We start from the raw sequence: 57671 nt of genomic DNA on the forward strand, positions 1-57671 counted from the left end.
CCACATGATATTGCACAAACTTTATTACAGTCTAATGAGTTAAATGAGCAGTTTAATACATTTAAAAACTCATCTCTTATAAGTATTTATTTAGGATTTGACATACTAGATGAACAACTACCAGCTGATGGTACGGGGTTTATTGTAACGGAAAACAGTGATTTACATTGTGATGCTTGTACATGGACAAGTCGAAAGTGGAAACATACATCGGGTAAACAAAAATTATTAGTTAGAATGTTTTATAAGAGTACCAATCCGGTATATGAAACAATCAAGAATTACAGTGAAGAAGAATTAGTACGAGTCGCTTTATATGATATTGAAAAGAGTCTCGGAATTAAAGGTGAACCAGAAGTAGTTGAAGTTACAAATTGGAAAGATTTAATGCCGAAATATCATTTAGAACATAATCAAGCGGTTCAAGCATTACAAGAAAAAATGACGAATCTTTATCCAAATGTATATTTAGCTGGTGCCTCATATTATGGTGTTGGAATTGGTGCGTGTATTGGAAATGGAAAGAATATAGCCAATGAAATAATGGATACATTAAATAAATAATACTGTAGAATAAATAAAAACTGTCCCTTCAGCAAAATGGAGGAACAGTTTTTATTTATTTTATTTGAATGGAAATTGTATTGTTTTTTACATTGTTTTCTTTTATTGTTAATATTATTTCTCCAGACTCTTTAAATGAATACGATGATAGTTGATAAATATCTTTTATATCAAGTTTTTCTTGTAATTTATTTACCGGTATTGATACGATATTTGGCTTCCATGTTTCTTGTTTTCCTGAAGGATATTCTATAAGTATTACCGGATTTTTTAACTTTATTGTTTTCCAAGAGACGAAATATAGTTGTACTTCTGTATCTTTTTTTAATAATTCTTCGGAGAAATAACCGAATTCGCCTACATTACCGAAAACAGTATAGTTTTGATTTTTTAATTTAATATCTAAATAACTAGGTTGATATGTTACTGCATGATAAGTTCCATATGAAAGTGAGAGTATGGCAGCGATTAAAATACCGATTGAAAATGTCTTAAAGCTATTGCCTTTAAAGCTAGTCATCATGAATGAGTTTGGTGTGAATTTTTTTGCGAATAAAAAAATAAGTAATATGAGTAAGAGGGATAAGCCGATGAATATATACATAGATTTTTACACCTCCATAGCGTAAAATGGATTAACTATATTTTACCATAAATGTATGGGTTAGGGTGGTTGTTTAGAAGGGAAAAATGAAGGAACAAATTCTTTACAGTTCTTGATAATTTAAAATTTGATTTATGGAAATTATAGCGTCATGTTTGAGTCCCAATCAGAAGGTATCCAATTCGTGTATATAGAATAAAGAGGGAATGCGCCATTAGAAATGTTTGACTTATGGAACAATAAGGACTTTACTAATTATACATATTTTTTCTGATATAATGAATGAGTAGAGAGAAAGGAGTGATCCTATGGCATTTCCTATATTAGAAACAGAACGCTTACGTTTAGTTGAAATAGAACAATCTTATTGTCAAAAAATATATGAAATCTTTTCATTGGATGAAGTGACGTGTTATTACGGTATGAATTCTTTTACGGAGTTTGGACAAGCTTCACGTATGATCGAATCTTTTTCAAAAAATTACTTTGAGAAAAAGGCAATACGATGGGGAATTGTGTTAAAAGAAACGAACGTTTTAATAGGAACAATTGGACTAAACAATTTACAATTATGGAGTAAACGATCTGAGATTGGATATGATCTGCATCCTCGTTATTGGGGAAATGGTTACGCTTCGGAAGCAGCTCGAGAAATTATTGATTATGGATTTAAAGATTTAGGTTTGTTTAGAATTGGAGCTATTACATATCCTGAAAATGATACTTCTTGTAGAATGTTATCTAAAATTGGCTTCCAAAAGGAAGGTCTATTGCGTGGATATATTCATCAAGGAAATAAGCAACACGATGCATTATTGTATTCTATAGTACGAACTGATATTGAGAACATAAATTTATAATAAAAAAAACCTCTTAATTAAAAGAGGTTTTTTTTATTATAAATTAACCTAATTTAGGTAATAAACGTTCTCCGCTTTTCATGCTACTTTTACATAAAGGGCATTTAGGCTCTTCTTCAAATGAAAAGTTCTTTCTCATCCATCCTAAACAATCCTCTGATTCACATTCCCAAACAGGGGTTTGTTCTGGTGGTACTTCTGCTACATCGTTCTTTCGATTGCGATACATGTAACCACTCCTTTTATGTAAAAAATTTTAGTTATATATTAAAAAGGTTGTTAACCTTGCTGGTAACAACCTTTTTATTGTTTGAATTATAGCTTTACAACGTTTTTAGCTTGAGGTCCGCGGTTACCTTCTTCAACTTCGAAACTAACTTCTTGACCTTCGTCAAGAGACTTGAAGCCGTCGCCAGTGATAGCTGAGAAGTGAACGAATACATCGTTACCGTCTGCAACTTCGATGAAACCGAAACCTTTTTCGCTGTTAAACCATTTTACTTTACCTGTTAATGTCATGGTAATGCCTCCTAAAAGTAGAAAAATTACAATATGATCGGCCTTATTTGAATGAAAATAAAAGTTCACATATTATCAAAAACCCATAAGGAGTACAAAATGCCCCTGATTGATACTTGATAATATGCAAAGAAAATATAGTGTTAAATTGACCTTAATTACTATCTTACAACAAATGGTTGGAAATAGCAAGTGCTGGTAATACCACTGAGTAATCTGGGTGATAATAGTAAAGGCACAAAGGCACCTCTTTTATTTATATATTATTCCTAATTTGGATTTATGCAAAATCATGTAAGAAAAACTTAGAGTAAATATTAATATTGCATTTTTTTATGGTAAAATATGGTTGTTGACTGGTAGTAGTTAAATATTATAAAAGGAGAAAAGAAAGTGAAAAATAATTCATTTATAATAATTGAAGCAGCAAAAGCAGGGAGAAAAAAGGTGCATCCAGTCTTTGCTGTAATATTAGCCATTATATTTTTGACTTTAGGCGAACTTTTTATGTTATTTATGTTATTTTTACCAAAAGCTGAAACGATATTCATGAAAGGTATTTATGACAATGTTAGAATGGTGTTAACGTTTGGTGGAGCTATATTTATTTTATTTATATGGGTTCGTTTTGTAGAAAAAAGACCTTTTTCATCCATTGGCTTTTGGAAAGAGAAATGGATGAGAAAGTATTTAAAAGGTGCGTTAATAGGGTTTGTATTTATTTCAACGCCAGTTATTCTACTATTATTAATGGGGAGTGTGAAATTGCAAGTACAACATATTACCTCAACAGTAATAGTAGGAATAGTAGGATCTCTAGTTGCATTTTTAATACAAGGGGCAACGGAAGAAATTATTGTACGAGGTTGGTTATTCCCGGTTCTTTCTGTTAGAAGTCGTATATGGGTTGGGATTGTTGTGACGTCTTTCTTATTTGGTTTTCTTCATTTACTTAATCCAGGTATTACAATTCTTTCAATATCGAATATAATATTAGTTGGTGTATTTGCAGCTTTTTACGTTTTAAAAGACAGTAGTCTGTGGGGGATTTGCGCATGGCATTCCATTTGGAATTGGGCACAATATAACGTCTACGGTTTTGCAGTTAGCGGGATGACCATATATTCAACTCCGCTATTTAAACCTGCAACAAATGGCCCTGAATTCCTTCATGGAGGCACGTTCGGAATTGAAGGTAGTATCATTACAACAATCATGCTCACTATCGCTTCAATTGTTTTATGGAGAAAGTTATGGGGAAGAAAAGCGAAACAACGAAATTTTAGTTAATGAAAGAGGGGGAAACTATGGGGATAATAGCATTTGAGGGAGCAAGCGCTGTTGGTAAAAGTACCACGTGCCGTGAATTAGAAAAGAATTATGGTGCTTATATAATACCTGAAGTGAATTCTTTATTTGAAAGGCCAAAAAATGAACATAGAACATGGTATTTTGAAAAACAAGTTGAGCGCTGGAATATAGCTGTTCAGAAGTCAGAGCAATATGAATTAGTAATACTCGATGGGGATATATATCAACCACTTAGTTATAATTGGTGCTTTCATTTTGGTATATTTAATCAGCCATTATCTTTAATAGAAAATTTTTATAAAGAAAAGATGATAAATAGGGAAATTGGTTTTCCGGATCAATATTTTTATTTATATACGAACGATGAAGAACTTAGAAAGCGGAAAGTATCTGATGAGACGAAAAGAAGAAGAAACTTTGAAAAACATTTACATATATCAAAATCGTTTCAGCGTTATTATGAAAATTTAAATACTGTTACAGATGGGTATTGTAAATTAATTGAGGCGAAAAGTGTAAGAAATAATGAATTAGAAATAGTGAGAAACTCAAAAAATTTGAATGTGTGTGAAGAAAGACGTTTTGATGTTTCGAAGTTAGATGCTATTACGAAGTGGTTAAAAGAAAATCGTGCATAAAGTAAAAACAACGAGTGTTGTAGAACGCGCTCGTTGTTTTTTTGTTTCTTTATAAATATAAAGGAAAAATTTGTAGAATATTTTCATTATTTAACAGAATAATCTTTCAATTATAAAGAAAAAGAAATACAATATGAGGAAGTATATATAAATAATATGATAGGGGATGCGATATTTTGAATGAAGTAACAGTTTTTATATAAGAAATAATTAGGCAGACAGAACAGAGATATTTGGGAGGAAACAAGCGAGATGAAAACATTTTTGAAAATAATAGGTGTTATAGCTGGTATGGCGGTAATCGGAGTGGGTTTAACATATGGTATGCTGCATTATTTAAATAATAGTAAACCAGCTGCGAAAAAGGCATCACCAGCTGCTCCAGCAGTAGAAGTATTAGCTGATAGTAACGTAAAAGCAGAAGATGCAAAGATTTTAGAAAATGGCAATTATTCATTGCCAAATAGTGGTTTTAATAAAAATTTTAAATGGACAGATGAGAACATACAGACAGCATTACATGAAATGGCACATCAAAAAGCGAAAGCTGATCAAAAGTGGGGCTATATTTTTATTACACAAGAGCGGATTGAAAGCTTAATTGATATTGTAAAGAGTAATGATCTTGTGCAGGGAAGTACATATGTAGAAATTTTAGAACGATGGAAACAAGGGAAATATGAAAAGGTTGATGGGGATCACAATAAGATTTGGAAATTACAAAGTGGGAATTTAGGAGAAGGAAAAGGAGTAATGTCGGAAGCTGAGCAAAAAGAATTAATTAATCAATTGTTTATGAACAAAGGTACATATTCAGGTAGTAAATTAATTGCAGGTGGGGGACAGACTAATAAATAGTATACTAATTAATGAAAGAGAGTAATTGCTTATTAGGCAATTACTCTTTTTATATGTACGTCTTAATATTTTAGTCTCGTTCAAGTAAGGAAAGAAACGACTGTAACACCGGGGAAATCCATCTAGATTTATGATAGATTACATGACTTTGAATAACTGTTGGAGTTTCGATAGGCTGAAAACATAGTTGTTCTTTTTGACAACTTTCTTGTACAACGATATAAGGAAGAATTGAAATGCCTAACTCACACATAACGGATTGTTTAATGACTTCAACATTGGAAGTTTCAAATGTTTTAGCTGGAATATTTCCGCTTTGACGTAAAAAACGATCTACCATTGTCCTATAGCCGCAGCTTTGTTCTGTAAAAATGAACTGGGTTTCCTGTAATAACTGGAATGGATTTGTATGTGCAGCGGAATAAGCTGGTAAAATCCATCCAAATGTTTCATTACTAAAAGTACGCGTAATAAAATCATTATGTTCTATACTTTCTCCAATTATGAAGACAACGTCTGTTTCTCCTTCACGTAATTTTTGTAATGCTTGTTCATTTGTGTTCGTTTCAAGTACGATATTTACTTTCGGATTTTTCTGTTTGTAAGTACGTAATAATTGTGGTAATCGGTATACCGCTAATGATTCATTAGATGTAATACTTAATGTACCTTCTAAATAATCTGTATTTTGGGGGATTTCTTGCGCTTTTTCATATATTGAAAGTAATTCTAATGCATAAGGATGAAATTGATGACCGGCTTTTGTAAGTAGCACTTTTTTCCCTAACCGATCGAAAAGAGGAATATGTAAATCGTTCTCTAAAGCTTTCATATGTGCTGTAACAGTAGATTGCGCATAACCTAGTGCGTGCGCAGCTTTAGAAAAATTACCATACTTCACAATGGCGCAAAATGTTTTAACATGTCTCATTTCCATAAGCGATCCCTCTTTTATTATCATGATTTGTGAATGATTATATCATGTATTTTAATTTTCCAAATGATTAAATTCTGTATAAAATGAAATTGTAGAAATATTCATTCAGGTGATATTGGAGGAGAAAAGATGATCAAAAAGGGCTATCATGTAGCTGTTGTTGGGGCTACAGGTGCGGTAGGGCAAAAAATTATTGAACTGTTAGAGAATGAAATGAAGTTTAATATAGTTGAAGTTACATTGCTTTCGTCAAAACGATCCGCTGGTAAGAAAGTAAGATTCAAAGGACGAGAGATAATTATACAAGAGGCAAAAACAACTAGCTTTGAAGGTGTAGATATTGCCTTTTTTAGCGCTGGGGGAGAAGTATCTAGACAATTTGTAACTCATGCAGTTTCTAGTGGTGCGATTGTAATTGATAACACAAGTGAGTACCGAATGGCACAAGGTGTACCGCTCGTTGTTCCGGAAGTGAATGCGCACACTTTAAAACAGCATAAAGGTATCATTGCAGTTCCAAATTGTTCAGCACTACAGATGGTAACAGCACTTCAGCCGATTCGAAAATCATTTGGTTTAGAAAGAATTATCGTTTCAACATATCAAGCTGTATCGGGTTCTGGCATTCATGCGATTCATGAATTACGAGAGCAGGCTAAGTCTATACTTGCAGGTGAAGAAGTGAAGAGTGATATATTACCGGTGAAAAATGATAAAAAACATTATCCAATAGCATTTAATGTACTGCCTCAAGTAGATATATTTACAGACAATGATTTTACTTTTGAAGAAGTCAAAATGATTCAAGAAACGAAGAAAATATTAGAAGATGAAAACTTGAAAATGGCAGCTACTTGTGTACGTGTTCCAGTTGTATCGGGGCATTCAGAATCGGTTTATATAGAACTGGAAAAAGAAGCAAGCGTTGCGGAAATCAAGGGAATACTAATGGATGCACCAGGTGTTATTTTGCAGGATAACCCTAGTGAACAGCTGTATCCAATGCCATTATATGCAGAAGGGAAAATAGATACATTTGTCGGAAGAATACGTAAAGATCCTGATACGCCAAACGGATTCCACCTCTGGATTGTTTCCGATAACCTATTAAAAGGTGCGGCTTGGAATTCAGTTCAAATTGCAGAGACTTTAGTGGAAAAGGGGATACTTTAATATAGTTTAAAAAACTGGGGAATCGTTAATGACTCCCCAGTTTGTATTTCATAATTGTTTTCTTTATTTCGGCCGACTTTAATTAAAATTAGTCGTTATTGAATTTTTATAAATGTCTACTTTATGTGCAGTGAAGCGTAAGGTTTTTGATTCTGCATGAATTGTAAGATTAATAATAATCGATAACGGCATTTCGACCGTTTTCACAATATCTTCTATAGCAATATACTCATTTTTTGCTTCCTTATAATAAACAACAGAACGAATTACGGCCTCGTCACCTTCAATATCAATTTCACACATCATAGGGAATTTTTCACCATTATGTAAGAATAATTCGCCTAGTACGATTGAACCGTTTAATTCTTCTGTAAAATTAGTAGTTGCCGCTGGTTTTACCCATGTTTCGTCATGTTCTTCGTTTTCCTCTTCATCTATTCCCCATTCCCCATTCCCAAATGGGGTTTTGTTTTAGGTCCTCAATAGTTAATTTATCAATTGGTTTGCAACTACTCATACATAAATTCTCCTTTTATTTTGATAAATAAGTTTTTTGATTTCATGAATTAGATGATTGCTTATAAGTGGGTTTAACAAAGTATTTTGCTCATTTGATATCCAAACTACTTTATTTTGAAATAAAGCTATTACAGCAATATTAACAAAACTTTAATTGTCTAGTAAATAATTATTAGTGGAGATATTAAAATGGGATGGTGTTAAAGAAAGATAGTAAAAAACATCAAGGATGAATGAAATCCATTTGGTACGATATGGATATATCCAATGTGAGGGGGAGTTTGATGTATCAAGTAAAGGGGTATTTTTCATCATTAAAAGGAAGTTATTATGAGATTGGAAAGCAACAAGGGGAATTCGTGAAACAAAATCCGTATCTCATCCCGCAATTTATACACGAAGAAAATGTAATATCTAATAACCATTGGACAGAATCGAGAAATATACTAAACAAACATTGTCCAGGCATAAATGAAGAAATTGAGGGGTTTTGTGAAGTGTTAAAAATTCCTTCAAAAAATATGATGTATTACTATCAAACACTATTGAAAGCAGGTTGTAGTCATTGTGCAGTATTACCTAAAAAGACCGATTTAGAGCACACATATGTATTAAGGAATTATGATTTGTCACCAGTAATAGATGATATGCGTTTTTGTTCAACTCATGTTGAAGGTGCGTATGCACATAGTGGCTTTTCTACTCAATATTTTGGCCGAACGGAAGGGATAAACGAGCATGGATTAGCTGTTACATTTTCAGCATGTGGTCAACCAGTAGGAAATATTGCAGGTTTAAGAAAGCCAATGGTGAGTGGTTTACAATGTTTTGCGGTAATTCGATTGTTGTTGGAGAAATGTAAAAATGTGCAGGAAGCTAAGTTACTAATAGAAGAAATCCCAATTGCTAGTAATATTAATTTAATAATAGCTGATCCTTTAAATGCAGCATATATTGAAATATTTGACGGTCATAAATCCACAAGAATGATTGATGATGAAAAACAAGCTTTTATTGTATCAACAAACCATGCAGTTAGTTCATCAATTCAGAAATTAAATAATAGGAAATTAGAACAATCAACAAAGAGATATTACCTTTTACATGAGCATTTAAATAGATGTGAACAAGTAAGCATAGAGTCTTTAAAAAAGTTAGTAGAAGAAGAATATCCTGCTGGACTTACTGTGCATAACTATGAAGAATGGTTTGGAACTTTACATTCTGTATTATTCGATTTACATGATCGTACAATGAAGATTTGTTTCGGATCACCACTTTTAAACGACTGGTATTCATTGAAAGTTGGAGGAAGTATGCCGTTTTCTGAGGTGAACGTGAACTTTAAAAATAAAACTTATACTGACTTTTGGAAGGAAGATAAGAATGAATTGATACCTAAAAGATAAATGGGATAAGATGGTGATGTAAAGAGTGCATTTATACTGGAGGGATTATCAATACTAAAGGTTATGTTACCATTTGTTCTTATCTTTTTTCTTGTCATTGCGATGTATATTGCTTATCAAAAGAGAAAAAAGTCTGGGATAAAAGGATTGAAAAGTGCGGTAACTTCTATTTGCTTCTTTTCACTTGCAATCTTAAATATGTTTGCATATTGGTTTCATTTTGGCGGTGCTTTTACTTGGTAATTTTCAATTGTATTATTGCTAGTTGGTGCATATTTTACTAAATATATTCCAATATCTAAAAAGGTACATTAAAGTTTATAAGAGTTAAATATAATGTTTACTTTGTTTTGAAAAGAGATTATTCTACTAAATTGTTGTGAAACGGTTTCATAGGATAATCTCTTTTGTTTAGTTTTGGAAAGAACGTACTGTGATTTTTAGTTGCTCAATAAATTCTCGAGTTGCAGCACACATATATTTATCTTTTCTATAAATTAGCCCTATTTCAATTATTGGAGTAGGGTTTTCTATTTTAATAGCTTGAATGTTTTTATTTTGTAAAAAGTCTATATATGGTTTGGGTAACACTGTAATTCCCATTCCTTTGGAAACCATTTGGATTAAAGATTCCATCGTACTAATTTCTAAAATTGGCCTTGGTTTAAAGTTTAACTTTTGACAATGAGATGTAATTAGTTCGGTTAAAAAGAAATTTTTAGGTAAAAGAATTAAAGGGTAGTTCTGTAATTCAGCAATAGATACATGATTACGTTCAGCTAATCGATGACCAGTGGGCACGACCAATGTAAGATCGCTTTTGTATAGAGGGATGGAGATAATCTCTTTATCTTGCACCGGGAGAAATGTAATTCCAATATCTAGTTCGTTTTGTAATAATTTTTCACGAATATCTCCTGTACGAAGCCCTAATACAGAAAGCTCTATATTAGGATATAAATTATTAAAATTTAAAATAGCTGGTGGTAGTAAATAATTTACGACGGTTAACAAAGCCCCTATTGTTAAGGAACCTTGCTGTAATCCGTTTAGGTCTTGAATAGCTGAACGAGCTTGTTCGACTTCATGAAAAATGGTTTTACTATGTGATAATAAAACCTTCCCTGCTTCAGTTAAAGATATTTTTTTACCAATTCGATCGAAAAGTGGCATTCCTACTTCATGCTCTAATGCACGTATTTGTTGACTTAGTGAAGGCTGTGAAATATTTAATTTCTCAGCTGCTTTTGTGAAATGTAATTCTTTTGAAACAGCTAAAAAGTATTCAAGTTGTCGTAATTCGATTGGAATCACCTCAAGTATAATAATAGGTTATACCTATCATTATTATATAAATAATTGAATTGAACAATGATTTTAGAGGTTTTATAATCATCTTTATATAACAGAGAGGTTTGTAAAAATTAATCGAGAGAAAATACATGTAACACCTTTAAAGGAGGAAATAGAATGGCTAATGAATATCAATTATTATCTTTAAATATAGGATTACCAAAAGAGGTTACATACGGCGGAAAAGTAATTCATACAGGCATAAATAAGAAACAAGTAAAGGAACCGGTATATTTATCCTTTGTAAAATTTAATGGGGATGGACAAGCTGACTTAGTTCATCATGGAGGAGTAGATAAAGCAGTTTGTGTTTATACTGGTGATCACTATCCATATTGGGAAAAAGAATTGAATCAAGATTTTGTATATGGGGCTTTCGGAGAAAATATAACAGTTAGTGGTATGCGCGAAGAGGATGTTTGTATTGGTGATACGTTTGAGCTAGGACAGGCAATCGTACAGGTAACACAACCAAGGCAACCTTGTTTTAAATTAGCAAAAAAATATAATATTCCAAAGTTACCACTATATTTTCAAGAAACAGGATATACAGGATTTTATTTTCGTGTATTAAAAGAAGGATGGGTATCATCAGTCGATACCTTAAAAAAACTACAGTCTGATCAAAAAGGTGTTTCAGTAGCGTTTGCTAATCGTATCATGCATAAGGAAAAACAAAATATTGAAGGGGTAAAAAGGATATTAGAAGTAAATGCACTTTCATGTAGTTGGAGAAAGTCTTTTGAAAAGCGTATAAGTGGAGAAGAAATTAATACGAAGGAAAGACTTGAAGGAATAAAAGACTAAAAATATTTTATTATAAATAGTGTATTTCTATTAGTAAAAGCTAATTAGAAAGCGCTATTTTTGTATAATAAACTAATTAATATCCAAAAATCTTAATATCGTTTTATTCGACTTATTTTCAAATAGTCAAAACATAAAATTAATTAGACTTTTTTTTTATGTTTTGTGATAGTATATTGATTGGTAAGACCTCTATTTTTAAGAGTAGGTCATATAAGTATATCTAATTTAATGGAATTTAACATTTGGAGGTACAACATGGGGAATGTTGAAAAATTGGCAAGTCTTCTAATAGAAGAACCGAAAAGAGAGCAGTTATTTCCTTTATTTGAAGAAGTGTTTGGAATTACAACTCAAACATTGAATGATTTTTCGGATAAAGGATATTGGGATGATACATATAAAGCTTTATCATTTTTACAAGAAGATAAAGTGATTGCAAATGTTGCGGCATTTTCACTCCCATTATTAATTAATGGTGAAAAAATAAATGCAGCGGGTATTCAATCAGTAATGACACACCCTAATTTTCGTAGACAAGGGTTAATGACACAATTAATGGGTAAAATGATAGAAGAAATCGATAAGAAATGTGAATGTGCATTATTGTTTACGGAAAACCCTGAACTATATACAGCATTTGGATTTAAAGTTGTGCAGGAATATTTGATGACTATACCATATGATAAAAATATTAATAATAACGATTCACTACTTAAAAAGTTAGATTACTATAATATAGAGAATAGACAGTTAATACATGAAACTATTGATAGTAGCCAAAGACTTTCAAATAGTTTTTCAACTTTAAACTTCCATCCTTCATTTTATTTGAATATGTATGATTCGGAATGGAATGAGAAATTGTATTATTCAGAGAAACTAGATGCTCTAATCGTTTATGAAGTAGAAAATGAAAAGTTGAAATTATTTGGAGTATTTGCGCCAGTACTTCCGGTTTTAGATGAATTATGTGGAGAAATCAATGAAAGGTTTACGGAAATCGAATTTTATTTTTCTCCGGATCAATTAGGGGTTGAGGAAGTACAGTTTACAGAAGTACAGTCTAGCAAGTATTTAATGGTTCGAAGTGATAAAGAGTTAGATTTTAAAGGTTATAAATTCCCAGTATTAGCGGAGTTTTAAATGTCTATATAAATGCTTTATTATGGAGGAGCTATGAATATATCGTATATACCAGAACATATTGAGCAACTCACTATAATGAATGTACCTGAATACTATAAAATTAATGATAATCATGCGTTTATTGTCCGTTCGAAAGCAGAAACTGATTTTTGGCTAAAAACACATTATGGTTTTGAAGTAATGAATGGTCATGTATTTTATAATGAGATGATGACAGACTTTCAAGCTGAAGTTCAGTTACGTATGAATCCAAATTCAAAATTCGATCAAGCAGGTCTTTTTGTTATGATTTCGGAGAACTGTTGGCTAAAAACATCTTTAGAATATATCCCCGAAGGGCCATCTCACTTAGGTGCTGTCGTAACGAATAATGGATATTCTGATTGGTCAACGCAAGATTATCCAACTGAAGCAGCTAAGCAACAACTGCGTTTTCGAATTATTCGAAAACGCGGTGATTATACAATATATGTGAAAAAGAGACATCAATGGGAACAAATAAGAATCGCTCATTTAATGGAGGATATAGGAAATGAGCCTATTAAAATAGGTTTTTACACGTGTAGTCCTTCTAAAAATAAGGGATTTGAGACTGAGTTTTTACATTTTACAATTGAAGAATTATAGATGAAAAACCGTATTCTTTTCATTAAGAATGCGGTTTTTGTATTTACATAATATAAAGCATATGTATTGACCAGAAAGTCATTAATACTTATCATTTAATAATGTTAAATATTAATTTACATAATATAATAGAAGTAATGAAGAAATTACAAAAAATATCGCTTAAATAAGGAGGGATATGAATTATTCAGTGGTAATTTCATGGGAAAAGGAGACTATGTATGAAATCATTTCGTAAGTTATTACAGTATTTAAAACCATACATGTTCTTCGCTATTATTGGACCGCTATTTATGGTACTTGAGGTTGCGATGGACTTAATTCAACCGACTATTATGCAACATATCATTGATGTTGGGATTGCAAATCGGGATTTAAATTATGTAATAAAAATGGGGCTTCTTATGATAGGAGCAGCAGCACTCGGTTTAGTTGGAGGGCTTGGGTGTATGATGTATTCTACAAAAGCAGCTGTTAATTTCGCTACTGACATACGAAAAGATGTGTTTGCGAAAATAGAAACATTTTCTAGTAATAATCGTGATTCATTTGGAACAGGTAAATTATTAACGATCGTGACGAATGATATCACTTCCATTCAATCAGCAATGACGATGACATTACGTGTTCTCGTTCGTGGTCCGCTGTTATTTATCGGAAGTATAATTATTGTTTTTGTAACAGCAAGAGAGTTATTTCCAATATTACTTGTAGTTGTTCCGATTTTATTACTTGCGATTATTTTAATTGCAAGTAAAGCAAGTGGTACATTTAAAAAGGTGCAAGAGGCATTGGACAAAGTGAATACAAAGTTACAAGAAAATTTATCTGGTGTACGTGTTATAAAAGCGTATGTAAGACAAAAATATGAAATCGCTCAATTTGGAAGTGTAAATACAAATTTAACGAAGATAAATATTCGAGCTGTGCAGCTTATTTCTTTAATGATGCCAATCATTATGCTAGTTGTAAGTGGCGGGATTGTCGCAACATTATGGATTGGTGGAGAAAAAGTATTCAATGGAACGCTTCAAGTAGGAGCGATTTTGGCATTTATTAATTACTTGAATATCATTTTAATGTCACTTATGTCGATTAGCATGGTATTTATTCAAATTGCGAGAGCTTTTCCATCTGCGGATCGTGTACAGCAAGTGTTAAATACCGAGGTTGATATAATAAGCGAAGCGAATGCAATCGAACCTGAGAAAATCGAGGGGAATATCGAATTTAAAAATGTTAGTTATAGCTATACGAAAAATAATGAATACGTTTTAAAAGATATTTCGTTTAACATACAAAAAGGTGAAAAAGTAGGGATTATTGGATCAACTGGAAGTGGTAAATCTACCTTAGCGAAACTGTTACCACGTCTATATGATGTGGATCAAGGTGAAATATGTATAGATGGAATAGATGTTAAAACATATGATTTGCAAAAACTCCGTGCTTCAATAGGGTTTGTACCTCAGAAGGCTTTGTTGTTCTCAGGTAGTATAGAAGAGAATTTACGTTATGGTAAAGAAAATGCAACACATGATGAGCTGGAAGTAGCAGCTGCATCAGCTTGTGCGACTGAGTTTATCAATAAGCTGGAAGAATCTTATCAATATAATTTAACACAAGGTGCGACAAATCTATCAGGTGGACAAAAACAACGTGTATCAATTGCAAGGGCACTTGTGAGAAAACCACCGATTCTCATATTAGATGATTCTACATCAGCAGTTGATGCAAAATCAGAGGCTACTATTCAAACAGCTTTAAAAACAAAATATAAAGGCACAACGACTTTATTAATCGCGTCCAAAATTTCTTCCATAATGGATGCGGATAAAATACTTGTATTAGATAATGGTGAATTAGTTGGCAATGGTACACATGAACAATTGTTAGAACGAAGTGAGGTTTATCAGGAAATTTATCTTTCCCAAGGTGGTAATTTGCATAAAGAAGGTGGGGAAGAACATGCGTAATTTTCAAGGGCAATTTGCTAATAAAGGTGGACGAAACACGCCAAAGATGGGGAAAGCTAAAAATGCTCAAGGAACTGTAATGCGGATATGGAACTATATGGGCTATCAAAAAGCTGCTCTTATGTTTGTTATATTTCTAGTCGTTGTTACTACTTTACTTGGATTATTAGGTCCCTATTTTATGGGGGTCATTATTGATCAATATATTGTACCGAAAGATTTAAGTGGTACAGCAAGAATGTGTATGTTACTTATCGCAATTTACGGTGTAACTGTACTTTTAACATGGTTACAAACATTTGTCATGATTAACGTTGCATTAAAAACAATTCAAAAAATACGACAAGATATTTTTGAGAAAATCCAAACGCTTTCTTTACGGTTCTTTGATGTGCGTTCCCAAGGTGATTTAATGAGCCGTGTGACAAATGATATAGATAATTTGAATCAAGCTTTGACACAAAGTGTTGTACAAATTATTTCATCAGCGTTAACTTTTATAGGTGTAACGATTGCGATGTTCGCTTTAAATTGGATTTTAGCAATTGTAACTTTAATTACAGTACCTATTATGTTTTACGTTACAAAAAAACTAGTTGCATATAGTGGTAAAAACTTTGCGAAGCGTCAAAAAGATTTAGGTGAATTAAATGGATTTATTGAGGAAGCAATTACAGGTGCGGATGTTACAACGTTGTACGGAAAAGAAAAAGAAACTGTACAAAATTTCAATAAAATTAATGAACAGCTAAGAGTTTCAGCTACGAAGGCTGATACATTTTCAGCTTTTATTTTTCCAAGTATGAACTTTATTAATAATTTAGGTATGGGCCTTGTCATTGGGACTGGATCAGTTATGGTCTTAAACGGAATGACAACAGTAGGAGTTATTGCGGCTTTTATTAATTATTCTCGTCAATTCTCAAGACCGCTAAGTCAATTTGCGACTTTAATGAATACAATTCAAGCGGCAGTTGCTGGTGGAGAACGTGTTTTTGAAATTATGGATGAGGTACCAGAAATTCAAAATAAAAAAGACGCATTCGTTGTACAAAATTTACAAGGGCATGTTGCACTTGAGAATGTTTCATTTGGCTACGCAGAAAATAAAACGATTTTAAAAGAAGTGAGTCTTAAAGCGCAGCCAGGAGAGACAATTGCTTTAGTTGGTCCGACTGGATCAGGGAAAACAACAATCATTAATTTATTAACTCGCTTTTACGATATACAGCAAGGACAAATTCATATTGATGGAAAAGATATAAAAGATTATGATATTAATTCTTTACGAAGTAAAATAGGAGTAGTTTTACAGGATACGTATTTATTTGCTGGTTCGATTATGGATAATATCCGTTATGGACGCTTAGATGCTACTGATGAAGAAGTTATCACTGCAGCTAAGGCAGCATCTGCACATTCTTTTATTAAGCATTTGCCAAATCAATATGAAACAGAAATTACTTCAGAAGGATCGAATTTAAGTCAAGGACAAAAACAACTTCTAGCGATTGCACGAGCAATTTTAGCAGATGCAGATATATTAATTCTCGATGAAGCGACATCAAATATTGATACAAGAACAGAATTACAAATACAAGCAGGACTAAATAATTTAATGAGAGGTCGCACAAGTTTTGTGATCGCTCATCGACTTAAAACAATTGAAAAAGCAGATCAAATTCTTGTTATAAAAGATGGAAATATTTTAGAAAGAGGGAATCATGAATCTCTCATGGAAGATAGAGGGTTTTATTTTGATTTGTATACGAGCCAGTTTAAAATATAGTAAAAGCATTGATATGTTGCGGTTTCTCTTGAGAGGAGAAACCGTATTTTTATATTTGTAAATGTTACTATTCGAATGGTCTTTCACTACATATTTTAACAGCATCCCCTTGTATTCTAGGAAAAACATGTGAATAACGATTTAATGTTATGAACATATCTTTATAACTGAAGTGTTTACTTACAGTCTTTGGATGTATACCTTGTTTCAAAAGTAGCGTAGCATGTGTATAACGTAAATCATAAAATCGAACTTTAAAAATTGGAATTTAAATAAAAAGAGCGCTGTTAAAAGCGCTCTGAGACAAATCATATATTTAGAGAGGAGTCAAGATAATATATGGATATTGTGTGAGAATGTTGTAGGTTTTAATGAAAAATAAAGCACACATATAAGTGTGCTTTTATGAACGCTTTAGATTTGTATGACTATATAGTCATACAATAAAATATGCTTGTTTAATATAAATGTGTGTCAAATCTATAAAAAGATATTGTGTATAAGGAACAATAAATGTTAATTAGCCAAGTCTTTTGTTTTTATCCTGCTATTTGCCGGGTAGTAAGACCCCCACCTCAAAATTCAGCAGAAGCAAAGAAGTTAGGTGGGGGCTGGACTGCCCGTAAAGTCCGATTGGTGAGGGCTGATTAAAGTTTCACTTTATTAACGAATTTGTGCAACTGTTAACGCTGCAGAACGAATATCTACTGTACCTATTACTTCAACGGGGACAATTTGAATTAAATCACCAGGGTTTAAGTTAATTAGAATGACACCACTTGATACATCGACTTCACCAGTTCCTATAATATTAGAACGGACTGCGGTTCCGGATCCTGCAATAACATTAGTCGATGAATTTAATGTCAAGAAAAAGCGTGCTGCTTCCGGGGCTAATGGAACGTTATCAAGGCTAATCGTTAATGTATAGCTAATTTGATAAATACCAGCTACCTGAATTTTAATACCAGTTCCAGTACTAATTGTATCATTGATTACAGGGACAGTAATATTAGGATTTGGGCCTGTACTAGGTAATAGTAGTGGTGTAAATAATGTTGCGAATTGAGGTGAAGTAGCATTGAATGCAAAACCTAGGGCAGGTAGTGTACTAGGTGCGTGTGCTTCACAATTAAAATTAGCGAATTTACGAATGGATGAGCGCATATTTTCACTCCTTTCTTGTATTTAGATTTCGTGAGTATTAACTTCACATTTTGGACAAGCATAATACAATATATGAAAATTTATAGTAGATAGTGCACAAGCTTCACTATTACGAATAAAGCAATGAATAATAATAAATACTATATGGAAAAGCAGTTAGCTAACTGCTTAGTAGGTTCTCCAAGAGCAAATAGGCGCAAAATTATTGCACTCTCAAAAAGATCAATACAGATAAGTGCTCTTTTTGAGAGTGAGTATAAATTTCTATCATTCTATCTAGTATTTGCACTGTATTATGTAGTTGCTACTAAAATTGATGTGAATTTTTAAAATTAGAGGTTTCTTTTAATGAAACCTCTAAAAAGACAACTAAATTTACGTTATAGTAAATTCAATTGCGATAGGAGTGCCTCCATCTAGGACTGCTCCTCCTACAATAGTAGCAGCTGTAGTAGTCACACCAGTAATAGTATCACCTGTTTGAATAACACCATTAATATAAAGTGTTAAAAAGGCATAAGAAGCAGGGAATGTTGTTACAGCACCAGTGTCATCAGTGAAGTCTGTGTTAGCAAAAGTTAAATCTGCTCCAGCAGCAGTTCCTGTTGCTGCTGTACTTACAAATCGTCTTCCTGCTATAAAAGGTTTAACGATAGGCATTTATATTCACCCCTTTTTGAGAATTAACTTAGACAAGTTTTTTGAAAGTTTTGTCCTGTATCGTATATTATGCTGTGCTTCTACTAAGAGATACGGCTTGTATACTAGTAAATAAATATAATTATTATGCGTTTTATAAGTTAGGTTCTTATAAGTAATTAAGTGGTTAAGGTTGGATTTTGTATATGGTATGTTTATGTTAAAAAAGAGAGCTCTTTTAGAAAGAGCTCTTAATCAAATTATTATCTTAGTGTTGGAGGGAAACTGGCGGCCTCAGTGACAGATGGTAGAAATAATTTACGTGGTATTGTAATAAATTCAAGCGCAATTTGCTTTGGATAAAAAAGTATTTGAGTTAAATCTAGAGCATGTATTAATAGTATCATGAAGCTTGTAAGAATGATAAAACTACCCCAAAAGAAACTTTTTGAAGTGTTGCGGAAATCTTTTATTAAAGAAAAGAATGAAAAAAATGCGGTAACAATGAGAATAAAAAATTTATACTTATCAGCCATTGTGATCCTCCTAAAGAACAGTAATTTATATTATATCGTATTTTTCAATATTATTATAAAAAGATTTTAAAGTGAATAATAAGAAAAAAATAAAGCCATAACTTAAAATCTTAGTTTAGGTTCTATTGTTTGAATTCTTTGTTTTAGAAGGTATAAAATCTGAAATTGAAAATTTTCCAAATGAACTACCATTTTTTATTTCTGATCCAACATCAAGTGCTTAATGAAATGGTATGAAAGATTATAGGCTAGTGATACGAGATTAAATAAGAGGAATTTCCGTGCAGCAAGAGTTCTAGCTCAGATTTCTACTAGAGAAAAGTATTTAGTTGGAGTTGGTATGTTAATAAAAAACGGATGGATGTCGAAACTAAATATTCATGACATTAAGGACAAAGATCAGGAAATATAATTTGGTATTCTGGGAATAACCGGAGATCCGTAGTTAAGGTTGCATAGTATTTGTATTTTTTTTCTAATTTTTCAATTGTTGTTAAGTGATGAGAACCTAATCCGCGTCGTACACTATGTTGAGAAAGAGTAGGCCCGATTTGTAATTTTCGTTTTTTCATTGCATCGTTCCATGGACTATAAAAAAATTTAAAAATAAAAGCAGGTTCCATGTAAATGCTATAAGGATAATGCGAACCATGTCTCCCGACTCTATAGTTCCCGTGCGAATTATTGTGAATTAATCTACCGTTAAGATATAGTTGGTTTGGATTAGGTTGAATTATTATGCCGTGATAACGTTGTTTAACAAGCGGAGAGCTATATCTTGGATTAGTGTAGCCATGAGTCGGTTCATCAATCATCATAATCATTCTTATTGAAAACATATTGCCGCCCATAGTGTTAAGTGATTTGAAAAATTGTTCTTTATTATAACAGCACAGGAATTCTGTCGTATTCAATACCATTTTCCATCCTGTAATTTCTCTTTCAATTTCCATAACTTCTTGATCAACTAAATAAGCATCAAATTCGAATGATTTTGAGTTTCGTATTTCCCAATTAGGAGCGAATGTTTTACAGATTTCAACTGAACGATCAGTGGATCCACGGTTAATAAGAATGCCATGATCAAATAGCTTTGTATGGTGCATTAACCACCACGGAAGTAAATATTCTTCATTGTAAAAATGAGAAATTAAAGTAGTCTTAATCAAAATCACCTCCGTATTTAACCTGCTTCTTATTTAATATAATATGGAAGGAAACCTATTGTTAGAAGGTTTCCTCTTAAAAGTTTTAAACCACATAGGGTATGTGGATGGATTAGTATGTAAAGTAGTCTGAATGATAAAGAGTGGTATTAAAAAGTACAAAATCTAAAATGAGCATCGAATTAGTGTATAACGATTGAAACGGCACTGAAAACTAATAAAACAGCCATAATGATGTTAAATAATTGATTATGTTTTAATAAAAGTTTTTGGAACATGGAACCAAAAAGGCTCCAACTAAATGTACTCAGTAAACCGACTATACCTAGAAATAATGAGAAAAGTAGAAAACTTGAATATGAATTGTAGTAAGGGAGTATAAAAGTAGAGACTACTGTGAGTCCGAATAATATTCCTTTAGGGTTAATAAATTGAAGGAAAATACCCACTGTAAATAAGTTTTTATTATTTTTTTCATTGTGACCGGCACCGCCTTTACTAGTAATTATTTTAAAGGCTAAATATAGCATATACGCGACACCTAAAATTTTTAAAGGAAATTCAATTATAGGGATAATATTAATTAATACAATATTAAAGAAACTGCATAAAGAAGTGAGGATGAAAAAACCGAATGCTACTCCAAAGCAAAAGTTTATGCTTCTCTTTAATCCATGTTGATTTGCGTATGTCATAGCTAAGAAATTGTTGGGACCAGGTGTGAAGCTACTTATAAATACAAATAACAAAAAAGAAAATATAGGCATTTCAAAACCCCCTATTTTTTGTGTGTTATAATGACCGAAAAGAACAATATAACGTGTGCTTTTTATTATACATAACGGTCGTTATATTGTATACAGTGTAGGAGTGTTTTTTATGGAAGAAATTCAACTTATTCTGGCAAAAAATTTAAAATCAATACGTGAAAAAGAAAAATTAAGTTTAGAAAAGGTCTCTCAATTAACAGGTGTAAGTAAAACAATGATTGGACAGATAGAAAGAGGAGATTCAAGCCCGACAATAACAACAATATGGAAAATTGCTAATGGTTTGAAAGTATCATTTACCTCTTTAATTAATAATCCACAGCCTGATACGAAAGTAGTTTTACGAAATGATGTTCAAGTATTGTCTGAAGACAATGGGAGATATAAGGTGTATCCCTCATTTCCTTTCCAAGATAATAGGAATTTTGAAATCTATATGGTTGAAATTGATACAGAAGGGAAATTAAGTTCAGAAGCGCATAAAGAAGGAACAGAAGAGTTTATAACGGTATTTGAAGGGAAATTGACAATTGACATAAACGATTGTCAATATACGTTAAATAATGGAGACTCAATTCGCTTTAAGGCGGATAGACCGCATACTTATACTAATTCAGGAAGAACATTAACGCGGTTAAGTATGACTATTTATTATCCAGCTTTATAAGCTGGCAATAATATAAAGAGTAAATGTGTATTGTTAAAACCATCTATAAGAGATGGTTTTATTTTTTGAATATAAAAAAAGACACTCAATTGAGTGTCAATATAGTATTGCTCTCGCGTATAGGATTGGAGATGTTCCTCAAATACATATTGAGATGGTCTGTAAAGAAGAAACGATCTTCATCTTTAATGTAACACCGACATGGGGGAAGTGTAAATTGATAATATATATACGGAAAATTTAGTATAGATGTTTTCTACTATGGATATAGTACAATTTATTTTTATTACGTCATCACTCTCGTAATATTTACCAATTGAGTATTTAGATTGTTTATTATAAAAAGAATGAATCATTTTTTAATCAATTCGTATAATTGTAAGAGAGGCACCTGTTGATCCACCTCCAACTAAATTCACGACAGATAATATACCAAATAATTGTAGTGAAATTGTATTACCAGCATTTAAATTAGTAATTAAATTATTACTATAATTTGAAGTTGATAAAGCGGGAGAAAAAATAGAGCCAGGAATTGGCGTAGAAACGTTTAATAGTAGTCTAGTTCCAGCAAGTAGAGCGGTTGTCGTATTAACTTGATAGGTTAAATGATATCTTCCAGTTACAGGAATTGTAAATACGTCATTTGAAGCGTTAACTGTAAAATTACCAAGACTTTGGTTATTTGAAAGTGGAATGTTTGTTCCTCCTAATACGACTGAAACAGGGCCACCTGATGTATTATTAGCGAACATAGAGTTTGTTGTAACGATTGAACCAGTACTCCCGGTAGGCCCAGTACTCCCGGTAGGCCCAGTACTTCCGGTAGGCCCAGTACTTCCAGTAGGTCCAGTAAGCCTGTAAGGGAAAATAATGTCAAGGGCCATTGACATTATTTCTTTTTTTCTAATTTCATTATTATCTTGAATATAAATCACCTCATCTTTTTAAATAAGAATGTAATAGATTTAGTACTTTTTAAATAGAATGATTAATTTATTATATTAATTAAAGCGGTTATAGCAACGGTAAAATGTTTAATATATGTAATAATTCTTTGGGAAGAAAAAAGAGAATAGTTATAAAGTTATTCTTTAATAATAGGGTCATAATGATGTGTATGAATTAAAAAACATGTGGAATGAGGTATTAAATTGAAACGCAATGACAATTTACCATTGAATAAGGGGATGATAGGCCCAGAAAATATTGGACCTACATTTCCGATTCTTCCACCAATTTATATTCCAACCGGAGCAACAGGCCCAACCGGAATAACGGGCCCAACCGGAGCAACAGGTCCAACTGGAGAAACGGGCCCAACCGGAGCAACAGGCCCAACCGGAATAACGGGCCCGACCGGAGCAACAGGTCCAACTGGAGAAACGGGCCCGACTGGAATAACGGGCCCAACCGGAGCAACAGGCCCGACTGGAATAACAGGAGCAACCGGAGTAACCGGAGCAATAGGAATAACGGGCCCGACGGGAGCAACAGGGATAACAGGAGCAACCGGAATAACGGGCCCGACCGGAATAACCGGAGCAACCGGAGTAACCGGAGCAATAGGAATAACGGGCCCGACTGGAATAACGGGGCCGACCGGAGAAACGGGGCCGACCGGAATAACAGGCCCAACCGGAATAACGGGCCCGACCGGAGAAACAGGTCCAACTGGAGAAACGGGCCCGACTGGAATAACGGGCCCAACTGGAGTAACCGGGCTAACCGGAGAAACGGGCCCAACCGGAGCAACAGGTCCTACCGGGGGGATTGGCCCTATAACAACAACCAATTTGTTATATTATACTTTTGCAGATGGAGAGAAACTTATATATACAGATGCCGATGGGATACCTCAATATGGTACAACGAATATATTATCGCCTAGTGAAGTTTCATATATTAATTTATTTATTAATGGAATAATGCAACCACAGCCATTATATGAGGTGAGTACTGGTAAATTAACTTTATTGGATACTCAACCTCCATCGCAAGGATCTTCAATTATATTACAATTTATCATTATTAATTAAAAGGACAGATCCTTAATGAAAAGGAATCTGTCTTTTTTTGTTTTATATTTAAATAGTTAAAATTAAGTGAAGGTACATTCAATTTCTAGCTGTCATAAATGGTTGAATGATAGGGATTTTAACTTCAATCCTTTTCACAGTGTATTGGAATAAAATATAAAATGAATTTTTCAATATATTATATGAGAGTTCTCTATAATACAAAGGGCTTCATGTTTAAAAAGAGAACACAATCTTAGTAAAGAAATAATGTATATTTATATAAAAAATGGTACTGTTAATTGTTGAGTATATTCAAATTAATATGTGTATTTAAACCTAAGAGATAAACGTGGAAAAATAAAATAAACCCGTAAGTTTAGGTGTTTAATCTAAGCAGTCAATTATTAAAAACATATAATTAATATGTGAGTCATGAACATAATTAAATAGCGTTTGTAAGTTTAATTATATTTCATGTTTCCTATTTTAAGTCAATATATAACATAATTTTTTACAACTTTATGATCCTTATAATAGGAAAAACTCAAATATAAAACAAGTAAGGAGGACATAAATGACAAACAATAATTGTTTTGGTCATAACCACTGCAATAATCCGATTGTTTTCACTCCAGATTGCTGTAACAATCCACAAACAGTTCCAATTACCAGTGAGCAATTAGGTAGATTAATTACTTTACTAAACTCTTTAATAGCGGCTATTGCAGCGTTTTTTGCAAATCCAAGTGATGCAAACAGATTAGCTTTACTCAATTTGTTTACTCAACTATTGAACTTACTAAATGAATTAGCACCTTCTCCAGAAGGGAATTTCTTAAAACAATTAATTCAAAGTATTATTAATTTACTACAATCTCCTAACCCAAATCTAAGTCAATTACTTTCTTTATTACAACAATTCTACAGTGCTCTTGCACCATTCTTCTTCTCTTTAATTATTGACCCTGCAAGTTTACAACTTTTATTAAACTTATTAACTCAATTAATTGGTGCTACTCCAGGAGGCGGAGCAACAGGTCCAACAGGTCCAACAGGTCCAGGAGGTGGAGCGACAGGTCCAACAGGTCCAACAGGTCCAGGAGGCGGAGCGACAGGTCCAACAGGTCCAACAGGTTTAACAGGAGCAACAGGAGCAACAGGCCCAACAGGAGCGACAGGTCCAGCAGGTACTGGTGGAGCAACAGGTTTAACAGGAGCAACAGGCCCAACGGGAGCGACAGGTCCAACAGGTCCAACAGGTTTAACAGGAGCAACAGGCTTAACAGGAGCGACAGGTCCAACAGGAGCAACAGGCCCAACGGGAGCAACAGGTTTAACAGGAGCAACAGGCTTAACAGGAGCAACGGGTGCAACTGGTGGCGGAGCTATTATTCCGTTTGCTTCAGGTACAACACCAGCAGCGTTAGTTAATGCGTTAGTAGCTAATACAGGAACTCTTCTTGGATTTGGATTTAGTCAGCCTGGTATAGCATTAACGGGTGGAACAAGTATCACATTAGCATTAGGTGTAGGTGATTATGCATTTGTAGCACCACGAGCAGGGGTTATTACGTCATTAGCAGGTTTCTTTAGTGCAACAGCTGCATTAGCTCCATTATCACCTGTTCAAGTGCAAATACAAATATTAACTGCACCTGCAGCAAGCAATACGTTTACAGTACAAGGCGCACCTCTTTTATTAACACCAGCATTTGCCGCAATAGCGATTGGTTCTACAGCATCAGGAATCATACCTGAAGCTATTCCAGTAGCAGCTGGGGACAAAATACTGTTATATGTTTCATTAACAGCAGCAAGTCCAATAGCTGCAGTTGCTGGATTTGTAAGTGCAGGTATTAATATCGTTTAATTTGTTACATTTAGTAGGAAATTAAACAGGGGTTTGTATATAGTCCTTCCTAATAAATTTAGGAAGGACTATATTTTTTTGAGAAATAAGTAATAAATCCATTGAACAATTACTCTTTGTTAAGTTCGTATAAAAAAGTATAATTTACCCTTTCTCATTTAAGGCATAAGTTATGTAACTTTAAAAATTTCCGATCAGCAAAAAAAGATGAATTCTTTTAAAAAAGAATTCATCCATAAAATAAACTATTTATTTTTATTGCAGTTACATCCTTTTTTCTTTACATAGCCTTGCTCGGCTAAGTCTCTTTGCGATTGGGAATTGGAAGATTGAGAATTGGAAGATTGAGAGGATGCTGAAGAGCTACTATTTTTATTATAAGAGTAGTTTTTTCGATAGTTATAATTACTCATAGTACTATCACCTCCAATTTAATATATAAATATTATATGTATGTACACTATCAATTGTTACTATTATTAATAGGAAGAGAACATACAATAAAAAAATCTCCTCGGTATTTTCCTAGGAGATAAATGATGATTCTTTTAAAAATTTACAAATTAATAGCCCCAGTAAAGAGGAAAGTAATAAGAATCTTGGTGATACGGATTATGTTGTTGAGGGAGGGGCTGGGTTGGGTAATTTTTCATTCCACGGTTTTGATTGCAGTTTGCCGGAGGACCAATTACAGTAGTTGATTGAATAGGGGAAACCGCTTGTTTCCATTGTTGTTCATTGAGGCAGTAAGTATGGGCCATCATATGAGCTGGAGTTAATCTTAAAATGTCAGAACCGAAAATAACTTCTGGAGTTGGAGCGTTGAAAATAGCTAATAAATGAGTATTATCTGCTGTAGCAATTTCATAATGCCACCACGCTTGTGGAATGTTGGCAACTTGCCCCGGTTTTATCGGTAAGTTTAATATTTGATTCGTAAATGGATTAAGTAAAGAAACAACAGCAGACCCTGAAATACAATAAACAAGTTCAGCTGCATTTTGATGAATATGTGGTTCTACAACATTTCCTGTACTTAAATAAATATCTAATAAAGAAGTATTTTCTAAAGTATTTAATTGTTTAATGCCAAGTACATTTATATAATTTTGGGCATCTTTTCGAAAAAAATTACTTTTATTTACATCAAAAGTAAAATTGGTTGAGGGGGAGGTATAGTCGATGTTGGCAGTCAATTGTATTACCCACCTTTCTATAGGTAAGTTAGGTTACAAAATTAGGATATGTGTCTAGTCTTTGTTTTGTGCTGTTGTAGGTAGCTTAATAAATTCACTTATTCCATAAAGAATAAAGTATTAAGATTAAACTATATTCGTATTCCCATTCATACTTTGGATTGATGGAAAAAAGTAATGAAAATGTTAATTTAAAAGTACATCAATCATTTATAAGGAGTGAATGTTCATGTCATTTAGTGAAATGATTAGAAATGAAGTGCTCAGCTGGGCGGGTGTTTCTGAAAAACCGCATCGATTTGGTGGTATTGAAATAAATTATGGTAAGAAAGAACTTGGCCATCTTCATGGTGATAAATTAGCTGATTTACCATTTCCGAAGTTAAAGCGAGATGAATTAGTGAACCGAGGATTGGTAAAACCACATCACATATTACCCGAATCAGGATGGATCAGTTATTATATAAAGAGTGAAGAGGATATTCCATTTGCAATTGAGTTATTTCGTATGCAATATGACCGAATTAAAAAGTAATGAAATAAAGTAGGGTAATAAAAATTTATTTTCATGTCACATCCCTCCTTAATCGTTCGTCTTGTATGTAGAACGATAAGGAGGGATTTTATTATGAATACATTTGATGTAGCAATTGTTGGCGGTGGGCTTGCTGGATTAACAGCATCTATATATTTAGCGAAAGCTGGAAAGAAAGTGATTGTATTAGAAAAATCCAGTCAATTTGGTGGCCGAGGGATGACTATAAATAAAAATGGAATCTGCATGAATCTTGGTGCACATGCTTTATATAGAGGCGGGGCAGCGTTTATAACTTTTAATGAGCTCGGTTTGAATCTTCCAGGTGGAATACCATCTACAAAAGCACATGGAATATGGAAAGGGGATATATTCACCATCCCAACAGATTTTCGCTCAATTTTATCAACACCACTACTTTCGTGGTCTGCAAAAGTACAATTCTCACGTCTTATGATTCGTTTAGGAAATTTAGATGTAGGAGAAGTTCCGAAAATGAGTCTAACTACATGGGCAGAAAATGAAATAAAAGATCCAATGGTTCGTAATATATTTTATGCGCTATGCCGGACAACAACATATACGTTTGCTCCTACAATACAATTAGCATCATCTGTACTAAAGCAAATACAGCTTTCTATAAAAGAAGGAGTACTTTATGTAGATGGTGGTTGGGAGACGATAATAACAAAATTAAGAGATTTAGCGAATGATGTCGGGGTAAAATTTTTGGCTAAAAAGCATGTTTTGGAAATAGAGCATTATGAAGATAAACAAAGAATACATTGTGTTGATGATGAGGTTTTTGCAGTAGATACAGTCATCGTGACGACTCCGCCAAAAGAGGCTTGTAAAATAATAAAAGGTGCAGAAGGAACAAGTTTGCATAGATGGAATGAACAATCGGTACCGGTTACTGTTGCTGCATTAGATATTGGCTTGAGACAATTACCCAATCCTACACATCAATTTGTATTAGGATTAGATCAACCTATATTTTTCACAAATCAATCGAGAGCAGCTAAATTAAGTGAAGATGGATCAATTGCAGTGAGTCTAATTAAGTACCATAATCCTGTGCTAGAGATGAATCATATTCATGAAGATAAAGAACAGTTGGAAAGTACGATGGAGTTGTTACATCCAAATTGGAAAAGAGAAGTTGTTGCACAGCAATATTTACCGAAAATAACAGTAGTACATGATTTTCCTCATATTGACCGTGTTGAAAAGCCGGGTCCTAATATACCTGAAATGCCAGGTGTTTATGTTGCAGGAGATTGGGCAGGGCATGATGAAATATTAGCTGATGCTGCGGTAGCAAGTGGGAAACGAGCAGCGTTACACATTTTAAAGCAATATGAAAGTGAGGCAGTTCATCATGGAAACGGAGCAGTTATATGAAGCGTATCAACCATTATTATTTTCGTTATCATACAGAATCCTTGGGAGTGTTATGGATGCTGAGGATATCGTTCAGGATGTATTTATCTCGCTAAATAATATAGAAGATCCTCAATCTATAGAAAATATGAAAGCATATTTATGTAAGATGGCGACAAATCGTTCAATTGATAAATTACGATCGGCAGCGCATAAACGTAACGTGTATGTAGGGATGTGGTTACCAGAGCCACTTGTAGACGAGAGTGATGAGCCATCAAAGTCATTTATAATGAAAGAATCCCTTTCCACCGCATATTTATTACTTTTACAACAACTATCTGAGGTAGAAAGGATTGTTTTCATATTAAGAGAGGTTTTCAGTTATGAATACGAAGAAATAGCTTCAATTGTTGATAAGAGTAGTGTGAACTGCAGGAAGATCTTTCAACGTGCACGAAAAAGCATGTTGGAGAAACCGAAGCAATCAAAATTAAGCACGGAGAAAATGGCTTCTTATGTTGAAAAGTTTGTAGCATCATTACAGTGTGGGGATACGGAAGGTATGTTGGAAGTATTAAAAACAGATGCTATACTCAAAGCTGATGGTGGAGGTAAAGTTACAACTGCGATCAATCCGATTTATTCTGCAGATCGAATTATTCGCTTGTTCTTTGGGATTGCACAACGATTGACAGAAGAGTACACTGTTGATTTTAAAATGGTAAATGGTATACCAGGAGTTATAGTTACAATAAATAATAAAGTAACGTATGTTCTTTCGTTTGCATTTGAGGATGAGAAGATTTCAAATATTTATATGATGGTTAATCCTGAAAAACTTATGCATTTAAATGTAAAAATATAAAAAAGCGCATTTCTTTAGAAATGCGCTTTTTTATTATTTTTCTAACATTTCAAGAGGTACATCTTTTTCGCCAGCTACCTCAAATTTAATTTCCCCGTCTTCTTCATAAATACGTGTAATAATCGGTATAGTAATCATTAATTTTTTATGCTGCTTTCGTTTTCGAGCAGCATCTAAGCTAATCACGTTCATTTGTAAGCATCCTTTCTTCTGGAAATATATAAACAAAGAAAATGCGTCCGAAAAGGGCGCTTAATTGAATTTGAAATACCGATTCATTTAAATGGGGTTTATATAATTTAATAACTGCAATTTTAATATGAAATAATATGAATGGAATAATTGCACGTAGAAATTAACTTTACCAAAAAACGAAACAATATGCTATAAAAAATTATAAATCTTTGTCATATAACGGGAAAAAGGATTTCGTTTCGCATATAATAAAAGTAGACGGGCAGCAAGAGCTTTTTCATCATATTGCTTGGAAAGGCGATGAAAAGAATGGATACGTTAGATTCATTATTACTTCAACTTGAACAATATGGAGAAGAGCATGATCGGAATAAAAAAATACGGGAAGAAAAATTACGGAATATTTCTCGTGAGATGGGGCAATTTTTATCAATTTTAGTAAAAGGGTGTAATGCAAAAAACATTTTAGAAATCGGAACTTCTAATGGTTATTCTACATTGTGGTTAGCTAATGCGGTAGAAGAAACAAATGGAAATGTAACAACTGTAGAGCTTTCTTCAGAACGAGTTGGAGAGGCACTTGTCAATTTTGAAAAGGCAAACCTTTTACAAAGGATTGATGTTCACAATCAAGAAGCAGGGGCATTTTTAGATTCCCAATTAGATCATTCATTTGATTTTATTTTCCTAGATTCAGAGCGCACGCAATACATGTGGTGGTTTGAGCATATAAAACGTATGTTACAGCCAAAAGGTTTTCTTGTTGTTGATAATGCAACTTCTCATGCAAGTGAATTAGATGAGTTTATAAAAATGATTGAAGAAGATGATACGTTTGAAACAGTGTTATTAGCGTTTCAAAAGGGAGCATTTGTAGCTCGCAAAAATAAATAGAAGTGAGTGTAATAGAATTATCACATTGAAAACGGGTGAATGTCAAAAGATTGAGTGTAGCACGATTAAAAGAACGTAAATTATTTAGGAAATATATGAAGAATCCGCCTTCAGCATGTAGTTCTCTAGGTCTTAAGTCTGAGGAAAATTATGTTGATTACAGGTATACTTATAGTAAGAAACAGGGAATGACTGCATAAACAGACATTTCTAAAAAAATCGATTTCAAGCAATCAGAATGTGTATGAAATACGATATAATTGATGAAATATAGTGCATATAAATTCGCACATATAAATAAAGGAGCGATTTTGTTGACTGAACTCGAGAAAAAAGAACCTGTATCCATTGTGAAAGATAATAATGTAGAAGTAGTGGTTGATACAGTTATAAAAGATGAAGAACTTGATGAATTAAATAAAGAAGCCGATCTTTATGTACAAAAGTTAAATAGCGAGCAAAATACAGATTTATCAAAAGTATTGTCGCAGCTAGGAGATTTGGGGGATAAAGAACAACAAGCAGCAGGACAAACGTTATCAGCATTAAAACGTCCTGTCACAGCGATGATGAATGGAAAGAATGAAGAAATTCCAAATACATTGTTAGAATTACGCAAAGTAGTATCAGAGCTTGATCCCAATTCACTTAAAGCAAGTGGTATGAAGAAAATTATGTTTAAAGTATTTAAGAAAAATCCACTTGAAACATACGTGCATAAATATCAATCTATAGATAAGCAAATTGAGGAAATTATTAGATCCCTTCTAATTGGTCGTGATAACTTACAAGAGGATACAGTTGGTCTTGAAATGTTAAAAGAACAATCGCACGATAAAATTCATGCTCTTGATAAACAAGTATACTTAGGGAAAAAGCTTGCTGGCATGCTTGAAGCTGAGAAACAAAACCCAGAGCGTCAAAGGGATATTCCGTTAATTAACGATGCATTAGAAAAGATACTTGTACGTACACGTAATATGCAGCAAGCGAAAAGTGTATTATTACAATCTATAGCTTCTGTAGACATCATTAAGAAAAATAATGAAAAATTAACAGAGGCGATACGTAATGCGATTACGATGACACAAAACGTTGTAACAGTTTCAGCTGCTATTCAGCTTGCATTAACGAATCAACGGAAAACAATTGATGCCGTAAATGCGACGAATGAAGCAATTGAATCGATGGTATTAAGTAATTCTCAAGCGTTAAAACAAAATACAGAAGAAACGACGAAATTGCTTGAAAACCCTGCTATTAGCATGGATAAATTACGTGAATCATTCCAAAATGTGTTCGCTGCAATTGAAGCATCTGAAAAATCGTCAGAACGTATTATTGAGTCAAGCAAGAAGTTCGTTATTGAACTAGACACATTTAATGATGAGATGAAGCAGAAACTCATTCAGCGTCCAAGGAAATAACGGATTATTAGAGGAGGTGAACAAATGAGTTTCATTCAAACAGTACTATTACTACTCGGTACATTGCTTTTAATAGCATTTACTGTCGTTGTTTTAGTCGTATACTTCGGGCGGAAACTGTATTTTTCATGGACGAAGCCATATAAAAGAGCGCAAGATTCTTTAGATAAGATATCAAACAAATCAATACCGTTTCTACAAGAATTTACACAACATCCACTGTTTTATCGCTGGATTCGCACCGAAGGAAAGAAAGAACAAAATACATTAAATACTCTATTTTGTGCATCAGGTCAACGTACGAGAGAGCAAGTCTTCTCGATGTTACCGAAAGAAAAGCAGAAAAAAGTGCATGTAATGGCAAAAACTACGAAAAAGCTTACAAATGAAGATATTGATGTGGCTGCGATGAAAGTGAAAGATTTCTTAAGACAAGAAGCGCAGCAAACTGTAAAACCGACAGACTTATCATTTTACAAATTGTATTTTTATGACCGTTATCCAGACGCATTAAATACAATTCAAGCGTATAAACGCTCAATAAATCCTTCATTACAAAGAACGGTTGATGATATTACAATTTCAGTATTAAATGCACTTCCGTACTATCAAGAGCAACGCATGTTTGAACAACAACATAAACTTGAAACATTCTTAATGAAAGATTTAACGGCCATGTTATCGTTGGTAGTACAATTACCACCTTCACAAAGACCAGAGAAGGAAGAAGAACTGAAAATCTACTTGGAAAATTTCCAAAAAGAAATGGAAGTAGTAGAGCGAGATATTCGCGACTCAATTGATCACGATTTAAATGTGAAGATGAGAGCAGCGACTGAGAAGTTTAAGAATAAATAACAAAAAGCGCCTTAAAAGCTAAGTATCACGGCTTTAAGGCGCTTTTTTTATGAGGTTTTATTTTGCTCTAACGGTAGTATGACTAGAAGCCACACTTTCATTATGCAATCGATCAACTGCAGTTACGACATAGGTATACGTTTCTCCGGAAATAGCGGTTTTATCTACATAAATTTCTCCAAGTTTTGTTTTTCTTACAGTAGTAAGTAAATTTTTGGGATTTTGTATATCCACTTCATTTTTCCCATTCACGCGGTAAATAGCGTAATAAGCAGAATCATTATCTCTATTGTCAATGATACCGATTGCAATACCTTCATCTCTTGGAATGGCGCCTTTTAAAGTCGGTTGTTTTGGTGGATCATGATCAAGCCAAGGCATAGGCGGGATTAATGCAGGATGTTTATATATGTTTTTTGAAAGGCTATCTTTAACTCCGAGTGGATTGTTATTAATATCTTTTAAGCTAAAATGCATACTACCTTTTATATCAGGATATAGCCGGTTTAATGCAATTTGTTTTGGATATTCTTCTGGATCAGACCAAGCAGGGACGGAGTTATTATTAATTTTATAGGCCGCTTGACCGATGTATAGGTGAAGCGGTTTGTTATTTGTTTCTTTAACCCACCAATCTACTAATATGTCATATGCAGCTGGGGTGAAACCTATATTCCAATATATTTGCGGTGTAATGTAGTCAATATATCCTTTTTGTATCCACTCACGTGTGTCAGCATAAAGGTCATCATAGTTTCTTTGGCCTGCGGTTGTGTTAGAGCCAGTGGGATCGTCAGCTATATTTCGCCATACGCCGAACGGACTAATGCCAAACTTTACATATGATTTTTCTTGTTTTATAGCAGTATTTAAATCTTTTACAAGTTCATTTACATTATTACGTCGCCAATCTTCTATATTTGTAAATCTACCATTATTATATGTTTCGTATGTTTTCTGATCTGGAAATTCTTCACCGGCTACTTTATATGGGTAAAAATAATCATCCATATGCAGCGCATCAATATCGTAATTTTGTACGATTTCTAAAGCACCTTCTGTTATAAATTTTTTCACTTCCGGAATACCGGGATTGTAATATAACTTTCCGCCATAAGGGACAACCCAATCGGGATGTTGCCTTGCAGGGTGATTATTTGATAATCGATTTATATCGGTGTGATTCATCGTTATTCGGTATGGGTTAATCCAAGCGTGGAATTCTATATTTCTTTTATGAGTTTCTTCAATCATAAATGCGAGCGGGTCATAACCAGGATCTTTTCCTTGTGTTCCTGTAATGTATTCAGACCAAGGACCGTAATTTGAAGGATAGAAAGCATCAGCGGTTGGTTTAATTTGTACAACAACTGCATTCATACCAGTGCTTTTTACATCGTCTAATAATCTTATAAATTCTTGCTTCTGTTTTTCAATAGGTAAGCCAGTTTTTGAGGGCCAATCAATATTCAGAACTGATGCGATCCATACAGCACGTAATTCATGTTTTTTGTACGTAGTATTTACTTCAGCATAAGTAGAGTGAGGGGGAATGAAAGAGAAAGGGATGAACAAGATAACGATACAACATATCATTAATAAACGTTTAACGATCATTTATACGCCTCCCTATCATATGATTATTTAAAATAATATCTGAGGCGAGGTTGACCTTGCAATAGAGAAAATTGCATATTGAAACATTAATTTAATAAGAAAAATATTTTTAATGAAATTTACTTTCATTATAACTAAATTCATTTACTACTTCATATGCTTGTTAGTAAAGTGAAACTTCCTTTCATTTGAAGGGTAATAAATTATAAGTATAGGAGGATTAATAAATGAAAGTTTTGTTCGTCTGTTCTGGAGGAATGTCCAGTGCAATTGTTGTAAACGCTTTAAAAAAAGAAGCGGAGAAAAATGGTGTGAACATGGAAGTGCATGCAATTGGAACGAATGAGGTAGAGGAAGAAGTAAAGAATGGCTGGGATGTCGTAATGGTGGCACCTCAAATAAGACACCGATTTGACTCTGTAAAAAAATTTGCAGAGGAGGAATCTATTCCGTGTGGCATCATACCGCCGCAAGCATACACACCGCTTGGCGGCCCGACTTTATTAAAAACTGTAAATGAATTAATCAGTTAGGGGGAAACGTTATGAATAAGTTTGTCACGTTTCTTGATAAAAACTTATCTGGACCGATGGCAAGGCTTTCTGAGCAGAGACATTTACAAGCAATCCGTGATGGAGTTATTTCGGCGTTACCATTTATTATAGTAGGAAGCTTCTTTTTAATAGTAGCATTTCCACCACTGCCGAAAGATAGTTTCATATCAGTTTGGGCATTAAAGAATCAAACAAGTATATTGATACCATATCGTTTAACCATGTTTATTATGTCTTTATATATCGCATTTGGAATAGGATATAATTTAGCGAAAAGTTATAAGTTAGATGCTTTATCAGGAGCACAGCTCGCGGTATGTTCACTACTTTTAACATTAACGCCTGAGTTAATTGATAAAAAAGGATTCATGCTTCCGATGACAAATCTCGGAGGTCATGGATTATTTGTGACGATGATTGTTTCTATTTTATCCGTAGAGATTTTAAGATTTTGTAAGAAGAAAAATGTAATGATTAAAATGCCAGAACAAGTACCGCCATCTGTATCGCGTTCATTTGAAGCACTTATACCTGCAGCATTCGTTATTATTATAATGAGTCTAGTAACTGTCGTTTTTAGCATTGATTTACACCATGTTGTTGATAAATTAGCAGCACCATTAGTAAAAGCTGGGGACAGTTACTTCGGTGTAATGATTCCAGTGTTTTTAATTACGTTTTTTTGGTCATTCGGAATCCATGGTGTGTCGGTTGTTGGAACTGTTGCTCGGCCATTATGGGAAGTATACTTAGGGAAAAATGGTGAAGCAGTTGCTAGTGGAGCAGATCAGTTGCCATTTATTTCACCAGAGCCGTTATATCAATGGTTTATATGGATTGGCGGTTCTGGTGCGACGTTAGGGCTTGTATTAGCTATGATTGTATTTGGTCGATCGAAATATTCGAAAGCATTGTCAAGAACTTGTATTGTTCCGGGTATTTTTAATATTAATGAACCAGTCATATTCGGATTACCGATTGTACTAAATCCAATTTTAATTATCCCATTTATCATTACACCACTTGTAACAGCAACTGTTGCATATTCAGCAACTGCGATGGGATTTGTAACACCAACGCATATTATGCCGCCATGGACACTACCTGCTCCAATTGGTGCATATTTAGCAACAGGAGGAGATTGGCGTGCGATTGTATTAGTTTTTATAAATATAGCAATATCGTTCCTTATTTATTTACCATTCTTTAAAATGTACGACAAAAATATGCTTGAAATTGAAAAAAATGGTGACGGGGAATCTGTTAATCCTTAATCTGCACGCTGTTATTTTGAGTGATAGACTTTTTGTCTATCACTTCTTTCACATTAAAACTAGAAAGGGGGAAATAGAATGAATATAAAATTTAGTTATAAAGGCGTATTTTTATTATTATTTGGAGTGATTTGTGCAAATTTACTTTTTGTCCCTTTATTAGGCATGCTAAATCTATCACAAATGCATAGTATCTGGCTTGTTACAAGTATTGCGGCAAGCATTTTGCTTACGGTAGTTGTTTCTTTCATTGATGGATCGTTTGCATCGAAAGCTCAGTTGTTTTTTAGATTTATATTGTTTTCGATTTGTTGTACGTTCGTTACTTACATGATTGTTTTTTAGTAAATAGGAGGTCATGCACGTTATGTATATTGCAGGGGTAATGTCTGGTACTTCATTAGATGGAATAGATGTAGCGCTCGTTCATATAGAAGGAAGTGGTGTAGATTCTAAAATCCAACTCATCCATTTTACTACTGTTCCATTTTGTAATGATATGAAAAATGAGATCCAACAAGCGTTATCAATTGAAACTTCGAATGTCCAACTTATATGTAGTTTAAATTTTAAACTTGGTTTATGCTTCGCCAATGCTGTAAAGGAAGTTTGTAAAGAAGCCAATTTTCCTTTGAGACAATTAGATTTAATAGGCTCTCACGGACAAACGATTTATCATCAGCCAAAGCAAGAAGGGAATATTATTTCTTCAACATTGCAAATTGGGGAACCAGCAGTAATAGCATATGAAACGAACACGACGGTTATCTCGAATTTCCGAACGATGGACATGGCGGCAGGGGGACAAGGTGCACCACTTGTACCATATTCAGAGATTATTTTATATCGGCATCAAACTAAAAATAGACTACTACAAAATATTGGTGGGATTGGTAATGTTACAGTGGTTCCAAGTAAACGAAGTAAAGAGAGTGTTATTGCTTTCGATACTGGACCAGGCAACATGGTAATCGATGAAGTATGTCAAAGATTATTTCATGTACCATATGATCAAAATGGTTGGATTGCAAAGCAGGGGGTAGTTGTAGATGAAATTTTAACATACTGTATGAACCATCCATTTTTGAACATGAAACCACCAAAATCAACAGGTAGAGAACAGTTTGGAGAAGCGTTTGTGACTGAATTATTGAATCGATTTAAAAAGCATAGTAAAGAAAATATATTGGCAACTGTCACGATGTTTACAGCATGTTCAATTGTTCATCATTATAAGGCGTTTATTTTGCCGTATTATGAAATTGATGAGGTGATTTTAGGTGGTGGTGGAAGTTATAATAATACACTTGTTGAAATGTTACGGAATGGATTAAGAGAAGAGAAATGTAGCATATGTATACAAGAAGATATTGGTCATTCTTCAGCAGCGAAAGAAGCAATTGCATTTGCTATTTTAGCAAACGAAACGTATCATCGTAATCCGAGTAATGTGCCGAGCGCAACAGGTGCTAAGAATTCCATAATTTTAGGGAATATAACATTCCCTCCATACGCAAATGAAAATGAGGCGAACATATGAAGTATATGATTGGAGTAGATGGCGGGGGAACGAAGACCGAGGCAATTGCATTTGATAAAGACGGAAATGAACTTGTAAGAGCTACCAGTGGTTTTGGAAACATATTAATAGATTTTGAAGAAGCTCTTGTGCATATTATGGAAGCAATTAATCAATGCCAGAAGAGTTTAATAAATGGGCATTGTGTTTGTGTTTGTTTAGGATTAGCTGGTATAAGCGGAGCGAATACAAATGAATTAACATTACGTTTAAAAAAGAAATACGGAACAAAAATTGAAATTTTTAATGATGTAATGATCGCACATGCAGCTGCTTTAAAAGGTAAGGATGGAATATTAACTATAGGTGGTACAGGTGCAATTTGTATAGGAAAAAAAGGAGAAGTATATCAGTATAGCGGTGGATGGGGACATATTTTAGGAGATGAGGGGAGCGGATATTGGATTGCATTACAAGCTTTAAAGAAAATGGCAATTCAGTTCGATCAAGGAATCAGTCTTTGTCCATTGAGTTTGAATATTCAAAGCCAGTTTCAACTTTTGACACCGTCTCATATAAAAAGCTTAGTATATACTTCTTCTAAAGATAAAATTGCAGCAATCGCCCCATTAGTTATTCAGGAAGCGAGAGATGGCAATGATGATGCGCATGAAATTATGATGCAAGCTGGAAAGGAATTAGCAAGGATTACAGTAAATGTTTATAACAAGTTGAACTTTAAGCACTCAACGCCAATTGCAGTAAGTGGCAGTATATTGCGTTTAGTTCCTGAAATATTTGCTGTATTTAAGAAATGGTGTGAAGAAAGTATGAAAGAAATTACACTCGTATCACAAGCAGAAATGGCAGTGAAAGGAACATATTATTTAATGAGGGATATATATTTTTAAAAATAGGTATGAGAATTTTTGTATGATTTGTAAAAATATGATGTTAAAATGTATAAAGGGATGTATGTTAAAAACGTACAATATACGTAGTAATTGAATATTGTATATGTATTCCCATGTAGAAAGTGAATGATTACATGATTAATAGTATGCAGTTTTTATATTTGGTGGCTTCTTATTTAATTGGAAACATATTGACCGCTTATATAGTAACAAAATTGAGACATAACGTTGATATTAGGGATGAAGGAAGCGGAAATCCTGGCGCAAGAAATATGGGGCGCGTATATGGAAAAGGGTATTTCATTGCTACATTTTTAGGTGATGCAATTAAAGGGGCAATCGTTGTTGCTGTAGCAAAATACCTTTTTGAAGATCCTACATTCGTAATGTTAACATTATTGGCCGTTATTATTGGACATATTTATCCAGTTTTATTTAAAGGCAAGGGCGGTAAAGGTATTTCAACATTTATAGGAGGACTAATCGCATTTGATTATTTGATAGCGCTTACCCTCTTAGGCATTTTTATTGTATTTTATTTAATATTTAAAGGGTTTACGAAGCCAGGACTAATTACGATTGCTTGTTTACCAATTTGTATGATTCTTTATTCTTATTCTATTGTTACCACTATATTAAGTGGAATAATTATTGTACTCATTCTATATGTAAATCGAGAATAAAATGAATGTTTAATAAGTGGGGATAATCTCCACTTATCATTTTTTATTAAATAGATAAAGGAGATAAGGCATGGGGTTAATTTATAAAGTTGCTGATCAAGATTGGGAATTTGAAAGTATACATAAATTGAATTATAAAACTTTTGTAGAAGAGATACCACAACATGAAGAAACGAAAGAACGGTTTCGTATAGATCGGTTTCATATAGAAAATACATATTTAATTTGTTTAGATGAGGATAGATTAGTAGGTATGGTCGCAGTGCGGGGAAAACGACCATTCTCGTTAGATTATAAAATTTCAAATTTAGATATTTATTTGCAAGAGCATGGAGAAAAAGTGTATGAAATTCGTTTACTTTCAGTAGAACGTGAATATAGAAATGGAAGAGCGTTGTTAGGATTAATTCGTTTTCTACATCGTTATTTGCTTCTAAATGGATATGAATTAGCACTCATTTCTGCAACAACACGTGAACTAGCTTTATATGAGCAAATGGGATTCAAATCTTTCCATACGTTAGTTGGTACAGAAGAAGCAGCCTTCCAGCCAATGTATGTTACCCCTGCTATGTTTGAAGAGTCGAGTGTTGGGGGGATTATGACGAAAGAATATACGTTTTTACCTGGTCCAGTAGATATTGAAGAGAACGTTCGAAAGGCATTTTCTACGCGACCTATTTCCCATCGCCCTAAGTCATTTCAAGTGATGATGGACAATGTGAAAAAACGGTTACTTCACATGACAAAAGCAAAACATGTACAGCTTATGTTAGGAACAGGGACGTTAGCAAATGATGCGATTGCTTTACAGTTACGTTCTTTAAAAGGGAAAGGACTAGTATTAACAAATGGGGAATTTGGTAATAGATTAGTTGGACATGCAAAACGAGCACGGTTACATTTTGATACGTATAAAAAGGAAATGGGAGATCCATTTATTTATACCGAATTAGAAGAAATTATGACAACTGGAAATTATGAATGGATTTGGTTTGTTCATCATGAAACATCTACTGGAATGTTAAACGATTTAAACGAGCTAAATACTCTTTGTAACGAGAATCAAATGAAACTGTGTGTAGATTGCATAAGCTCAATTGGAGCAATACCATTAGACTTGAAGGATGTGTATTTTGCAAGTGGTGTTAGCGGTAAAGCGATTAAATCATATACAGGAATTTCTTTCGTTTTTCATAACCACATTGTAAAAATAAACGAGGCTGTGCCGGCCTATATGGACATTGGCATGTATGAAGAAAATGAAAGTATTCCATACTCACAATCATGGAATTTAATTTATGCATTGCAAGAAGCGTTGAAGAGATTTGAAGATGAAAAGGCATTTGTAAAAATTAAAGAGACATATGATTATGTTGAAGAAGTTATTACTGATATGGGTTTAAAGCTTGTTTCACCTAAAGAACATGCCGCGCCAATTATACTTACTATTGTATTGAGCGAAGATTATTCTTCTAAAGTAGTAGGCGATACATTAGCATTACAAGGATACATCGTTCATTATGAGTCATCTTATTTACAAAAGAATAATTGGATCCAAATTGCATGTTTAAATCATTATAAAGAACGCGATATGAAGAGGATGTTAAATTGTTTGCAAATGTGTTTATTTCAGAGTGGGGTACATATATAAAGACTTTTTCTTTTCGTATAAAGGAGCTACGACTTACGAAAACTTAGGAATAGAACATTGGAAGAGGTGTCAGTATGATAACTAGAAAACTACCATTACATATAGACGATATTAAAAAAGCTCACAAAATTCTAGATAGAAATGCTCGTAAAACGCCATTAGTAAAATCTTTTTACTTGACTAGTAAAACGGGTGGAGAAATTCATTTGAAATTAGAAAATATGCAATTAACGGGTTCTTTTAAATTTCGTGGCGCATTTAATAAAATGTCGCGGCTCACGGATCAAGAAAAAGAAAGAGGTGTAATTGCATGTTCAGCAGGTAATCATGCACAAGGAGTTGCATTATCTGCTCATTTACTCGGTATTAAGAGTAAAATTGTTATGCCAATTTCTGCACCTCAGGCAAAAGTTGAAGCAACAAAAGGATATGGATCTGAAGTGATTTTACATGGTGAAACCTTTGATGATGCAAAGGTAAAATGTGAAGAAATTATAAGGGAAACAGGTGAAACATACTTACATCCATATGATGATGTAGAGGTAATGGCTGGTCAAGGTACAATTGGATTAGACATTCTTGATGATATGTGGGATGTAGATACTGTCATTGTACCAATAGGTGGAGGCGGAATTATTTCTGGTATTTCTGTAGCATTGAAATCTTTTAATCCATCCATTAATATAATTGGTGTCCAAGCAGATAATGTTCATGGAATGAAGGCATCTTACGATAAAGGAGCAATCGTAGAACACTATGAGGCGCCTACTATTGCAGATGGTTGCGCAGTTAAAATACCAGGTGAATTAACATTTGAAATTGTAAAAGAATTAGTAGATGATATTGTAACTGTATCAGAAAAAGAGCTGGAAGTAGCGATGAAAGATTTATTACAACGTGGGAAAGCTGTTGTAGAAGGTGCAGGTGCATTAGCAACTGCTGCACTTCTTGCAGGAAAAGTTGATAGTTATATAAAAGGGAAAAAAGTAGTAGCTGTTATATCTGGTGGGAACGTGGACTTACAGCGCATATCAAGTGTATGTGAGCACTTTTTTGTCGCTAATGAAGTGAAATAGTTTTATGAAAGAAGAGCTAAGAGAAATGATCTTAGCTCTTACTTTTTGTCTACCGTTTACTGTAAGTAGAAATAAACTTGCAAAATTTGCTGTTTAAAAATTATTTTATTTAAGCGCCTATTTTTACACATATCTTTAATGTTATAATAATTATTTCAATATTGTCGAAACGTAAGCAGAAATTTAATATAATAGTTTTAATGTGCTAATGAGCGGTGAGGAGGGCAGGGCATGAATAAAGAAGAACAGGTCATGAACGGTTTCAGGGAATTATATAATAAGCTGGTTTGGCTTAATAAAGATAAGATGGAAGAGGGTCTTAAAGGTTTTAAGTCTTCTGAAGTCCACTGCATTGAATATATTGAAAACAATGCAGATTCTAACGTGACACAACTCGCAGAGGCTTTTTATGTGACTCGCGGTGCTATAAGTAGAATGACTAAGAAGCTCATACAAAAAGGCCTTGTTGAAAGCTACCAAAAGTCAGAAAATAAGAAAGAAATTTATTTTAGGCTTACCGAACAAGGGAAAGAAATTTATAAAATCCATGAAAATCTGCACAAAGAGTTTCAAGAGCGAGATAAAGCTGTATTTGAACAAGTAACTGAAGAAGAATTCAACAGTATAATTAGCTTTGTGGAAAAGTATAGTAGACATTTGGATGCAGAAATAAAGAAACAAGGTATACATATTAAATCGTAATATATTTTAATAATAAAGTGAAACTTTAATCAGTGGGGGGTCTTCATCTCCACTGATTATCAGCCCTCACCAATCGGGCTTTTACGGGCAGCCTTACTCTAATGAGAATAGGCTGCTTTTTTATTATTTTTATTTTTGTTGACTAATCAACAAAATAGAGTTATTATTTTGTTGACAAAGCAACATTTTTTTAGGAGAGAAGTTAAATGTCTATATTTAGATCACAAAATGAAAGGAAAACTGAAAAAAACATAGATAAACATGCTTTACTATTCGGACTTATTTCTGTATTTCTTTGTGGTATAGGTTTCAGTATCATCATGCCTGTAGTGCCATTCTTAGTACAGCCATATATAAGTAATCCGGAAGAACAAGCATTAGTTGTTACACTACTAACTTCCGTATATGCGGCTTGCGTGTTTTTAGCTGCCCCAGTACTCGGGGCTTTAAGCGATAAGCATGGCCGTCGTCCATTACTTTTAATATGCTTATTTGGTTCTGCAATTGGGTACTTAGTTTTGGGAATAGGAGGAGCTTTATGGGTACTATTTGCTGGACGCATAATAGAAGGAATAACAGGCGGGAGCATAAGTACTATCTTCGCATATTTTGCAGACATCATTCCAAAAGAACAGAGAACGAAATATTTTGGATGGGTGAGTGCAGTTGTAGGTGCGGGAACTATCATTGGCCCAACCATTGGGGGGGTACTTGCCAAGTTTGGTGATACTGTACCTTTGTATTTTGGTGCAATCATAACGTTAATAAATGTTGTATATGGGATCAAATATATGCCTGAGAGCCTTGACAAAAATAATAGGTTGAAAGAGATTACGTTTGTAAGGTTAAATCCTTTTGCGCAGCTAGCAAACATACTTTCCATGAAAAATTTAAAGTGGTTACTTGTCTCAGCGTTTTTACTTTGGATACCTAACGGATCTTTACAATCAATTTTCACGCAATTTACAATGGATACTTTCAGTTGGAAACCTGCATTAATCGGACTTATGTTTTCAATTTTGGGCTTTCAAGACATTGTTTCACAAAGTTTTATCATGCCAAAGCTTTTGATCAAGCTTAGTGATAAACAAATAGCAATTCTTGGGATGGTTTCGGAGATTATAGGATACAGTTTTATTGCGGCATCAGCTTTGTTTTCACTCTATCCACTACTTATCATTGGGATGCTGATGTATGGTTTTGGGGATTCAATTTTCGGACCTTCATTCAACGGGATGCTTTCAAAGTCTGTCAGTTCTAGTGAACAAGGAAGGATTCAAGGTGGAAGCCAATCTATTCAAGCTTTAGCAAGAATGATTGGTCCTATTCTTGGAGGACAAATCTATGTATCACTTGGTCATGCCGCACCTGCTTTTATGGGTATGATTCTTATAGTAGCGGCAATAGCAGTTTTATATAAGGGAACGCATGAAACTGTATAACAGATAGAAATAAGAACAAATAAAAGGGTGCCAGAACTTAGGAACAAGTGCTGACACCCTATTTGTTTACGGTTTGAGGACTAAGAGAAATTCTTTTACTGTTTAGGAATTTATTCTGCAATGCTCTCATGGTAAATGACTAGATAGTTTAATTATGCTTGTGCTGAAGTAAATAATGACTCCATCTTTACTTTGCTCTTCTCTCGAATTTCAGCATCTGCGTGTCTCATAACGTATTTATGCGCTACAGCGATTGCTAAAACATCATCTAATAAGCCAATCCCAATAATAGCAGCTATATCTGGAATGAAATCGATTGTTAATACGTAATAAGATAAAGCGGCTAATATTATGAATTTTGCTTTAGTAGGTAATTCTTGCTTTTTCATTGTGTAGAATAAAATAATACTTTCATATACGCTGGATTTACCGAGGTTTACAGAGCTTTTTCTGAACTTTTTCCAAAGTGTCTGTTTCTCCATATAAACACTCCTTTTACAAAAACATAGATTTTTTAAAAGGATGGACAAAGAAGTGAGAGATTAATCAATTTTATTGTTTTTCTTAATTATATATTTCCATAAAAATAGGGGAATACCTGTTCAAAATATTATAATGTGGATTATTTTGAACAGTGTTCCGTTACATAGTATGTGTTCGTTCCAAGTAAAGGTACTACGCAGGTAACGTTTGGTGGTAATACGTATTAAAGTTCATTTTCTACATTAATCTCTGCATTCGTACAATATTGAATTACTTCTAAATAATCTAAGGGTGCATTTATTGATGAGAACTTTTGTAATTCTTAAATAGCCTCTTTACTCGGTGGTGATTCATAGGCTTCTAATGTAATTCTGGTATTAATTGCAAGATTAGCCAATTCATCTAGCATTTCAGGTGTTACTTTGGTTCGAACCATTTTTCCTCTCTTTTCTCCCATTTTTTTAAAAGTTGTCGCTTCGGTGATGGCTTTTTTATTTTCTCAAATGAAGCCGATGAGTTTGAGTTTGAGAATTTTATCGTGGTATTATTTATGTAACAAGGGGATGTTGTAAGAAAAAATACAATTTGAGGGGAAAATGAGAATGGGAATTTATAATTATGAAGCGAAAGAGGATTTGCAAGTAGGAGAAGTTTGTTTAGAACGAGATATTTATGAAATTATAAATTTTTATAAGAAAGGGTCAATAGTTTTATGTGATTCAGTATCTCGTTTCAGTGCGAATTCAGACAGAATGTTTAAAGTGATAAATAGGATAGAAACATATATGCATAAAAATGAAGACTATACATATCAGGTTTCGGATAGACCCAATTTGATTTATGTAGTTGAGCAGGTAAGATAAGGAAGTATCCATAACGGGTGCTTTTTTCTTTGTTATATAGAAATTACACATTAAACGTGAATTCTAACAAAATGGATATTTGGATTCAAATTATTTGTGATGTGTACAGTAAAATGTATGTGTATGATTTAGTTATTATTATGCATTTTATAAGCGGTATGGGGGAAGAAAAATGAAAATAATAGAACTACCAATTGAATTCGAATTTAACGGGCAAAAACAATGTATTTATCCAAGTTTAATTATATTACATAATGAATTAACGTTAGTTGATACAGGATATCCAAGTTTTTTACCTTTAATTGAAAATGCAATATTAAAACATGGATATGAGATGAAAAACTTAAAGAATATAATTATTACCCATTATGATGACGATCATATAGGGGCTGTATATGATTTTAAAGTGAAATATCCAAATATTAATGTTATTGCTAGTGAAATTGAATCTAACTATATTAATGGTGATATAAAATCAGAGAGGTTAGTTCAAGCTGAAGAAATGTTAGAACGTATGCCAAATGAAGAAAAAGAATTTGGCAAATGGTTTATACAACAGTTAAAAAATATAAAACATATTTCCGTCGATGAAAAAGTACATGATGGTCAAATGATTTTGAATAATGAATGTCAAGTAGTGGCAACGCCAGGACATACCTCGGGGCATATTTCATTATATTTTCCGAATTTAGACTGTGTAATTACGGGAGATGCGGCTGTTCAAGAGAATCGTGAGTTAGTAATAGCTAATCCGAATTTTTGTTTGGATATAGAAAAAGCGAAACAGTCTTTAAATAGGATTAAAAGTTTTAAAGCAGCACAGTATTATTGCTATCATGGAGGAAAGCTTACTGTATAAATTAATGAAAACCGGTCTTTCCTAAATCGAAAAGATCGGTTTTTTAGTTCATATATTTTGCGATTTCAACCAAATCAGTAACATTATATTTCGGTAAAATTGAAATATATATGTAAAGAAGAATATATATAATTTGAGCAAGGGTATAGGGGGGAGAAAATGGGTTCGTTATTTGATGTAATAGCAGATATCATTTTATTTTATCCTCGAAATGACATGAAATTGAAACACCATATCGCAAAATTAAGTGAATTAGAGTGGTTTCGAAATCTACATGAAGATCCGAAGTATACAAGTTTAATTTGGAGTAATAGAAAAATTAAGAAGTTCATTTTGTCTTCTACTAACATGGAAACATTAATAAAATCTGAGAAAAAGCAAAAAGAATTTGTTCATCTAGTACAGGATGAATATAAAAAAAGAAGATAAGAATTTTTTTATTTTTCATATTTGGCGAAACAAATGGTACAATGAAAGCTAATGTGAAAAATAAGGAAAAGAAGTGGTCTATTTGAAAAACTTTTTAGAATTAGGAATTAGTGAAACTTTTAATCATACATTACGTGAAAATGGAATTACAGAAGCAACACCAATTCAAGAGAAGGCAATTCCAGTTATTCTGTCAGGTAAAGATATTATTGGGCAGGCGAAAACAGGAACGGGTAAAACGTTAGCATTCGTGTTACCGATTTTAGAAAAAATTGATCCAGAGTGTAGTGATGTCCAGGCTTTAATCGTTGCGCCAACAAGGGAATTAGCCCTGCAAATTACAACTGAAATTAAAAAAATGCTTGTTCAAAGAGAAGATATTAATGTACTAGCGATATATGGTGGACAAGATGTTGCGCAACAGTTGAGAAAATTAAAAGGTAATACACATATTGTTGTAGCAACACCGGGACGATTATTAGATCATATACGCCGTGAAACAATTGATTTAAGTAATCTTTCAACAATTGTATTAGATGAAGCGGATCAAATGCTTTATTTTGGTTTCTTATATGATATTGAAGATATTTTAGATGAGACACCAGGTAGTAAACAAACGATGTTATTCTCAGCAACGATGCCAAAAGATATTAAAAAATTGGCGAAGCGTTATATGGATGAACCGCAAATGATTCAAGTACAAAGTGAAGAAGTAACGGTTGATACAATTGAGCAGCGTGTCATTGAGACGACAGACCGTGCAAAGCCAGATGCACTTCGTTTTGTTATGGATCGTGATCAGCCATTTTTAGCTGTTATTTTCTGTCGTACAAAGGTTAGAGCGAGTAAGCTTTATGATAATTTAAAAGGATTAGGTTATAATTGTGCTGAACTTCATGGTGATATACCTCAAGCGAAACGTGAAAGAGTTATGAAGAGTTTCCGCGAAGCTAAAATTCAGTACTTAATCGCAACGGATGTAGCAGCTCGTGGACTTGATGTAGATGGTGTAACGCACGTATTTAACTTTGATATCCCTGAAGATGTAGAAAGTTATATTCACCGCATTGGCCGAACAGGACGTGCAGGTGGATCAGGTCTTGCAATTACGTTCGTTGCAGCGAAAGATGAAAAACATTTAGAAGAAATTGAAAAAACGCTTGGTGCACCAATACAAAGAGAAATAATCGAACAACCGAAGATAAAACGTGTAGATGAAAATGGAAAACCGGTACCAAAGCCGGCTCCGAAGAAATCAGGTCAAAATCGTCAAAGAGATAGCCGCGAGGGTTCAAGAAGTGAATCAAGACGTGATTCGAGAAATAGCTCGAGAAGTGATTCAAGAAATAGTTCGAGAAATAGTTCTAGAAATGAAAATAACCGATCATTTAATAAGCCAAGTAATAAAAAAGGTAGTACAAAGCAAGGTCAGCAAAGACGTGGCCGTTAAATAGTTATAATTGTAAAAGAGTCGCAAAATATTGTGGCTCTTTTTTTGTTTGTATACAACAAGGATGATGGCAAGAAAAAAACAAAAATTTCATTCACCGTATTTGGAATTTATAAAGGAAATTTTATAGTCCAAAACCATTAGAGCGAGGGTATTACTATCATTCAGCAGAACACTTTGGTTAAAAAAAGGTATTGAAGCGAGCGAGTATTTTCATTACACATTCCGCAATTATCGAAATAGAACAAGAGAAGTTTATGAAGGATTAAACTCGTATTGGTGTACGATCGTTGGAAACTGGAAAACTAATTTGTTAGTTTTGATCGATGAGGAACTCGAGAAGCAACACTGCCATCCTTATGAGGAAATTGCTTACGACGATGAAGGTAATGTAGTGATAATATGCGAAATAAGAAAAAAGGACTAGCAGTCGTACCTGCCGTCCTTTAATAGGAGAAAAAGTAATCTTGTTTAGAACTACGCATAAACAGAAAATCTGCTTGTAATTAGTTTTACCCTAAATATACGTGTCTATACAAAAAAGGGATAAGTAAAAAATACTTATCCCCGGAAGGGAAATCCCAAGCACAAAAATGGCTCGTATTGGTCTGCAGGTTCAAAAGTAGTATATGTAAAACGAAAAATCTCATACAAAAAGCAGACAACGATTTTGGTTGTCTGCCAGTGAGTTCAATGAGTTAGCTAATTGTGATAATTTGCATCCCCATTGCGAGAAGAGTGAAGCTGCTAGTTCAAACAGCTTGTTGGTATTATTTTCGATTTCTTAAAAAATATACAGAGAAAGCAGATAAGTGAAGAACCTACCTGCTTTTGCTGTAACAAAAGAAAGAGGTATTAGCCGTGGACACGGCGGCTTGAAAATAGTATGTATTTTTATTTGAAAAATATTCACGGGGTGAAGAAACGTGGAATGTTTGATAAAGGTGTTTGTGAAATTAATCAGCTAATTAGTAAAACAAAATAGTTATTTGGAAGAAAGGGAAAATGAATATGAGATGAATTGAAGTTGTTGAAGAATTACTTGAAGTGATGAAAGAATGCTTTTGGAACGGAACATCTTTAAAGGGTGATGCTAATGATTTTAATATTGTATCTTGGCTGATTGAAGAAGCGACGCGTAAAACAAAATAAAGATTTCATTTTGTAGTAATGGGGAATAGATAAGATATGTGTACTTATTAGGGGGAAAGTAGATAAAGAGTTCTTTAAGAGGCAAGAACCGGAACAAAATAAAAGAGCGGCTAGCAAAAGCTAACTGCTCAATACAAGGAGATACAGAGAAGACTACTTTAAATGAATGTTGGCATACAGCCTACATACAGTATTGACCGAATATTTATTTTAAATTCAATTTATTTAAAGTAAATATTCCAACAGATAAAATGGTTGCGCCTGCTACAGAACCTAGCCAGTCTCTCCAGCCTAATGTATTTAAAGATGCATCTGTTAAATCCGTAATTAAGAAGATAGCAAACATTAATACACCAAATGCTAAGCATCCCCAAAATGTTTGCAAATATTTAATCATTTTCTTTCGGAACTTGCTCATATAAATTACCCTTATCAATAATTATATTTTTATAAATAAATTATCGCATGTGCAAAAATTAAAAGTACAAAATATGCAATATTACATATCGGAACTCAACAAAATATTCCATTGATAAGAACATAGATCGAACGGAGGGGAACCGTGTCGTATGAATCAATTGTCATTTTTTGAAGTCATCGATGTAAAGGAGATGCGCTTACTTGTGGTGAAGGAGCTGAAAAACTACAAAGTGTTGTGCGTCTGGATGAAGAATTGAGAAAAATAGGATCAAGCGGAGGGCATCGTTCTTTTCCTAAAATGAAAGGTGACGATAAGAAACATGAGATACGTTTTAAACAAATTGAGCGGACGTTAAAAAATAAAAATTTATAAAGGAAATAGAAAGTATGGTGTTGTATATGTACGATAATAGGAAACTTTTTGCAAACTAAACATATAATTTTAATAGACCGACAGTCGGTCAGGTGGGAAGGAGAACTTGAATGCGAATTGTAAAGGAGTATGAGGAGCGTAGAAAGGAAATTTTAGAAACAGCTGAGCGTTTGTTTCTTACGAAAGGTTATACGAAAACAACCGTAAATGACATTTTAAAAGAAATAGGTATAGCAAAGGGGACGTTTTATCATTATTTTAAGTCGAAGGAGGAAGTAATGGATGAAATCATTATGAGGATTATTAAAGAGGATGTCACTAAGGCGAAAAGGATTGTCTCCAATCCCGATATCCCCGTTTTAGATAAGTTATTTAAAATTTTAATGGAACAATCACCAAAATCAGGAGATGTCAAAGAAAAAATGATTGAACAATTCCATCAACCAAATAATGCAGAAATGCATCAGAAAAGTTTAGTGCAATCCATTATACATTTATCTCCTGTATTAACGGAAGTTTTAGAGCAAGGAATAGAAGAAGGCATATTTTATACTCCATACCCACAAGAAACAATTGAATTATTACTCTCTTCAGCACAAGTCATATTTGATGATGGTTTATTTCAGTGGAAACCGGAAGAAATGATGAGAAGAGCTAAGGCTTATATTAAAATGATGGAAGTATCTGTTGGAGCGAAAGAAGGATCCTTTGATTATATGATCGAGGTTTTAATGAAACAGAAATAGCTTTTTTCTGTTTGGGTGTTATAGACCGGCAGTCGGTCTAGACTAAATGAAGGATGTGATGAGGATGCCAGCAAGTATTCAATCTTCCTTGAAAGATTTTCACTTAATGGTAAGTGGTCAAATTATTACTATTTTAGGTTCAACACTATTACGTTTTGCTCTCTCACTATATGTGCTAGATATAACAGGGCGTGCAGATATATTCGCAGGGTTATATGCGGTAACGAGTATTCCGTTTCTGCTAGCACCTCTTGGCGGAGCAATAGCAGATCGTTTCAACCGCCGTAATGTAATGGTCATTTTTGATTTTATAAACGCTGCTATTGTATTAAGTTTTATAGTTTTGTTATTAACTGAATCGGTATCTATTTTATTGATTGGAACAATTATGTTTTTACTAGCAGTCATTAGTGCAATGTACGCACCAGTTGTAATGGCGAGTATTCCGCAATTAGTTCCAGAGAAAAAGTTAGAACAAGCAAACGGTATCGTAAATGGTGTGCAAGCATTATCTAATATAGTTGCACCTGTACTAGGAGGAATATTATACGGCATAATTGGTTTGAAAATGCTCGTAATAACAAGTTGTCTTGCTTTCTTTTTATCTGCGATTTTAGAAATGTTTATTACAATACCATTTATAAAAAGAATACAGGAAGGCCATATCGTACCGACAATTGTAAAAGATATGAAAGAAGGTTTTCTTTATGTTTTAAAGCAACCTTTTATTTTGAAGGCTATGTTACTTGCAGCTTTACTAAACTTAATTTTGACACCGTTATTTGTTGTTGGAGGACCTATTATGTTACGAGTAACTATGCAGAGTAGCGATACGATGTATGGAATTGGAATGGGATTAATTGATTTTGCAACCATATTAGGGGCATTGTCAATCGGTTTCTTTGCTAAAAAGTTACAGATGAAAACATTATATAATTGGATGCTTATCATAGCTTTATTAGTAATGCCAGTGGCACTATCAGTTACACCGTTTATTCTTAATTTAGGATACTATCCACCATTTATCCTCTTTATACTTTCTTCTCTTCTAATCGCAATGATTATGACAATTGTATCCATCTATGTGATTACTGTAGTCCAAAAGAAAACACCAAATGAAAATCTAGGAAAAGTGATGGCAATTATAACAGCGGTATCTCAATGTATGGCACCAATTGGGCAAGTCGTATATGGTTTTATGTTTGAAGGATTCAGTACGAAAATTTATTTACCTATATTTGCTATTAGTTTCATAATGATATTAATAGCTATAGTGACGAAGAAAATATTAAGAAATGAAGGGAACTAGCTTCATATGATTAGGAGAATGTTAAAAAGAGATTTCTCTAAAAATAAAATGATAATTATCATTTTATTTATGTTTATCAAGTTATCAAGTTTTTAATGGCTAGTGCTTCAAGTAACGTTATAAATCTATGATCGATTGTTTAAAGTATCAAGCGCACCGCACGTCGTACAGATTCATACCGGAGAAATAAATCAAAAGTCAATGGATTCATTTGTAGAAAAAACTCCTTTTGTAAAAAAGTAGCAAACGGCAGAGATGATCCAAGTACAAGTAAACGGGTATAACATTTTTATACAAAATAAAAATAAGGCGAACATAATAGCGTAATAGATATTAGTTCCGTGAAACAAAACGCTAATTTTAATTTTTTATTAGATTATAAATAATAAAGTGATACAGATTAGTAAAGGGGAAATAGGTGTACCGATTTATTTTATGCAAAAATACAATCTGCATATTGGAGATGAAATATGGATTATAAAAAATAATATAGAACAAGAATTTACGATATCAGCATGTGTTCGTGATGTTCAAATGAATCCATCAATCGTTAGTTCAAAGCGATTTGTAATAAGCAATGAAGACTTAGAAAGATTAAAACGAAATTTGGGAGAAAGAGAATATCTTATTGAATTTCAGTTAACAGATGTAAATTAGATAAATGAATTTGAAGATTTATACCAGTCATCGAACTTACCTCAAAAAGGATTAGGAATTTGCTAAATAGGAAGGGGAAAATAAAATGAACGCTATGGAAAACGGTGTATATGAAACAACCAGATTAGTTAGTGAATCAATGGAATGACAAGCTGTAATGAATATCAATCAAATTTGTGAATTAGATCAATATCAAGAAGCGACATTATGTACATGGAATACAAATAACGATTTTGGTAGAGTTGTTTTAAATGCAGCATTAGGGCTTACGGGAGAAGTTGGTGAGGTTGCTGATGTTGTAAAAAAGCAATTTTTCATGGTCATGGATTTGATCCAGCTTATTGTCCAGGAGAAGAAGAAGGAAATACACATAAAATCGCTTTAGAGATAGGGGACATCTTGTACTACATTTCAATCATGTCTCACGAAAGGGAATATACCCTAGGAGATATTGCTCAAATGAATATATCTAAATTAGCAACAAGATATCCAGACGGATTTAGTCGAGAAGCTAGTCAAAATCGTGTAGATGTGAAATGAAAATCGTAATAAAAAAGAGCCATGAGTGGAAAGGCTCATGGCTCCTTATATAAGGGTAATGATTTTATAGGTAAATATTATTATGAAATCCCAAAAAATTAAATATAAGTCAATTAATTGGTATAGAATTTGGATTTTATTTAAAAGAAGGAACGGAGGAATATGTAAAAGACTTTGAAAGGTCCATAAAAAAAGAATTCAGTAAAACTCTGAATTCTTCTACACGTGATTTTATTTGTTAATCCATTTAGAAATAATAGGATAATGAAACTCTTTTTCTTGTAGCGCATATAAAATCCCTTTTATAGACCCGAAAATTAACAAAAGGAACAGTATTAGATATAAAGGAGCTATGCCGAAAATAATCAAAGTATTATTTGAAGTCAAGTCTAAATTAGACAAGGATAGCATTAAGATTCTTATTGCGAAGAGATTCCAAATTACTGTAATTATCCAAATGAATAGTTGATAAAACACAGCTTCAAGGATATTTTTTTTGAATGTTTTGTGATTTGTATACAAAATAAAAAATCAACGGTATATAAAAAATTGTGATGCTAAAGAAAATAAGAATAAAAAAAGATAATAAGGTAAGAAAATGCATAATTAATTTTATGTTCTTTTCTTGAGCTAGAATCATTAAGGTCCTCCTATATGTATGAGATTTGTTGTAGCTATTATATTTTAAGATTTTCATTATGGTAATAATGCGCTACTAAAAAAAATTACTACTGCCTACAGTTAAAGTTCCGCTTTCTGCTGCAGAAAATTGTATATCTATTGTTTGGCTAGCAACGGATACTAAATTTTTTCTTATAGTTATTCTTAGAGTAGAAGTCGTACCTAAAGTTGGATTAAATCCTATATTGGCACTGAATAAATAGATACCATTTATAGGGGCTGTAAATGTATTCGTTACTGAAGAATACCCTCCACCATTATTAAATATTATATTACCATACGATACTTGAATATCTGCAGGAGGAGTAAAAGACTGTGCACCATTTTTTTCTGCACGAAAATTAATGTTAAATGTGGGTCCGGTAGGTCCAGTGTCGCCGGTAGCCCCAGTGTTGCCAGTAGGTCCGGTAATTCCAGTAGGCAGAGTAAATGATGGGATTGGTGGGAAAGTAGGCCCGACTAGGTCGGGAGAAATTGAAATTTCAGATTTTATTTTAGGTGAATTGAATCTGTCTTTTCTAGACATATGTATATCATCCTCTCTAAGAATAGCAGATTATATCCAGTAGATGCATGATATGAATTGGGTGTGATTGTATTTTGAGATAATAAGAAATAAATTTATCTAATCTAACTATAAAAATTAGAACTAAACAAAAGCGTTAATTTATTATAAAAAATGGGTGACTCAGCAATTGTGTCAGCCGAGTCACCCAATACTATTGATTTTAGATAATAATCTTTTTCTATATGTAGTTATAGTGAGTTCTAAGAGGTTAACTCCAAACCGCAGTTAAAGGACAAAGAAATTTATTTTAGAAAGTATTAGATTTAACTATGTTAATGCTACAACAGCAAGAGTCAAGCCCAATGTATTTAATGTATTAGAATATGGTCCTACATTAATAGTAAGAGTACTTGTTATACCTGAAGGTGTAGTGAAAATTGCGGGTGCTGATACAGAAGTGAATCCTGCAGTATATCCCAGAGAAGTACCAGATCCAATGATTGGATTATTATTAAGATACATAGTGATACCTGCCAAATTACCTCCTGGTTGAATGATAACTTGTACTTCATAGATTGCCAAATAGGTTCTTCCACCTTCAAGTAAAACAGTTGTTGGTGGTGTGAACGAGATTGCTGTACCATTAGAATTTACCACGGTATCTAGTGGAATCGCGGAATTTACAGAAACTATTGATGGGGTAGTTTGAACAACATTTAAGCTATTAGCCGTGGGGGATGGACAAGTGCAAGGTTTGTGAATGTTAGAGTTGTTATCATTTTGGAAATTCACAAATAATCAAGCTCCTTTGCGTAAAAAAATTTTTATCCTATATAAAACGTAGCTTTTTTGTATCTAAGTTATTTTTAATAAATTTTTAAAGATAAATCGAATATTGTTGGTCAGTCGACTCATAAAAGTATTCGATACTCTGGGATTTCAAAGTGCATCTGATAAATATATATGAATGTTTTTTTAAGGACATTACTGTAAGTTAGGAAAACATAAATCTGGAAATAAAACTTGATATTCCGGGTTTAACCGAAGATCAGTAGTTGAGGTTGTAAAGTGTATATAATTTTTTTCTAATTTATCTAGTGTTGCCAGATGATGAGTACCTAAGTCACGCTGGATGCTATGTTTAGAAAGAGTAGGCCCAATTTGTAATTTTCGGTTTTTCATAGCAGTATTCCAGGGACTGTAAAAGAATTTTAAAATGAAAGCAGGATACATGTAAACGATAAATGGATGAGGTGACCAATGTCGCCCTGCCCAATAGTTACCATGCGAATAATGGTGGATTAATCTACCACCATAGTATGAAGCAGGTGGATTAGGAGGGATTATTCTCCCATGATAACGCTGTTTGACAAGGGGAATTCCGTATCTGGGATTGGTATAACCGTGAGCAGGGTCATCCACCATCAGAATAGTTCTAATAGCATACATCTTTTGCCCTAAATTGGCAAGAGATGAGAAAAAGGCTTCCTTATCAACACAGCAAAGAAATTCAGTGGTATTTAGTACCATTTTCCATCCCGTAATTTCTTTTTCTATGTTCATTACTTCTTGATCAACTAAAATGGCATCAAACTCTAGTACCTTTGATTCACGGATTTCCCAATGAGGTGCAAATAATTTGCATAATTCAACCGAACGATCAGTAGACCCACGATTAATAAGAATGCCATGATCAAATAATTTTGTGTGGTGCATTAACCACCACGGAAGCAGATACTCTTCGTTATAAAAATGAGAAATTAAAGTAGTGTTAATAAAAAGTCCTCCTTTCAAAATTTTGTGGAATATATCCTTATCTAGTAAGATATGTTACTTGATCTAAAAAGAATGAAGAAAGATTTTTAACAAAATAGTTAGTTTAATAAAAACCGGAAAATGTGGGGGAGTTAAAGGAGAAGAACCCTTTATATAAAGGGTTCTTCTGGTGATTTAATCTATCAATTACATTCGTGGTAATATTTATCACATGAATCGTTATTATCGTTACAGCATATACAGAATGTTTTTTGAACAAATAAACTAACTACACTAGTAGAACCTTCTTGCTTTGTAAGAGTAAGACTTTGAAAATCTTCAACTTGAAATATTTTTGTTTGAACAGGTTGTAATGTAGTAGTAATTGGTACGTTAGATCTTCTTGTTAGAATAGTTACTTGAACGGGTGCACTCATACCGACAACGAATAACTGAATTAATGTTTTATTATGATTGTTTGTAAAATCCTCAAATACAGTTTGTGGAGCGGTGGTTTCAAGGAAAACAGATACAGGTATATTCCCATTTGCATTTTCTGCAGAACCAGCTATCGTATGAGTTTCAATAAAACAGTTGTTTTTTTGATTGTTGGAATGCGATTGATTTTTATAATATTTTTTACCATCTTTATAAAAGTAATCAGCCATATGAATTTAAAGCTCCCTTCTTTTAGATATCTATATAGTCTATTTAATAAAGTGAAGT

At 33.4% G+C, this 57671-nt stretch carries 57 protein-coding genes and 5 pseudogenes (1 of these 62 only partly in view); 40 read left to right on the forward strand and 22 right to left on the reverse strand.

The window, feature by feature from the left end:
* On the forward strand, nucleotides 1-564 hold the 3' portion of the coding sequence (locus tag C3Y97_RS11500) for a protoporphyrinogen oxidase (protein WP_048538736.1). 828 nt of this gene lie to the left of the window's left edge; only the last 564 of its 1392 coding nucleotides appear in the window; its start codon lies off the left edge, out of view; the stop codon is at nucleotides 562-564.
* A gap of 55 nt (nucleotides 565-619) precedes the next feature.
* Here C3Y97_RS11500 and C3Y97_RS11505 read toward each other — a convergent pair whose 3' ends face one another.
* Nucleotides 620-1168 (reverse strand): hypothetical protein, encoded by a 549-nt coding sequence (locus tag C3Y97_RS11505; protein WP_086402004.1) that lies wholly within the window; start codon nucleotides 1166-1168, stop codon nucleotides 620-622.
* 308 nt (nucleotides 1169-1476) lie between these two features.
* Here C3Y97_RS11505 and C3Y97_RS11510 point away from each other — a divergent pair, with 308 nt between their 5' ends.
* The gene (locus C3Y97_RS11510) at nucleotides 1477-2028 is read left to right on the forward strand and encodes a GNAT family N-acetyltransferase (protein ID WP_000885397.1); all 552 of its coding nucleotides are present in this window, start codon (nucleotides 1477-1479) and stop codon (nucleotides 2026-2028) included.
* 43 nt (nucleotides 2029-2071) lie between these two features.
* On the opposite strand, the gene C3Y97_RS11515 is transcribed toward C3Y97_RS11510, so the two are convergent.
* Both C3Y97_RS11515 and cspD read right to left on the reverse strand, forming a co-directional pair.
* A complete protein-coding gene (locus C3Y97_RS11515; protein WP_000286203.1) occupies nucleotides 2072-2257 on the reverse strand; it encodes a cold-shock protein in 186 nt (61 codons plus the stop codon).
* Between the two features lie 86 nt (nucleotides 2258-2343).
* On the reverse strand, nucleotides 2344-2547 hold the full coding sequence (cspD, locus tag C3Y97_RS11520; protein WP_000176366.1) for a cold-shock protein CspD: 204 nt from the start codon (nucleotides 2545-2547) through the stop codon (nucleotides 2344-2346).
* Nucleotides 2548-2940: 393 nt separating this feature from the next.
* Between cspD and C3Y97_RS11525 the strand changes: the two genes are divergently transcribed.
* The 3 genes from C3Y97_RS11525 to C3Y97_RS11535 all read left to right on the forward strand — a co-directional run bounded on the left by C3Y97_RS11525 (nucleotide 2941) and on the right by C3Y97_RS11535 (nucleotide 5354).
* A complete protein-coding gene (locus tag C3Y97_RS11525) occupies nucleotides 2941-3837 on the forward strand; it encodes a CPBP family intramembrane glutamic endopeptidase (RefSeq protein ID WP_088338860.1) in 897 nt (298 codons plus the stop codon).
* Nucleotides 3837-4496, forward strand: a complete 660-nt coding sequence (locus C3Y97_RS11530; protein WP_121868316.1) for a nucleoside/nucleotide kinase family protein — start codon at nucleotides 3837-3839, stop codon at nucleotides 4494-4496. Before C3Y97_RS11525 ends, C3Y97_RS11530 begins: the two co-directional genes overlap by 1 nt.
* A gap of 252 nt (nucleotides 4497-4748) precedes the next feature.
* A complete protein-coding gene (locus tag C3Y97_RS11535) occupies nucleotides 4749-5354 on the forward strand; it encodes a PRK06770 family protein (protein ID WP_000846977.1) in 606 nt (201 codons plus the stop codon).
* Nucleotides 5355-5424: 70 nt separating this feature from the next.
* Here the strand turns inward: C3Y97_RS11535 and C3Y97_RS11540 are convergent, their stop codons facing one another.
* On the reverse strand, nucleotides 5425-6291 hold the full coding sequence (locus C3Y97_RS11540; protein WP_000425899.1) for a LysR family transcriptional regulator: 867 nt from the start codon (nucleotides 6289-6291) through the stop codon (nucleotides 5425-5427).
* Between the two features lie 129 nt (nucleotides 6292-6420).
* Here C3Y97_RS11540 and C3Y97_RS11545 point away from each other — a divergent pair, with 129 nt between their 5' ends.
* Complete coding sequence (locus tag C3Y97_RS11545; RefSeq protein WP_000591712.1) at nucleotides 6421-7464, forward strand: aspartate-semialdehyde dehydrogenase; 1044 nt, start codon at nucleotides 6421-6423, stop codon at nucleotides 7462-7464.
* Nucleotides 7465-7542: 78 nt separating this feature from the next.
* Here the strand turns inward: C3Y97_RS11545 and C3Y97_RS11550 are convergent.
* Nucleotides 7543-7981 (reverse strand): annotated as a pseudogene (locus C3Y97_RS11550) (hypothetical protein).
* 286 nt (nucleotides 7982-8267) lie between these two features.
* Between C3Y97_RS11550 and C3Y97_RS11555 the strand changes: the two are divergent.
* Nucleotides 8268-9392, forward strand: coding sequence for a C45 family autoproteolytic acyltransferase/hydrolase (locus C3Y97_RS11555; RefSeq protein WP_121868315.1), 1125 nt, complete (start codon nucleotides 8268-8270; stop codon nucleotides 9390-9392).
* A gap of 63 nt (nucleotides 9393-9455) precedes the next feature.
* Nucleotides 9456-9707, forward strand: a pseudogene (locus C3Y97_RS11560) (hypothetical protein).
* 96 nt (nucleotides 9708-9803) lie between these two features.
* On the opposite strand, the gene C3Y97_RS11565 reads toward C3Y97_RS11560, so the two are convergent.
* Complete coding sequence (locus C3Y97_RS11565; RefSeq protein ID WP_000612248.1) at nucleotides 9804-10706, reverse strand: LysR family transcriptional regulator; 903 nt, start codon at nucleotides 10704-10706, stop codon at nucleotides 9804-9806.
* A 156-nt stretch (nucleotides 10707-10862) separates the two neighbouring features.
* Between C3Y97_RS11565 and C3Y97_RS11570 the strand changes: the two genes are divergently transcribed.
* The 5 genes from C3Y97_RS11570 to C3Y97_RS11590 all read left to right on the forward strand — a co-directional run bounded on the left by C3Y97_RS11570 (nucleotide 10863) and on the right by C3Y97_RS11590 (nucleotide 17093).
* Complete coding sequence (locus tag C3Y97_RS11570) at nucleotides 10863-11552, forward strand: MOSC domain-containing protein (protein ID WP_136363380.1); 690 nt, start codon at nucleotides 10863-10865, stop codon at nucleotides 11550-11552.
* Between the two features lie 258 nt (nucleotides 11553-11810).
* Nucleotides 11811-12698 (forward strand): GNAT family N-acetyltransferase, encoded by an 888-nt coding sequence (locus C3Y97_RS11575; RefSeq protein WP_000528674.1) that lies wholly within the window; start codon nucleotides 11811-11813, stop codon nucleotides 12696-12698.
* Between the two features lie 33 nt (nucleotides 12699-12731).
* Nucleotides 12732-13328, forward strand: coding sequence for a DUF1349 domain-containing protein (locus C3Y97_RS11580; RefSeq protein ID WP_001027672.1), 597 nt, complete (start codon nucleotides 12732-12734; stop codon nucleotides 13326-13328).
* A 221-nt stretch (nucleotides 13329-13549) separates the two neighbouring features.
* Complete coding sequence (locus C3Y97_RS11585) at nucleotides 13550-15304, forward strand: ABC transporter ATP-binding protein (RefSeq protein WP_000834783.1); 1755 nt, start codon at nucleotides 13550-13552, stop codon at nucleotides 15302-15304.
* A complete protein-coding gene (locus tag C3Y97_RS11590; RefSeq protein WP_025689613.1) occupies nucleotides 15297-17093 on the forward strand; it encodes an ABC transporter ATP-binding protein in 1797 nt (598 codons plus the stop codon). Before C3Y97_RS11585 ends, C3Y97_RS11590 begins: the two co-directional genes overlap by 8 nt.
* A 663-nt stretch (nucleotides 17094-17756) precedes the next feature.
* Here C3Y97_RS11590 and exsF read toward each other — a convergent pair.
* The 5 genes from exsF to C3Y97_RS11620 form a co-directional block, all read right to left on the reverse strand.
* Nucleotides 17757-18260, reverse strand: a complete 504-nt coding sequence (gene exsF, locus C3Y97_RS11600; RefSeq protein WP_001257869.1) for an exosporium protein ExsF — start codon at nucleotides 18258-18260, stop codon at nucleotides 17757-17759.
* A gap of 375 nt (nucleotides 18261-18635) precedes the next feature.
* Nucleotides 18636-18920 (reverse strand): DUF4183 domain-containing protein, encoded by a 285-nt coding sequence (locus C3Y97_RS11605; protein ID WP_001123247.1) that lies wholly within the window; start codon nucleotides 18918-18920, stop codon nucleotides 18636-18638.
* Nucleotides 18921-19162: 242 nt separating this feature from the next.
* Complete coding sequence (locus C3Y97_RS11610) at nucleotides 19163-19435, reverse strand: hypothetical protein (RefSeq protein ID WP_000774115.1); 273 nt, start codon at nucleotides 19433-19435, stop codon at nucleotides 19163-19165.
* A gap of 386 nt (nucleotides 19436-19821) precedes the next feature.
* Nucleotides 19822-20604: a glycosyltransferase family 2 protein gene (locus C3Y97_RS11615; protein WP_000598280.1), complete on the reverse strand. Its 783-nt coding sequence runs from the start codon at nucleotides 20602-20604 to the stop codon at nucleotides 19822-19824.
* A gap of 179 nt (nucleotides 20605-20783) precedes the next feature.
* Nucleotides 20784-21368 (reverse strand): LysE family transporter, encoded by a 585-nt coding sequence (locus C3Y97_RS11620; RefSeq protein WP_001121273.1) that lies wholly within the window; start codon nucleotides 21366-21368, stop codon nucleotides 20784-20786.
* Between the two features lie 55 nt (nucleotides 21369-21423).
* Between C3Y97_RS11620 and C3Y97_RS11625 the strand changes: the two genes are divergently transcribed.
* Nucleotides 21424-22038 carry a helix-turn-helix domain-containing protein gene (locus C3Y97_RS11625; RefSeq protein WP_136363382.1) on the forward strand — a complete coding sequence of 205 codons (615 nt, stop codon included), beginning with the start codon at nucleotides 21424-21426 and terminating at the stop codon, nucleotides 22036-22038.
* 359 nt (nucleotides 22039-22397) lie between these two features.
* Here C3Y97_RS11625 and C3Y97_RS11630 read toward each other — a convergent pair whose 3' ends face one another.
* Nucleotides 22398-22976, reverse strand: a complete 579-nt coding sequence (locus C3Y97_RS11630) for a BclA C-terminal domain-containing protein (protein WP_136363384.1) — start codon at nucleotides 22974-22976, stop codon at nucleotides 22398-22400.
* 216 nt (nucleotides 22977-23192) lie between these two features.
* Here C3Y97_RS11630 and C3Y97_RS11635 point away from each other — a divergent pair, with 216 nt between their 5' ends.
* Both C3Y97_RS11635 and C3Y97_RS11640 read left to right on the forward strand, forming a co-directional pair.
* Nucleotides 23193-24077 carry a DUF4183 domain-containing protein gene (locus C3Y97_RS11635; protein WP_000827723.1) on the forward strand — a complete coding sequence of 295 codons (885 nt, stop codon included), beginning with the start codon at nucleotides 23193-23195 and terminating at the stop codon, nucleotides 24075-24077.
* Nucleotides 24078-24633: 556 nt separating this feature from the next.
* Nucleotides 24634-25929 (forward strand): exosporium glycoprotein BclB-related protein, encoded by a 1296-nt coding sequence (locus tag C3Y97_RS11640; RefSeq protein WP_136363386.1) that lies wholly within the window; start codon nucleotides 24634-24636, stop codon nucleotides 25927-25929.
* A 563-nt stretch (nucleotides 25930-26492) separates the two neighbouring features.
* On the opposite strand, the gene C3Y97_RS11645 is transcribed toward C3Y97_RS11640, so the two are convergent.
* Nucleotides 26493-27125, reverse strand: a complete 633-nt coding sequence (locus C3Y97_RS11645; protein ID WP_000126309.1) for a cupin domain-containing protein — start codon at nucleotides 27123-27125, stop codon at nucleotides 26493-26495.
* A gap of 229 nt (nucleotides 27126-27354) precedes the next feature.
* Here C3Y97_RS11645 and C3Y97_RS11650 point away from each other — a divergent pair, with 229 nt between their 5' ends.
* From C3Y97_RS11650 to C3Y97_RS11660, 3 genes are all read left to right on the forward strand, one after another.
* A complete protein-coding gene (locus C3Y97_RS11650; RefSeq protein WP_048656582.1) occupies nucleotides 27355-27660 on the forward strand; it encodes a luciferase domain-containing protein in 306 nt (101 codons plus the stop codon).
* Nucleotides 27661-27753: 93 nt separating this feature from the next.
* Nucleotides 27754-29064 carry a phytoene desaturase family protein gene (locus tag C3Y97_RS11655; protein ID WP_001091208.1) on the forward strand — a complete coding sequence of 437 codons (1311 nt, stop codon included), beginning with the start codon at nucleotides 27754-27756 and terminating at the stop codon, nucleotides 29062-29064.
* A complete protein-coding gene (locus tag C3Y97_RS11660) occupies nucleotides 29042-29911 on the forward strand; it encodes a sigma-70 family RNA polymerase sigma factor (RefSeq protein WP_000447158.1) in 870 nt (289 codons plus the stop codon). The genes C3Y97_RS11655 and C3Y97_RS11660 overlap by 23 nt, the downstream gene beginning before the upstream one ends.
* A 33-nt stretch (nucleotides 29912-29944) precedes the next feature.
* On the opposite strand, the gene C3Y97_RS27825 is transcribed toward C3Y97_RS11660, so the two are convergent.
* Entirely contained in the window at nucleotides 29945-30103 is a 159-nt protein-coding gene (locus C3Y97_RS27825; protein WP_001100984.1) for a hypothetical protein, read from the reverse strand.
* 303 nt (nucleotides 30104-30406) lie between these two features.
* Here C3Y97_RS27825 and C3Y97_RS11665 point away from each other — a divergent pair, with 303 nt between their 5' ends.
* The 3 genes from C3Y97_RS11665 (at nucleotide 30407) to C3Y97_RS11675 (ending at nucleotide 33285) form a co-directional block, all read left to right on the forward strand.
* A complete protein-coding gene (locus tag C3Y97_RS11665; RefSeq protein WP_016124554.1) occupies nucleotides 30407-31000 on the forward strand; it encodes an O-methyltransferase in 594 nt (197 codons plus the stop codon).
* A 314-nt stretch (nucleotides 31001-31314) separates the two neighbouring features.
* Nucleotides 31315-32427: a toxic anion resistance protein gene (locus C3Y97_RS11670; RefSeq protein WP_000137402.1), complete on the forward strand. Its 1113-nt coding sequence runs from the start codon at nucleotides 31315-31317 to the stop codon at nucleotides 32425-32427.
* A 24-nt stretch (nucleotides 32428-32451) separates the two neighbouring features.
* A complete protein-coding gene (locus C3Y97_RS11675) occupies nucleotides 32452-33285 on the forward strand; it encodes a DUF3974 domain-containing protein (protein WP_000008371.1) in 834 nt (277 codons plus the stop codon).
* 57 nt (nucleotides 33286-33342) lie between these two features.
* On the opposite strand, the gene C3Y97_RS11680 is transcribed toward C3Y97_RS11675, so the two are convergent.
* The gene (locus C3Y97_RS11680; protein WP_000636017.1) at nucleotides 33343-34902 is read right to left on the reverse strand and encodes a glycoside hydrolase family 10-like protein; all 1560 of its coding nucleotides are present in this window, start codon (nucleotides 34900-34902) and stop codon (nucleotides 33343-33345) included.
* 227 nt (nucleotides 34903-35129) lie between these two features.
* On the opposite strand from C3Y97_RS11680, the gene C3Y97_RS11685 reads away from it, so the two are divergent.
* From C3Y97_RS11685 to C3Y97_RS11730, 10 genes are all read left to right on the forward strand, one after another.
* Nucleotides 35130-35435: a PTS sugar transporter subunit IIB gene (locus C3Y97_RS11685; protein WP_000865907.1), complete on the forward strand. Its 306-nt coding sequence runs from the start codon at nucleotides 35130-35132 to the stop codon at nucleotides 35433-35435.
* 11 nt (nucleotides 35436-35446) lie between these two features.
* A complete protein-coding gene (locus C3Y97_RS11690) occupies nucleotides 35447-36730 on the forward strand; it encodes a PTS sugar transporter subunit IIC (protein WP_001032280.1) in 1284 nt (427 codons plus the stop codon).
* Between the two features lie 78 nt (nucleotides 36731-36808).
* On the forward strand, nucleotides 36809-37075 hold the full coding sequence (locus C3Y97_RS11695; RefSeq protein ID WP_001021960.1) for a hypothetical protein: 267 nt from the start codon (nucleotides 36809-36811) through the stop codon (nucleotides 37073-37075).
* Nucleotides 37076-37097: 22 nt separating this feature from the next.
* Entirely contained in the window at nucleotides 37098-38270 is a 1173-nt protein-coding gene (gene anmK, locus C3Y97_RS11700; RefSeq protein ID WP_000274979.1) for an anhydro-N-acetylmuramic acid kinase AnmK, read from the forward strand.
* A complete protein-coding gene (locus C3Y97_RS11705; RefSeq protein ID WP_136363388.1) occupies nucleotides 38267-39160 on the forward strand; it encodes a BadF/BadG/BcrA/BcrD ATPase family protein in 894 nt (297 codons plus the stop codon). Before anmK ends, C3Y97_RS11705 begins: the two co-directional genes overlap by 4 nt.
* A 137-nt stretch (nucleotides 39161-39297) precedes the next feature.
* Entirely contained in the window at nucleotides 39298-39846 is a 549-nt protein-coding gene (gene plsY, locus C3Y97_RS11710; RefSeq protein WP_000610870.1) for a glycerol-3-phosphate 1-O-acyltransferase PlsY, read from the forward strand.
* Between the two features lie 70 nt (nucleotides 39847-39916).
* On the forward strand, nucleotides 39917-41500 hold the full coding sequence (locus C3Y97_RS11715) for an aminotransferase class V-fold PLP-dependent enzyme (protein WP_136363390.1): 1584 nt from the start codon (nucleotides 39917-39919) through the stop codon (nucleotides 41498-41500).
* 74 nt (nucleotides 41501-41574) lie between these two features.
* Nucleotides 41575-42576 (forward strand): bifunctional threonine ammonia-lyase/L-serine ammonia-lyase TdcB, encoded by a 1002-nt coding sequence (gene tdcB, locus C3Y97_RS11720; RefSeq protein ID WP_000632959.1) that lies wholly within the window; start codon nucleotides 41575-41577, stop codon nucleotides 42574-42576.
* 231 nt (nucleotides 42577-42807) lie between these two features.
* Nucleotides 42808-43278 (forward strand): MarR family transcriptional regulator, encoded by a 471-nt coding sequence (locus C3Y97_RS11725; protein WP_001030904.1) that lies wholly within the window; start codon nucleotides 42808-42810, stop codon nucleotides 43276-43278.
* 206 nt (nucleotides 43279-43484) lie between these two features.
* A complete protein-coding gene (locus C3Y97_RS11730; protein ID WP_000021830.1) occupies nucleotides 43485-44720 on the forward strand; it encodes an MFS transporter in 1236 nt (411 codons plus the stop codon).
* Nucleotides 44721-44872: 152 nt separating this feature from the next.
* On the opposite strand, the gene C3Y97_RS11735 is transcribed toward C3Y97_RS11730, so the two are convergent.
* Entirely contained in the window at nucleotides 44873-45202 is a 330-nt protein-coding gene (locus C3Y97_RS11735) for a YkvA family protein (protein ID WP_000415095.1), read from the reverse strand.
* Nucleotides 45203-45805: 603 nt separating this feature from the next.
* Between C3Y97_RS11735 and C3Y97_RS11740 the strand changes: the two genes are divergently transcribed.
* From C3Y97_RS11740 to C3Y97_RS11755, 4 genes are all read left to right on the forward strand, one after another.
* Entirely contained in the window at nucleotides 45806-46066 is a 261-nt protein-coding gene (locus C3Y97_RS11740; RefSeq protein WP_000513517.1) for a hypothetical protein, read from the forward strand.
* 172 nt (nucleotides 46067-46238) lie between these two features.
* Nucleotides 46239-46925 carry an MBL fold metallo-hydrolase gene (locus tag C3Y97_RS11745; protein WP_000691158.1) on the forward strand — a complete coding sequence of 229 codons (687 nt, stop codon included), beginning with the start codon at nucleotides 46239-46241 and terminating at the stop codon, nucleotides 46923-46925.
* Between the two features lie 159 nt (nucleotides 46926-47084).
* Nucleotides 47085-47354 carry a hypothetical protein gene (locus C3Y97_RS11750; protein WP_000535037.1) on the forward strand — a complete coding sequence of 90 codons (270 nt, stop codon included), beginning with the start codon at nucleotides 47085-47087 and terminating at the stop codon, nucleotides 47352-47354.
* A gap of 73 nt (nucleotides 47355-47427) precedes the next feature.
* Complete coding sequence (locus tag C3Y97_RS11755) at nucleotides 47428-48804, forward strand: DEAD/DEAH box helicase (protein ID WP_002164545.1); 1377 nt, start codon at nucleotides 47428-47430, stop codon at nucleotides 48802-48804.
* A gap of 1357 nt (nucleotides 48805-50161) precedes the next feature.
* Here C3Y97_RS11755 and C3Y97_RS11760 read toward each other — a convergent pair.
* Nucleotides 50162-50374 (reverse strand): hypothetical protein, encoded by a 213-nt coding sequence (locus tag C3Y97_RS11760; protein WP_000033157.1) that lies wholly within the window; start codon nucleotides 50372-50374, stop codon nucleotides 50162-50164.
* Between the two features lie 485 nt (nucleotides 50375-50859).
* Between C3Y97_RS11760 and C3Y97_RS11765 the strand changes: the two genes are divergently transcribed.
* The 4 genes and pseudogenes from C3Y97_RS11765 to C3Y97_RS11785 all read left to right on the forward strand — a co-directional run bounded on the left by C3Y97_RS11765 (nucleotide 50860) and on the right by C3Y97_RS11785 (nucleotide 54001).
* On the forward strand, nucleotides 50860-51495 hold the full coding sequence (locus C3Y97_RS11765) for a TetR/AcrR family transcriptional regulator (protein ID WP_001223581.1): 636 nt from the start codon (nucleotides 50860-50862) through the stop codon (nucleotides 51493-51495).
* A gap of 64 nt (nucleotides 51496-51559) precedes the next feature.
* Nucleotides 51560-52804: an MFS transporter gene (locus C3Y97_RS11770; RefSeq protein ID WP_001111720.1), complete on the forward strand. Its 1245-nt coding sequence runs from the start codon at nucleotides 51560-51562 to the stop codon at nucleotides 52802-52804.
* Between the two features lie 6 nt (nucleotides 52805-52810).
* Nucleotides 52811-53521, forward strand: a pseudogene (locus tag C3Y97_RS28070) (ABC transporter permease); the annotation flags it as partial.
* A gap of 25 nt (nucleotides 53522-53546) precedes the next feature.
* Nucleotides 53547-54001, forward strand: a pseudogene (locus C3Y97_RS11785) (nucleoside triphosphate pyrophosphohydrolase family protein).
* A 231-nt stretch (nucleotides 54002-54232) separates the two neighbouring features.
* On the opposite strand, the pseudogene C3Y97_RS28075 reads toward C3Y97_RS11785, so the two are convergent.
* The 5 genes and pseudogenes from C3Y97_RS28075 to C3Y97_RS11810 form a co-directional block, all read right to left on the reverse strand.
* Nucleotides 54233-54641 (reverse strand): annotated as a pseudogene (locus C3Y97_RS28075) (magnetosome magnetite crystal formation protein family).
* 75 nt (nucleotides 54642-54716) lie between these two features.
* Nucleotides 54717-55208: an exosporium leader peptide-containing protein gene (locus C3Y97_RS11795; RefSeq protein WP_000087352.1), complete on the reverse strand. Its 492-nt coding sequence runs from the start codon at nucleotides 55206-55208 to the stop codon at nucleotides 54717-54719.
* A gap of 309 nt (nucleotides 55209-55517) precedes the next feature.
* Complete coding sequence (locus tag C3Y97_RS11800; RefSeq protein ID WP_001010966.1) at nucleotides 55518-55982, reverse strand: hypothetical protein; 465 nt, start codon at nucleotides 55980-55982, stop codon at nucleotides 55518-55520.
* Between the two features lie 192 nt (nucleotides 55983-56174).
* The gene (locus C3Y97_RS11805; protein WP_240691062.1) at nucleotides 56175-56906 is read right to left on the reverse strand and encodes a glycosyltransferase family 2 protein; all 732 of its coding nucleotides are present in this window, start codon (nucleotides 56904-56906) and stop codon (nucleotides 56175-56177) included.
* 242 nt (nucleotides 56907-57148) lie between these two features.
* A complete protein-coding gene (locus tag C3Y97_RS11810) occupies nucleotides 57149-57613 on the reverse strand; it encodes a hypothetical protein (protein WP_000796389.1) in 465 nt (154 codons plus the stop codon).
* Nucleotides 57614-57671: the final 58 nt, after the last annotated feature.

The organism is Bacillus sp. DU-106, from assembly GCF_004799705.1.
GTDB lineage: Bacteria > Bacillota > Bacilli > Bacillales > Bacillaceae_G > Bacillus_A > Bacillus_A cereus.

Coding starts and splice junctions, on each gene's coding strand:
- C3Y97_RS11505 (WP_086402004.1), bottom strand. CDS start 1,168: ATGTATATATTCATCGGCTTATCCCTCTTACTCATATTACTTATTTTT.
- C3Y97_RS11510 (WP_000885397.1), top strand. CDS start 1,477: ATGGCATTTCCTATATTAGAAACAGAACGCTTACGTTTAGTTGAAATA.
- C3Y97_RS11515 (WP_000286203.1), bottom strand. CDS start 2,257: ATGTATCGCAATCGAAAGAACGATGTAGCAGAAGTACCACCAGAACAA.
- cspD (WP_000176366.1), bottom strand. CDS start 2,547: ATGACATTAACAGGTAAAGTAAAATGGTTTAACAGCGAAAAAGGTTTC.
- C3Y97_RS11530 (WP_121868316.1), top strand. CDS start 3,837: ATGAAAGAGGGGGAAACTATGGGGATAATAGCATTTGAGGGAGCAAGC.
- C3Y97_RS11535 (WP_000846977.1), top strand. CDS start 4,749: ATGAAAACATTTTTGAAAATAATAGGTGTTATAGCTGGTATGGCGGTA.
- C3Y97_RS11540 (WP_000425899.1), bottom strand. CDS start 6,291: ATGGAAATGAGACATGTTAAAACATTTTGCGCCATTGTGAAGTATGGT.
- C3Y97_RS11545 (WP_000591712.1), top strand. CDS start 6,421: ATGATCAAAAAGGGCTATCATGTAGCTGTTGTTGGGGCTACAGGTGCG.
- C3Y97_RS11555 (WP_121868315.1), top strand. CDS start 8,268: ATGTATCAAGTAAAGGGGTATTTTTCATCATTAAAAGGAAGTTATTAT.
- C3Y97_RS11570 (WP_136363380.1), top strand. CDS start 10,863: ATGGCTAATGAATATCAATTATTATCTTTAAATATAGGATTACCAAAA.
- C3Y97_RS11575 (WP_000528674.1), top strand. CDS start 11,811: ATGGGGAATGTTGAAAAATTGGCAAGTCTTCTAATAGAAGAACCGAAA.
- C3Y97_RS11580 (WP_001027672.1), top strand. CDS start 12,732: ATGAATATATCGTATATACCAGAACATATTGAGCAACTCACTATAATG.
- C3Y97_RS11585 (WP_000834783.1), top strand. CDS start 13,550: ATGAAATCATTTCGTAAGTTATTACAGTATTTAAAACCATACATGTTC.
- C3Y97_RS11590 (WP_025689613.1), top strand. CDS start 15,297: ATGCGTAATTTTCAAGGGCAATTTGCTAATAAAGGTGGACGAAACACG.
- exsF (WP_001257869.1), bottom strand. CDS start 18,260: ATGCGCTCATCCATTCGTAAATTCGCTAATTTTAATTGTGAAGCACAC.
- C3Y97_RS11605 (WP_001123247.1), bottom strand. CDS start 18,920: ATGCCTATCGTTAAACCTTTTATAGCAGGAAGACGATTTGTAAGTACA.
- C3Y97_RS11610 (WP_000774115.1), bottom strand. CDS start 19,435: ATGGCTGATAAGTATAAATTTTTTATTCTCATTGTTACCGCATTTTTT.
- C3Y97_RS11620 (WP_001121273.1), bottom strand. CDS start 21,368: ATGCCTATATTTTCTTTTTTGTTATTTGTATTTATAAGTAGCTTCACA.
- C3Y97_RS11640 (WP_136363386.1), top strand. CDS start 24,634: ATGACAAACAATAATTGTTTTGGTCATAACCACTGCAATAATCCGATT.
- C3Y97_RS11650 (WP_048656582.1), top strand. CDS start 27,355: ATGTCATTTAGTGAAATGATTAGAAATGAAGTGCTCAGCTGGGCGGGT.
- C3Y97_RS11655 (WP_001091208.1), top strand. CDS start 27,754: ATGAATACATTTGATGTAGCAATTGTTGGCGGTGGGCTTGCTGGATTA.
- C3Y97_RS11660 (WP_000447158.1), top strand. CDS start 29,042: ATGGAAACGGAGCAGTTATATGAAGCGTATCAACCATTATTATTTTCG.
- C3Y97_RS27825 (WP_001100984.1), bottom strand. CDS start 30,103: ATGAACGTGATTAGCTTAGATGCTGCTCGAAAACGAAAGCAGCATAAA.
- C3Y97_RS11665 (WP_016124554.1), top strand. CDS start 30,407: ATGAAAAGAATGGATACGTTAGATTCATTATTACTTCAACTTGAACAA.
- C3Y97_RS11675 (WP_000008371.1), top strand. CDS start 32,452: ATGAGTTTCATTCAAACAGTACTATTACTACTCGGTACATTGCTTTTA.
- C3Y97_RS11680 (WP_000636017.1), bottom strand. CDS start 34,902: ATGATCGTTAAACGTTTATTAATGATATGTTGTATCGTTATCTTGTTC.
- C3Y97_RS11685 (WP_000865907.1), top strand. CDS start 35,130: ATGAAAGTTTTGTTCGTCTGTTCTGGAGGAATGTCCAGTGCAATTGTT.
- C3Y97_RS11690 (WP_001032280.1), top strand. CDS start 35,447: ATGAATAAGTTTGTCACGTTTCTTGATAAAAACTTATCTGGACCGATG.
- C3Y97_RS11695 (WP_001021960.1), top strand. CDS start 36,809: ATGAATATAAAATTTAGTTATAAAGGCGTATTTTTATTATTATTTGGA.
- anmK (WP_000274979.1), top strand. CDS start 37,098: ATGTATATTGCAGGGGTAATGTCTGGTACTTCATTAGATGGAATAGAT.
- C3Y97_RS11705 (WP_136363388.1), top strand. CDS start 38,267: ATGAAGTATATGATTGGAGTAGATGGCGGGGGAACGAAGACCGAGGCA.
- plsY (WP_000610870.1), top strand. CDS start 39,298: ATGATTAATAGTATGCAGTTTTTATATTTGGTGGCTTCTTATTTAATT.
- C3Y97_RS11715 (WP_136363390.1), top strand. CDS start 39,917: ATGGGGTTAATTTATAAAGTTGCTGATCAAGATTGGGAATTTGAAAGT.
- tdcB (WP_000632959.1), top strand. CDS start 41,575: ATGATAACTAGAAAACTACCATTACATATAGACGATATTAAAAAAGCT.
- C3Y97_RS11725 (WP_001030904.1), top strand. CDS start 42,808: ATGAATAAAGAAGAACAGGTCATGAACGGTTTCAGGGAATTATATAAT.
- C3Y97_RS11730 (WP_000021830.1), top strand. CDS start 43,485: ATGTCTATATTTAGATCACAAAATGAAAGGAAAACTGAAAAAAACATA.
- C3Y97_RS11735 (WP_000415095.1), bottom strand. CDS start 45,202: ATGGAGAAACAGACACTTTGGAAAAAGTTCAGAAAAAGCTCTGTAAAC.
- C3Y97_RS11740 (WP_000513517.1), top strand. CDS start 45,806: ATGGGAATTTATAATTATGAAGCGAAAGAGGATTTGCAAGTAGGAGAA.
- C3Y97_RS11745 (WP_000691158.1), top strand. CDS start 46,239: ATGAAAATAATAGAACTACCAATTGAATTCGAATTTAACGGGCAAAAA.
- C3Y97_RS11750 (WP_000535037.1), top strand. CDS start 47,085: ATGGGTTCGTTATTTGATGTAATAGCAGATATCATTTTATTTTATCCT.
- C3Y97_RS11760 (WP_000033157.1), bottom strand. CDS start 50,374: ATGAGCAAGTTCCGAAAGAAAATGATTAAATATTTGCAAACATTTTGG.
- C3Y97_RS11765 (WP_001223581.1), top strand. CDS start 50,860: ATGCGAATTGTAAAGGAGTATGAGGAGCGTAGAAAGGAAATTTTAGAA.
- C3Y97_RS11770 (WP_001111720.1), top strand. CDS start 51,560: ATGCCAGCAAGTATTCAATCTTCCTTGAAAGATTTTCACTTAATGGTA.
- C3Y97_RS11795 (WP_000087352.1), bottom strand. CDS start 55,208: ATGTCTAGAAAAGACAGATTCAATTCACCTAAAATAAAATCTGAAATT.
- C3Y97_RS11805 (WP_240691062.1), bottom strand. CDS start 56,906: ATGCACCACACAAAATTATTTGATCATGGCATTCTTATTAATCGTGGG.
- C3Y97_RS11810 (WP_000796389.1), bottom strand. CDS start 57,613: ATGGCTGATTACTTTTATAAAGATGGTAAAAAATATTATAAAAATCAA.